Source organism: Amycolatopsis sp. NPDC051071 (assembly GCF_040682875.1).
In the GTDB taxonomy this organism is placed as follows: domain Bacteria; phylum Actinomycetota; class Actinomycetes; order Mycobacteriales; family Pseudonocardiaceae; genus Amycolatopsis.
In genome coordinates, this window is record NZ_JBFBBY010000056.1 from 1 (window position 1) to 45,756 (window position 45,756).

41 protein-coding genes and 1 pseudogene are annotated in these 45,756 nt (G+C 68.2%); 15 read left to right on the forward strand and 27 right to left on the reverse strand.

What is annotated here, in order from left to right; translation table 11 throughout:
* Positions 1–125: 125 nt before the first annotated feature.
* From AB0M65_RS19485 to AB0M65_RS19495, 3 genes are read right to left on the reverse strand one after another with little or no spacing between them, the layout of a single operon-like run.
* Entirely contained in the window at positions 126–1,232 is a 1,107-nt protein-coding gene (locus AB0M65_RS19485; RefSeq protein ID WP_364029103.1) for a hypothetical protein, read from the reverse strand.
* Positions 1,229–1,957, reverse strand: coding sequence for an alpha/beta fold hydrolase (locus tag AB0M65_RS19490; RefSeq protein WP_364029105.1), 729 nt, complete (start codon positions 1,955–1,957; stop codon positions 1,229–1,231). The genes AB0M65_RS19485 and AB0M65_RS19490 overlap by 4 nt, the downstream gene beginning before the upstream one ends.
* A complete protein-coding gene (locus AB0M65_RS19495) occupies positions 1,954–5,097 on the reverse strand; it encodes an amino acid adenylation domain-containing protein (protein ID WP_364029107.1) in 3,144 nt (1,047 codons plus the stop codon). Before AB0M65_RS19495 ends, AB0M65_RS19490 begins: the two co-directional genes overlap by 4 nt.
* Before the next feature lie 142 nt (positions 5,098–5,239).
* Between AB0M65_RS19495 and proB the strand changes: the two genes are divergently transcribed.
* The 3 genes from proB to AB0M65_RS19510 are packed head-to-tail and all read left to right on the forward strand — an operon-like array spanning position 5,240 to position 8,780.
* Complete coding sequence (gene proB, locus AB0M65_RS19500; protein ID WP_364029109.1) at positions 5,240–6,352, forward strand: glutamate 5-kinase; 1,113 nt, start codon at positions 5,240–5,242, stop codon at positions 6,350–6,352.
* Entirely contained in the window at positions 6,343–7,593 is a 1,251-nt protein-coding gene (locus tag AB0M65_RS19505) for a glutamate-5-semialdehyde dehydrogenase (protein WP_364029111.1), read from the forward strand. The genes proB and AB0M65_RS19505 overlap by 10 nt, the downstream gene beginning before the upstream one ends.
* A gap of 8 nt (positions 7,594–7,601) precedes the next feature.
* The gene (locus AB0M65_RS19510; protein ID WP_364029113.1) at positions 7,602–8,780 is read left to right on the forward strand and encodes a pyridoxal phosphate-dependent aminotransferase; all 1,179 of its coding nucleotides are present in this window, start codon (positions 7,602–7,604) and stop codon (positions 8,778–8,780) included.
* A 299-nt stretch (positions 8,781–9,079) separates the two neighbouring features.
* Here the strand turns inward: AB0M65_RS19510 and AB0M65_RS19515 are convergent, their stop codons facing one another.
* Positions 9,080–10,297: a cytochrome P450 gene (locus AB0M65_RS19515; protein ID WP_364029115.1), complete on the reverse strand. Its 1,218-nt coding sequence runs from the start codon at positions 10,295–10,297 to the stop codon at positions 9,080–9,082.
* 208 nt (positions 10,298–10,505) lie between these two features.
* On the opposite strand from AB0M65_RS19515, the gene AB0M65_RS19520 reads away from it, so the two are divergent.
* The 5 genes from AB0M65_RS19520 (at position 10,506) to AB0M65_RS19540 (ending at position 15,012) form a co-directional block, all read left to right on the forward strand.
* Entirely contained in the window at positions 10,506–10,994 is a 489-nt protein-coding gene (locus tag AB0M65_RS19520) for a polyketide cyclase (protein WP_364029117.1), read from the forward strand.
* Between the two features lie 44 nt (positions 10,995–11,038).
* The gene (locus AB0M65_RS19525; protein ID WP_364029119.1) at positions 11,039–12,130 is read left to right on the forward strand and encodes an ABC transporter substrate-binding protein; all 1,092 of its coding nucleotides are present in this window, start codon (positions 11,039–11,041) and stop codon (positions 12,128–12,130) included.
* Positions 12,117–13,166, forward strand: a complete 1,050-nt coding sequence (locus tag AB0M65_RS19530; protein ID WP_364029121.1) for an iron ABC transporter permease — start codon at positions 12,117–12,119, stop codon at positions 13,164–13,166. Before AB0M65_RS19525 ends, AB0M65_RS19530 begins: the two co-directional genes overlap by 14 nt.
* Entirely contained in the window at positions 13,163–13,927 is a 765-nt protein-coding gene (locus AB0M65_RS19535) for an ABC transporter ATP-binding protein (RefSeq protein WP_364029123.1), read from the forward strand. Before AB0M65_RS19530 ends, AB0M65_RS19535 begins: the two co-directional genes overlap by 4 nt.
* A gap of 584 nt (positions 13,928–14,511) precedes the next feature.
* Positions 14,512–15,012 carry a choice-of-anchor P family protein gene (locus AB0M65_RS19540; protein WP_364029125.1) on the forward strand — a complete coding sequence of 167 codons (501 nt, stop codon included), beginning with the start codon at positions 14,512–14,514 and terminating at the stop codon, positions 15,010–15,012.
* On the opposite strand, the gene AB0M65_RS19545 is transcribed toward AB0M65_RS19540, so the two are convergent.
* Positions 14,979–15,509, reverse strand: a complete 531-nt coding sequence (locus tag AB0M65_RS19545) for a GNAT family N-acetyltransferase (RefSeq protein ID WP_364029127.1) — start codon at positions 15,507–15,509, stop codon at positions 14,979–14,981. The genes AB0M65_RS19540 and AB0M65_RS19545 overlap by 34 nt on opposite strands.
* 204 nt (positions 15,510–15,713) lie before the next feature.
* Between AB0M65_RS19545 and AB0M65_RS19550 the strand changes: the two genes are divergently transcribed.
* On the forward strand, positions 15,714–17,453 hold the full coding sequence (locus AB0M65_RS19550) for a pyruvate dehydrogenase (RefSeq protein WP_364029129.1): 1,740 nt from the start codon (positions 15,714–15,716) through the stop codon (positions 17,451–17,453).
* Between the two features lie 19 nt (positions 17,454–17,472).
* On the opposite strand, the gene AB0M65_RS19555 is transcribed toward AB0M65_RS19550, so the two are convergent.
* Entirely contained in the window at positions 17,473–17,889 is a 417-nt protein-coding gene (locus AB0M65_RS19555; RefSeq protein ID WP_364029131.1) for a helix-turn-helix domain-containing protein, read from the reverse strand.
* A gap of 146 nt (positions 17,890–18,035) precedes the next feature.
* Between AB0M65_RS19555 and AB0M65_RS19560 the strand changes: the two genes are divergently transcribed.
* Together AB0M65_RS19560 and AB0M65_RS19565 are read left to right on the forward strand one after the other, a co-directional pair.
* Entirely contained in the window at positions 18,036–18,884 is an 849-nt protein-coding gene (locus AB0M65_RS19560) for an alpha/beta fold hydrolase (protein WP_364029184.1), read from the forward strand.
* A gap of 120 nt (positions 18,885–19,004) precedes the next feature.
* Complete coding sequence (locus AB0M65_RS19565; RefSeq protein ID WP_364029133.1) at positions 19,005–19,874, forward strand: aminoglycoside phosphotransferase family protein; 870 nt, start codon at positions 19,005–19,007, stop codon at positions 19,872–19,874.
* 1,573 nt (positions 19,875–21,447) lie between these two features.
* Here the strand turns inward: AB0M65_RS19565 and AB0M65_RS19570 are convergent.
* The 19 genes from AB0M65_RS19570 to AB0M65_RS19660 all read right to left on the reverse strand — a co-directional run bounded on the left by AB0M65_RS19570 (position 21,448) and on the right by AB0M65_RS19660 (position 39,518).
* Positions 21,448–21,909, reverse strand: coding sequence for an Lsr2 family protein (locus tag AB0M65_RS19570; protein ID WP_364029135.1), 462 nt, complete (start codon positions 21,907–21,909; stop codon positions 21,448–21,450).
* A 281-nt stretch (positions 21,910–22,190) separates the two neighbouring features.
* Positions 22,191–22,721 (reverse strand): GNAT family N-acetyltransferase, encoded by a 531-nt coding sequence (locus AB0M65_RS19575; RefSeq protein ID WP_364029137.1) that lies wholly within the window; start codon positions 22,719–22,721, stop codon positions 22,191–22,193.
* 98 nt (positions 22,722–22,819) lie between these two features.
* Complete coding sequence (locus AB0M65_RS19580) at positions 22,820–22,963, reverse strand: hypothetical protein (RefSeq protein ID WP_364029139.1); 144 nt, start codon at positions 22,961–22,963, stop codon at positions 22,820–22,822.
* Between the two features lie 117 nt (positions 22,964–23,080).
* Positions 23,081–23,671, reverse strand: coding sequence for a flavin reductase family protein (locus AB0M65_RS19585; RefSeq protein WP_364029141.1), 591 nt, complete (start codon positions 23,669–23,671; stop codon positions 23,081–23,083).
* 14 nt (positions 23,672–23,685) lie between these two features.
* Positions 23,686–25,326 carry an amidohydrolase gene (locus AB0M65_RS19590; RefSeq protein WP_364029143.1) on the reverse strand — a complete coding sequence of 547 codons (1,641 nt, stop codon included), beginning with the start codon at positions 25,324–25,326 and terminating at the stop codon, positions 23,686–23,688.
* On the reverse strand, positions 25,323–26,348 hold the full coding sequence (locus AB0M65_RS19595; protein ID WP_364029145.1) for an ABC transporter ATP-binding protein: 1,026 nt from the start codon (positions 26,346–26,348) through the stop codon (positions 25,323–25,325). Before AB0M65_RS19595 ends, AB0M65_RS19590 begins: the two co-directional genes overlap by 4 nt.
* A complete protein-coding gene (locus AB0M65_RS19600) occupies positions 26,341–27,162 on the reverse strand; it encodes an ABC transporter permease (RefSeq protein WP_364029147.1) in 822 nt (273 codons plus the stop codon). The genes AB0M65_RS19595 and AB0M65_RS19600 overlap by 8 nt, the downstream gene beginning before the upstream one ends.
* Entirely contained in the window at positions 27,155–28,012 is an 858-nt protein-coding gene (locus AB0M65_RS19605; protein ID WP_364029149.1) for an ABC transporter permease, read from the reverse strand. The genes AB0M65_RS19600 and AB0M65_RS19605 overlap by 8 nt, the downstream gene beginning before the upstream one ends.
* Entirely contained in the window at positions 28,009–29,055 is a 1,047-nt protein-coding gene (locus AB0M65_RS19610) for an extracellular solute-binding protein (RefSeq protein WP_364029151.1), read from the reverse strand. Before AB0M65_RS19610 ends, AB0M65_RS19605 begins: the two co-directional genes overlap by 4 nt.
* Positions 29,056–29,068: 13 nt before the next feature.
* Positions 29,069–30,349, reverse strand: a complete 1,281-nt coding sequence (locus tag AB0M65_RS19615; protein ID WP_364029153.1) for an aspartate aminotransferase family protein — start codon at positions 30,347–30,349, stop codon at positions 29,069–29,071.
* A 30-nt stretch (positions 30,350–30,379) separates the two neighbouring features.
* The gene (locus tag AB0M65_RS19620) at positions 30,380–31,825 is read right to left on the reverse strand and encodes an aldehyde dehydrogenase family protein (protein WP_364029155.1); all 1,446 of its coding nucleotides are present in this window, start codon (positions 31,823–31,825) and stop codon (positions 30,380–30,382) included.
* A 187-nt stretch (positions 31,826–32,012) separates the two neighbouring features.
* Entirely contained in the window at positions 32,013–32,531 is a 519-nt protein-coding gene (locus AB0M65_RS19625) for a TetR family transcriptional regulator (RefSeq protein WP_364029157.1), read from the reverse strand.
* Positions 32,532–32,813: 282 nt separating this feature from the next.
* Complete coding sequence (locus AB0M65_RS19630; protein WP_364029159.1) at positions 32,814–33,767, reverse strand: nitronate monooxygenase family protein; 954 nt, start codon at positions 33,765–33,767, stop codon at positions 32,814–32,816.
* Positions 33,764–35,365, reverse strand: coding sequence for an AMP-binding protein (locus AB0M65_RS19635; RefSeq protein WP_364029161.1), 1,602 nt, complete (start codon positions 35,363–35,365; stop codon positions 33,764–33,766). The genes AB0M65_RS19630 and AB0M65_RS19635 overlap by 4 nt, the downstream gene beginning before the upstream one ends.
* Positions 35,365–36,135 carry an enoyl-CoA hydratase/isomerase family protein gene (locus tag AB0M65_RS19640; RefSeq protein ID WP_364029163.1) on the reverse strand — a complete coding sequence of 257 codons (771 nt, stop codon included), beginning with the start codon at positions 36,133–36,135 and terminating at the stop codon, positions 35,365–35,367. The genes AB0M65_RS19635 and AB0M65_RS19640 overlap by 1 nt, the downstream gene beginning before the upstream one ends.
* Positions 36,136–37,323: a CoA transferase gene (locus AB0M65_RS19645; RefSeq protein ID WP_364029165.1), complete on the reverse strand. Its 1,188-nt coding sequence runs from the start codon at positions 37,321–37,323 to the stop codon at positions 36,136–36,138. It abuts the gene before it with no gap.
* A complete protein-coding gene (locus tag AB0M65_RS19650; RefSeq protein ID WP_364029167.1) occupies positions 37,320–38,039 on the reverse strand; it encodes an enoyl-CoA hydratase/isomerase family protein in 720 nt (239 codons plus the stop codon). Before AB0M65_RS19650 ends, AB0M65_RS19645 begins: the two co-directional genes overlap by 4 nt.
* The gene (locus AB0M65_RS19655; RefSeq protein ID WP_364029169.1) at positions 38,036–38,974 is read right to left on the reverse strand and encodes a hydroxymethylglutaryl-CoA lyase; all 939 of its coding nucleotides are present in this window, start codon (positions 38,972–38,974) and stop codon (positions 38,036–38,038) included. The genes AB0M65_RS19650 and AB0M65_RS19655 overlap by 4 nt, the downstream gene beginning before the upstream one ends.
* A 58-nt stretch (positions 38,975–39,032) precedes the next feature.
* Positions 39,033–39,518 carry a MarR family transcriptional regulator gene (locus AB0M65_RS19660; RefSeq protein ID WP_364029171.1) on the reverse strand — a complete coding sequence of 162 codons (486 nt, stop codon included), beginning with the start codon at positions 39,516–39,518 and terminating at the stop codon, positions 39,033–39,035.
* 97 nt (positions 39,519–39,615) lie between these two features.
* Here AB0M65_RS19660 and AB0M65_RS19665 point away from each other — a divergent pair, with 97 nt between their 5' ends.
* Positions 39,616–40,965: an MFS transporter gene (locus AB0M65_RS19665; protein ID WP_364029174.1), complete on the forward strand. Its 1,350-nt coding sequence runs from the start codon at positions 39,616–39,618 to the stop codon at positions 40,963–40,965.
* Positions 40,966–41,060: 95 nt separating this feature from the next.
* Positions 41,061–41,519, forward strand: a pseudogene (locus tag AB0M65_RS19670) (ribonuclease III domain-containing protein); the annotation flags it as partial.
* Between the two features lie 188 nt (positions 41,520–41,707).
* Here AB0M65_RS19670 and AB0M65_RS19675 read toward each other — a convergent pair.
* Positions 41,708–42,589, reverse strand: a complete 882-nt coding sequence (locus tag AB0M65_RS19675) for a VCBS repeat-containing protein (RefSeq protein ID WP_364029176.1) — start codon at positions 42,587–42,589, stop codon at positions 41,708–41,710.
* Between the two features lie 148 nt (positions 42,590–42,737).
* Between AB0M65_RS19675 and AB0M65_RS19680 the strand changes: the two genes are divergently transcribed.
* Positions 42,738–43,334 carry a helix-turn-helix domain-containing protein gene (locus AB0M65_RS19680; RefSeq protein ID WP_364029178.1) on the forward strand — a complete coding sequence of 199 codons (597 nt, stop codon included), beginning with the start codon at positions 42,738–42,740 and terminating at the stop codon, positions 43,332–43,334.
* A gap of 419 nt (positions 43,335–43,753) precedes the next feature.
* Here AB0M65_RS19680 and AB0M65_RS19685 read toward each other — a convergent pair whose 3' ends face one another.
* On the reverse strand, positions 43,754–44,953 hold the full coding sequence (locus tag AB0M65_RS19685; protein ID WP_364029180.1) for an MFS transporter: 1,200 nt from the start codon (positions 44,951–44,953) through the stop codon (positions 43,754–43,756).
* A gap of 64 nt (positions 44,954–45,017) precedes the next feature.
* Between AB0M65_RS19685 and AB0M65_RS19690 the strand changes: the two genes are divergently transcribed.
* Positions 45,018–45,392, forward strand: a complete 375-nt coding sequence (locus AB0M65_RS19690; RefSeq protein ID WP_364029182.1) for a MerR family transcriptional regulator — start codon at positions 45,018–45,020, stop codon at positions 45,390–45,392.
* Positions 45,393–45,756: the final 364 nt, after the last annotated feature.

Consider the following 45,756-nt stretch of genomic DNA (forward strand, 5'->3'; position numbering starts at 1 on the left):
CGCTAGGCGCAAGGAAGGGGGCCTTCATGTACTTGGGGAAGGTGTGAAGGTCGAGTTTCCTCGGCTGAGCCGAGGGAAGGGGTCCTTCACGCGCCACCGTGGTGGCTGGTGGAGCTGCTGGAGCCTCACTCGGCTGCCCGTCGGGCAAAGGTCGCGCAGAGCGCGTCGATGTCCTGCAAGGTCTGGGGAGTCAGGTCGTCGTCGTGGAGTGCCACCGCCAGCCGGGCCTCGACTCGTTCGATGATCTCCACCAGCCGGAAGGAGTTGTAGTTGGGGAGCTCGCGCAGGGTGGTGGCGGTACGGGCGGTGGGCTCGTCGACCCGCAGCACCTCCTGGATCGCGGCGAGCACGGCAGCGCGGGCCGTGTGCCGCGCGGCGAGCCGGGTGGCGATGGCGGCATCCTCGTGGAGCAGGCGGCCGAGGTCGTCCAGTACGGCCGCGGGTGGCGTGCCGGTACGGGATCGGCGCCACGCCACATAACTTTTCGAGGCGAGCGTGAGCCAGGCTTGGGCGTGCTCGTCGACCTCGGGGCTCGGCTGGTCGTTCCGGGCGAGCCACGCGCCGTGCAGCAGGCGCGATCGGCCAAGCAACCAGATGTCGAGCACCAGGCCTTCGCCGTGGTCCGCCGAGAGGTAGGCGTCGATGGCGGGGATGGCGTCGGCCATGGCCCTGGCGTTGGCGGCGAGTACGTCGGGCTGGTGAGCGACCGGTTCGGTGTTGAACCGCAGCGCGCTGACCGCGGGCAGCATGGCGTCCATTTCGGCGGGGGAGAGCCGCCATACGCCCGGACGGCACGAGCCCCACGGGGTCTCGTCGTGATAGGCGTCCACCACTGTGTCCGATGTGGACAGAAGGAACGTGTGCTCGGTGTGACGGCGGCCGGCGTACGGCGTCCACGCCAGGCGGTGCGCGTCGGCGATCACGTACAGCGGACCGGTTTCGGCCACCAGCGCACGCAGCCGGGCGCCGTCGACGCCGTCCCAGCGCCGCGTCACCCGCAGCCCCAGCAGCTCCTGCGCGGCGGCCAGCCGGTAGGGCATCGAGGAGGCCACACGCGGTCCTGGTTCGAGGTCGAACCGCAGCGGGGCACCGAGTGCCAGGTGCGTGCCCGCCCCGCCGTGCTGGTCGGCCAGCACGGCGAGGTTGGCCTGGAAGCAATCCAGCGCGTCCGCGCGCACGGTCTCCAGCACCGGCGACCAGCGCCGGTCGTAGGTCTCGGCCGGGGCGGTCACGCCTCTCGCTCCTGACCGAGGAACGCGCCGATCTCGCCGGTGAGCTGGTCCAGATGCGCCGGCTCGAATACGTCGTAGTGCCCGGCGTCCAGCGTCGCCGTCCGCAGATCCGGCGCCAGTTCACGCCACCGGTTCAGCGCGACTTCCCGGCCGGAGATGCCGTCGTCGGCGTCCTCGCACATCAGCATCAGTGCCCGGCCGGGATACTCGCGTTCGGTGGCGTACCCGGCGAGCGCGCGCACCTGCGACCGGAAGGTGCGCTCCACCCTGGCGACGGTGTCCCCGTCCGGCCTTGGCCCGAGGCCCGCCACGATGAGCTTCCTGATCCGCTCGTCCTCGTCCGGTGTGGCGTGGCGGGGCAGCGGCGAACTGTCCACGATCACCAGATCCGGGCGCACTCCCCGGTCGGCCAGCCGCACGCACACCTCCCAGCCGACGGTGCCGCCCAGCGACCAGCCGAACACCAGTGCGGGGGAGCGGTCGCCGAGTGCGGACAGGGCGGATTCCGCCATCTCCGCGATGCTGTCCTCCGGCGTGTCGCCGGGCACCAGCCCGGCCGCGCGCACGGCGTAGACGCTGTACTGCCCGCCGAGGTAGGACGCCAGCCGCAAGTACGGGTTCAGCCCGCCACCCGCGCCGGGCAACATCAAGCACACCGGCCGATCCTTGCGTCGTACCAGGGTGACCAGCCGGTTCGGTGCTTCTTCGCGGGTCGGCTCGGTCATTGCCGGACCTGCGCTGCCAGCGTCGCCACGGTCGGCGAGCGGAAGAAGTCGACCAGCTGCACGGTCACCCCGTACCGCTCCTGCACCTGGCCCATGACGGTGAAGATGTTCAGCGAGTGCGCGCCGTACTCCAGCACCGGGCGGTCCCGCTCGACCAGTGGCACGTTGAGCACCTCGGCCCAGATCCCGGCCAGCTCCCGTTCCAGGTCGTCGGCGTACTCGGCGACCGGGGCGGGCTCCGCCGCGCGCTGTGCGCTCAGCTTCTCGGCCAGCTTCACCAGCGCCGCCCGGTCCGTCTTGCCACTGCGGGAAGTCGGCACCGACTCGATGTCGATGATCTCCGCGGGCGCCATGTACGACGGCAGCCGCTCGGTGAGCGCCTCCCGGACACGCTCGTGGTCGGCCGTCGCGCCGGGCTCGGGCAGCAGGAACAGCAGTGGCCTGCGGTCGATCCCGGCACCACGCACCGCGGCCACCGCCTGCAGCACACCCGGCAACCCGGTCGCCACGGTCTCCAGTTCGCCGAGCTCCACCCGGTAGCCCCGGATCTTCACCTGGGTGTCCTGCCTGCCGAGGAAGATCAGTGCGCCGTGTTCGTCCCGCACCACCTGATCACCGGTCTTGTACAGCGTGTCGCCGGTGGTGAACCGGTCGGGCAGGAACCGTTCCGCGGTGCGCTCCGGGTCGTTGACGTAGCCGTTCGCGGGTGCGTGGCCGCCGAGCAGCAACTCGCCGGGCACCCCCGCCGGAGCCAGATGGCCGGTGTCGTCGACCACGTACGTGGCCACGTTCGGCAGCGGCAAGCCGATCGGGACGTGGCGTGACCACGGCGGGTCGGCCGCGGTCAGCCGCCGTGTGGTCGCGGCGTTGGTCTCGGTCGGCCCGTAGTGGTTGACCAGTGTGCACTGTGGATGGTCGGTGAAGAACGCGCGGATCTCTTCGCCGGCGAGCAACTGCTCGCCGGACACGCACAGGTAACGCAGCAACGGCAGGTGGGCTCGCTGTGTTCGTACGGACAACACGAACGGGCGCAGTGCCGCCACCGGCAGGTACAGGTGGGTCACCGCGGTGTCGGCGACCCGGCGCACCAGCGCGGGAAAGTCGCGCCGGTCGGCCGGTTCCCGGGACACCACGGTCCCGCCGGCCAGCAGCGTTGGCAGGATCTCCTGGAACGACACGTCGAAACCGGCGGGTGCGTACTGGAGGAAACGGCTGTCCCCGGTCATGTCCAACGCGGCGATCTGCCAGGCGGCGAGATTGAGCAGCGGCCGGTGGCCCATGAGGACACCCTTGGGCAGGCCGGTCGAGCCGGAAGTGAACATCACGTACACCGCGGACTCGGGCGTCGCGGCCGGTGACACGTCCACATCGGACTTGAGGTCGGCGGCGGCCGTCACCTCGACCCCGTGCAGTGTCAGGCCGGAGCCGATCACCACCCGGCAATGGGACTGCCGCACCATGTACGACAACCGGTCGGCCGGCAGGCTCGACTCCAGCGGCAGGTAGGTCGCGCCACGCCGCAGGATCGCCAGTATCGACATGACGGTCTCGGTGAGGGAGTCCAGCTGTAGCCCGACGACGTCTCCTTGGCCGACGCCTCGTTCGGCGAGTCCCGCGGCGATGCGCTCGGCGGTAAGGGAAAGCTCGGCGTAGGTGAGGGCACGGCCGGGTTCCGTGACGGCGATCGCGTCCGGAGTTCGGCACGCGGTCTCGGCGAACCAGTCATACAGTGTCGGCGCCGGAACATGCACCGGATACCCGTCGTGGCGCAGGCTCTGTACTGCCGAGGCGTCGTCGAACAGCTCGGCGAGGGTCAGTTTGCCGTCGGCCACCGCCCGGCGCAGCGCGGTCCGCGTCGAATCCAGCAGACCGTCGGCGATCGTATGCGGGATCAGCGCGTGGTCGTACTCCAGTTCGAGCAGCCAACGGCCGTCGACAAGGGTGGCGCCCAGCCACAGGTCGAATTTGGCGGTACCGTTGCCCGGTTCGTACGCGCCGACCACCGCGCCGGTCCCGGTCGCCGGATCGAACGTGTCCTGCATGGCCAGCATGCAGGAGAACAGCGGGTTGCGGTCACTCGGCCGGTCCGGCCGCACCTGCGCCACCAACTGGTTGAACGGAACGTCCACACTGGAACGGCAGTGATCCACAGCGGCGCGAACCGTCTTGTCCAGGTGCTCGTCGACCGTGCGTGTCCAGTCCACGTCGACGGTGACCGGCAAGGTGTTGACGAAGAAACCGCAAAGGTCGTACGAGCCGATCGTGCGCCGCGCGGTGAACGGGCTGCCGATCAGCACCTGACGCACGCCGCCGTGCCGGGCGAGCACCGTGCCGTACACCGCGGACAGCATCACGAACGGGCTGACACCGAGCCGTTTGCAGGTGGTCTGGAACCGCTCGGTCTCGGTTTCGCTGAGTGTCCAGGAAATTCGCTGGCCGCCGAACTCCGTCTGCTGTGGACGGTCGGGTCGCGGGTACAGCACGAGTGGCGGGACCTCACGCAGCCGCTCCGCCCAGGCGGCGACCTGTCCGGCCGTGCGTGGCGAGCTCGCCGCCCTGGTCTGTGCGTTGAGTTCCTTGACCAGCGCGGCTTCCCGGCTCACCCGCAGCGTCTCCACGTCCACGGGACCGGCGAGGGCCCGGTCCAGGTCACGCACGATCGGACCCATGGACACGCCGTCGCCGACCAGATGGTGCCCGCAGATCATGATCGCCGCTGCGCTGTCATCGGTGGCACGTACGAAGCCGAACCGGTACACCGGCCCGGTCTCCAGGTCGAACGGCGCGCGGCCGATGTCCCTGCCCAGCGCGGCGACCGTGGCGGCGTACTCGGCGGGCGGTACGGAGATCGACTCGAGCGGCAGCTCGTCCGCGGTGGGCGGTGGCCGCAGCACGGCGTGCATTTCCGGCCGCAGCCGGAATATCTGGCGCAGCGCCGGCTGGACGGTGACCAGTGCGATCAGCGCCTGCGGCACCGCGTCGGCCAGTGGGGCGGCGCATTTGGCCGGATCGAGATCGAACTGGATGACCTGGTTGTAGATCTGCTTCGTCGGCACCAGACTGTCCACCACCAGCAGACCCTTCTGGGACTCGGTGAGGGGCAGTGTCGCCGTGTCGGACGGCTGGAGTTCGACTGTCATGCCGAGAGAATTGCCAGCCCCGATGTACGGCCGATGTTCCCATGATGCAGCAGCAGTGTGGCGCCCTCGCCGGGATGGCGAAACACCGTCGGCGTACCGCGAACACATCGGTAGTACATCGACGGCGGCGAGTATCTGCCGCATGTCCACCAACAGCTTGCCTGCCACCGCGAGGCCGAGCGACGACGTGACACCACACGGAGACCGGGTGGTGCTCAAGATAGGCACGTCCTCGCTGATCACCGGCGGCAGGCTGGACGCGGCCAAACTCGATCGGCTGTGCGAAACCGTCCACAGAGGACTCATAGCGGGCCTGCGCCCGGTGTTGCTCGCTTCCGGGGCCATCGCGATCGGCCGCAACCGGCACCCCGCCCTTGCCATGGACGACCCGGTGGCGCTGCAGGTGTCCGCCGCGCTCGGCCAGTCGAAGTTGTACTCGGCGATCGAGGCGGCGTTCGCCGACCGCGGCGTGCAGACCGGGCAGCTCCTGCTCACTCCACCCGACCTTGTCGAGGAGGTCCGGGGCGGCGGTGTCCGGCAGACCCTGCACACCATGCTGGCGCTGGGCATGGTCCCGGTGGTGAACGAGAACGACGCGCTCGGCGTGCGTAACAACGATGTGCTCGCCGCACTGCTCGGTGGCTACCTCCAAGCCGATCTGCTGCTGTTGCTGACCGACGTGTCCGGCCTGTACGACAGCAATCCGAAGGTGGCCCCGGGTGCCCGCCATATCGAGGAGGTGCCGGTGCTGACGGCCGAGACCGAACGGCTGGCAGGCGGCTCGATCGGCGACGGCGGCACCGGCGGTATGCGGATGAAACTCGGCGCGTGCTGGATCGCCACGTTCAGCGGGGTACGCACGGTCATCGCGGAGAGCGCGGACCCCGGCGTGCTGATCGCCGCGCACGGCGGCCGTCCGGTGGGCACGGTGTTCCACCCGCGCGCGGTCACCGGCGCGACTCCCGGCATCGGAACGCTGTGGCGCGCGTTCCGAACGCCGCCGGTCGGGGCGCTGCACTGCACCCGGGACGGCGAGGAGGTCGTCGTACGCGGCGAAACCGTATGCCACCACCACATCGCCGCGGCCTACGGCGTCATCGCGGCAGGCGACGTGGTCGACATCTGTGACCAGCGAGGGCGACCTCTCGCCAGGGGCCCGCTGAGCTGTGCCGCCGAGCTCGGCTGCCAGCCGACCGCCTCCGTCGTCGACGGCGGCGACTATGTACAGATCAGGGAGGACCTGCCATGTCAGTGACCGACTTCTGCCGCGCCGCGGCTGAGGCTTGGACCGAGGTCAAAGGGCTGACCACCGCGCGGAAGAACGCGTTGCTGCTGGACATGGCAGGCGCGATCGAGGAACACCGCGCGCGGATCGTCCTTGCCAACGACGCGGACGTCGCCGCCGCACGGGACAACGGCGTCTCGGCCACCCTGGTGGATCGGCTGACCCTGACCGAGCGGCGGATGGACGGTCTGGTCTCGGCCATCCGGACCATCGCCGACCTGCCGGACCCGGTCGGCCAGGTGGTCGACGGCTGGACCAGGCCCAACGGCCTGCTGATCGAGCAGGTCCGCGAGCCGATCGGGGTGGTCGCGGTGATTTACGAGGCACGGCCCAACGTCACCGCCGAGGTCGCCGCGCTCTGCCTGAAGTCCGGCAACTGCGCGGTATTGCGTGGCTCCTCGATGTCCATGGCGACGAATACGGCGATCATGGCGGCGCTGGACAGCGCGATCGCACGACACGACGCGGTGCCGGCGGCCGTCGTCCAGCTGGTCACCGATCCGTCTCGTGACGCCGCCCGGGAACTGATGCGCGCCAAGGAGTTCGTCGATCTGCTGGTGCCGCGTGGCGGCCCGGAGCTGATCGAATCCGTCGAGCGCAACGCCACGGTGCCCACGGTGATCGACGGCGCGGGTAACTGCCATGTCTACATCGACCACTCGGCGGACCTGGCCATGGCCACGGCGGTCACGGTCAACGCGAAGACCTCCCGGCCAAGCGTGTGCAACGCCATGGAAACCCTGCTGGTGCACGAAGAGCTGGTCAGTACCTGGCTGCCCGGCGTGCTCGACGAGCTGGCGGGCGCGGGTGTGGAGATCCGCGGAGACGCGACCGTCTGCGAGGTCTGGCCCAAGGCGGTGGCCGCCCGCGAGAAGGACTGGGGCACCGAGTACCTCGACCTGGTGCTGGCCGTGCGGGTGGTGGCGGACGTGGGCGCGGCGATCGCGCATATCGGCCGGTGGGGTACCTCCAATGCCGAGGCGATCGTCGCGCGGGACATCGACGTGGCCCGCCGGTTCGCCAGGGAGGTGGACTCCGGCAGCGTGTTCGTCAACGCGTCGACCCGTTACTCCGACGGCGGCGAGTTCGGCTACGGCGTCGAGATCGGCGTGTCCACCCAGAAACTGCAGGTTCGCGGGCCGATCGGGCTGGCCGCGCTGACCACCGTGAAGAACGTCGTCTGGGGCACCGGGCAGACGCGGGTCGTTTAAGGGAGCCGGTGAGTCCATTGTCCATTGTCCAAGCCGCATCGCCGATCCGTCCTTCGTCCCTTGTGGACGGTACGGCGCAGGCATTGTCCATTCAGTACAACAACCTGGTCTACGAGCTGAGCGCCGCCGGGCAAGACATCATCTCGCTTTCGCTCGGCGAGGCGTTCTTCGATCTGCCGCTGCCCCGGTTCGACGACCTGGCCGGGCACGGCCTGCATCACTACTCGCACTCCCGAGGGCTGCCGGAGCTGCGGCAGCGGCTGGCCAGGTACTGGGCAGGCTTCGACGTCCCGGTCGACCCGGACACCGAGATCATCGTCACCGCCGGCTCCAAGGTGGCGATCTACATGGTGTTGCTCGCGCTGCTCGAACCGGGAGACGAAGTGATCATCCCGGAACCATTCTGGCTGAGCTACCCCGAGCAGGTGCGGCTCTGCCGCGGCGTTCCGGTGCTGGTCCCGCAGGACGTGCCAGTGTTCGACCTCGCCCGCTATGTCAGGCCGCGCACCAGGGCCATCGTGATCAACAACCCGAACAATCCCTCCGGCCGGGTGCACACCGACGCCGAACTGGAATTCGTGCACGACCTGGCGGACGCGCGAGGCCTGGTGGTGATCGCCGACGAGGCGTACCACGAGTTCGTGCCGCCGGAGACCCCGTTCCGGGCCTGCGGCTCGTTCGACCCGGAGCTGCGGCATACCGTCACGGTCAACTCGATGTCCAAGAACTACGGGGTTTCCGGCTGGCGGATCGGCTATCTCATCGCGCACCGGGAGCTGATCGACCAGGTGCTGAAAATCAACCAGCATCTGATCACCTGCGCGCCGACCATCCTGTCCTGGTATCTCGCCGAACACTTCGATGACATCCTGGCGATCACCCGGCCGCAGATCCGCCGGGTCGTGGAGTTACGCCGTGAGGTCGCGGGCCAGCTCGCCGACATCGGCATCGAAACGCTGCCCGGCTCGGCGACGTTCTACCTGTTCGCCTCGCTCGGTGAGTCCACTTTGGATTCCGTCGAGTTCGCCACCAGGCTGCTACGGGAAAGCGCGGTCAGCGTGGTGGCAGGCATTGCCTACGGCGAGTCGTGCGATCGGCACATCCGTATCTCCGTCGGCACGGAGTCGCCGTACCGGGTGGCGAGGGGCATCGCCGCGATCCGGAACCTGATCGACGCCACGAGCTGATGCCGTCGCCGGGGTCTCGTGAGGGTCGTGAGTGCTTTGCCGCCTTGACGCACGGCTCCGCCTCCTCGGCAGACGGCGCCGCACTCGCGTGCTCAGAGACGTAACTCGCGTGCTCAGACCCCGCACACCGAGTTCGACATTCAGGCACGCGAGTTACGTCTCCAAGCACGCGAGTTACCGAGGCAGGACGGCGGCCTGGCGATCAAGGTCAGGTTCGCCTGACGCCGTGCCCGGCGCGGTTTCCGGAACGTCGCATGCCGCTCCGGAAACCGCTGCCGGCCACGCCGATTCGTGCGCCATCACCAGGTGACGGGTAACTCCCGCACCGTGTAGAAGACCGCGTTCTCGTTGTAGGCCAGTTCATCCAGTGGCGTCGCCGCCGTCAGTGTCGGTATGCGCCGGTAAAGCGTGCTGTACACGACCTGAAGCTCCACTCGGGCCAGTGGAGCACCGAGGCACAAGTGCTTGCCGTAGCCGAAAGCGACGTGGTGGCGGGCCTTGCGACGGAGGTCGAGTGTGCCGGGATCCGGGAAGGCCTCGTGGTCCCGGTTGGCGGTGCTCTTCACCGCGATGATGCCGTCACCGGCGCGAATGAGCTGTCCGCCGATCTCCAGATCTTCCCGCGCGACACGGCGGGCTTCGGTGTGGGTGATGGACAAGTAGCGCAGGAGTTCCTCCACGGCGTCGGCCGCCGCCGTCGGATCGTCGCGGTGCCGGAGAGCGTCAAGCTGTTCCGGGTGGTTCAGGAGCGCGACCGTGCCCAAAGCAATCATGGCGGCGGTGGTGTCGTGCCCGGCCACCAGGAGAAGCTGGCCCAGCGTGGCGATCTCGCGTGGAGTCATCGCGCCGGTCCGGAATTGCTCGACGGTCAGTGTGCTGAGCAAGTCGTCGCCGGGTTCGGCGTTCTTCTCGGCCACCAGGTTTTCCAGATAGGTGTTCAGTTCCTCGCTGGCGGCCATGGCCTGTCCGGGATCGCCTTCGTCCATGACGAGCGTGCGGGCCACTCCTTGGAAGAAGGCGCGATCGGCGTAGGGCACGCCGAGCAGTTCGCAGATCACCTGCGAAGGGACCGGCAAAGCGAAAGCCTTGACCAGATCCACTGGTTTCGGCCCGGCCAGTATTTCGTCGATGAGGTCGTCGACGATCCGCTGGATCCGCGGCCGGAGAACCTCCATCTTCTTGATCGTGAATTCCGGCGTCAGCAGCCGTCGCTGGGCGGTGTGTTCCGGCGCGTCCATCTGCATCAACGTCTTCATTCGCGTATCGCGTGCCTTGCTCACCGCATTGGTGTGCGGAAAGGAGGGCCGCGTGGCATCGACGCTGACCCGTGGGTCGGCCAGCACCGCACGCACGTCTTCGTGACGCGTGATCAGCCACGGCGTACTGCCGTCCCACAGCCGCACACGCGACACCGGGTCGAGTTCGGCTCGCCGGGTCAATTTCGGTGCCGGGGCGAGTGGGCAACTCGCCGCGCGAGCCATCGGAAACGACTGCGTAGCGGCTTTGTCTCCGGTCATGGAGCCTCCTTGTCTCGGACATTCCGTCACCAGCAGCATGCCGGTGCCGCGAACCCCGGTAATCGGACAAATGGGATGTGAGTTAGGTCACATTTGGAGCCGCGCAGGGAGGCTCATCGTGCGATGAGTGTCGGTTCGGGCCCGGCTCGTTCGTAGGCAGGGTGAGAGGCCGGCGACGGGCCGGCCGCCACTCACCGGGAGACCCACGATGTCCGACCAGGAGAACCTCAGCGTCACCTTGACCGTCGCCGCGCCCACCGCCAGGGTTTTCGCGGTGCTGGCGGATCCGGGGACCCATGCCGCGATCGACGGCACCGGCTGGGTGCGGGAACCGGTCGACCGGGCGCCGCTGACCGAGGCGGGACAGCTCTTCCGGATGGAGATGTACCACCCGAGCCGTGAGGACGGCGACTACCGGGTGGTCAACAAGGTCCAGGTGTTCGAGGTGCCGCAGGTCATCGGCTGGCTGACAGGGCAGGAGAAGGACGGCGGGGAACCGGAGTTCGGCGGTTGGTTCTGGCGGTACGACCTGGCGCCCGCCGGACCGGCCGAGACCGAGGTCACGCTCACCTACGACTGGTCGGCGGTGCCGGCGTCCATCCGGGAATACCTGCGGTTCCCGCCCTTCGGTCCCGATCACCTCGGCAACTCGTTGCGCCATCTGGCCGAACTCGCCACGGCGGCTTCCCGGACCTGAACGCGGGCGGGAACTTTTCCCGGTGCCCGTCCGACTTTTTGGTCATGTCTTCCTTCGACGGCGCCCGCCGCGCCGGGCACGTCCTCCTGGCGAGCGTGCTCCTCGCGGCGGGCGCCGCTTGCGGTATCGGGAATTCCGCGAGTACGGCTTCCCGTTCCGAGACGGTCGCTCCGCCACCTGCCGTGGCGAAGCCCACCGTGTATCCGCTGACCATCGACAACTGCGGGAGGAAGGTCACCTTCGACGCACCGCCGAAACGCGTGGTGCTGCTCAACGGCACCTCGGTGGCCGAGGTGGAAAGCTTCGTGGTGCTGGGGATCCAGGACCACATCCTGGCCAACAGCCAGTCATACGGGGTTTCGGACGATCCGTCTTTCGTGGACAAGGTCAAGGCGGTCCCGACGGCGAATCTGAAGCTGAACGAGAACTTCGAGGTCCCGCGTGAACAGGTACTGGCCCTCAAACCGGACCTGGTGATCTCCACCTGGGCGGGCGGTTTCGACGACAAGGTCGGCTCGGTCACCCGTGATCAGCTCGACGCGGCGGGGATCAAGAGCTTCGTCACGCCGTCCAACTGCGCGAACGGCGACACCGGTGCACGGCCGGAAGACAAGGAGCGGTACGGAAAACAGTCGATCGAGTCGTCGTTCGAGCTGTTGCTGAGCCTCGGTGAGATCTTCGACGTCCAGCAGCGCGCCGCGGACCACGTCAACAAGGCCCGCGCCGACATCGCCGCCATCCAGCAGGGCGTGGCAGGCAAGGAGCGTAAGCACATCCTGGTCGTCTACCCGGGTATGTCGATGATGAACAACAACGGCCTGCCCGCGGTGTTCGGCGGCGGGATCTACGACGACATCGTCGGCCGCGCCGGTGGCGTGAACCCGTTCGCGGGCAAGACGAACACCCAGCTCGCCGAGATCAACGCCGAAGCACTCGCCGCCGCACCGGTCGACGTACTGGTGATCGGGTTGTTCCAGCCGGGGGAGAAGCCGGAGGCGATGGCACAGGAGCTGTTCGCCAAGTTCCCCTACTGGCAGGCGTCGAAGTCCAAGACCTTCACCAGCGTCTCCGACAGTTTCTACCTCGGCCCGATCAACGCGATCGCCGTTCGGAAGATCGCCGATGCGGCTCGTTGACCAGCGACGTCCGCATCCGGTGCAGGGCAAGGGCTTCATCCTGCTGGTGGGCGGACTGGCCATCGCGCTCGCGCTGGCCGTGGCGTTCTCCGTCGGCGTCGGCACGGTCGATGTCCCCGTCGCGCGGGTCGTCGCCGTGGTGTGGGCGCATCTGACCGGCGACACCGCGGGCCTCGACCCGTTGACCGATCAGATCGTGTGGACGTTCCGGACACCGCGGGTGCTGCTCGCGGCGGTGGCGGGTGCCGGGCTGAGTCTTGCCGGTCTGTGCCTGCAGACACTGGTCCGGAATCCGCTCGCCGACCCTTACACGTTCGGCGTGACGGCAGGCGCGTCGCTGGGCGCGGTCGTGGTGATGACGACCGGGATCGCGGCCGGGATCGGTGTCGCCGGTGGCGCGTTCGCGGGCTCGTCCCTGAGCCTGCTGGTGGTGTTCGTGATGGCGCAACGCGGTGGCAGGCTGATCGGGACGAGTCTCGTCCTCGCCGGGGTCGCCGTCGCCTACCTCGGGATGGCGGGAACCGGCCTGCTGCAGTTGCTGGTCGATCCCTCGGAACTGCGTGGGGTGATGTTCTGGCTGCTCGGCTCGGTCGCCGGAGCCTCCTGGGCGGACCTCACGATCCCGGCCGTCGCGACCGCGGTCACCGGGCTGTGGCTGATGAGCCGGGGCCGCATGATGAACGCGCTCGCGACCGGCGAGGACACCGCTGCCGGGCTGGGTGTCGACGTCAACCGGTTGCGGGTCTTGCTGCTCGTCGCGGCGTCCTTGCTGACGGCGACGGTGGTGAGCGTCGCCGGCGGCATCGGGTTCGTGGGCCTGGTGGTCCCGCACGCCGTCCGGCTGGTCGTCGGCCCGGACCATCGCAAGGTGATCCCGGTGTCCCTGCTGGGCGGTGCGGTGTTCCTGGTGCTGGTCGACCTGGCCACCCGCACGGTGAACAAGCCGAACGAAATGCCGATCGGCATCTTCACCGCCGCGCTCGGCGCGCCGTTCTTCCTGATGTTGTTGCGTGGCCGGAGGAGAACGCTGCGGTGAAGATCCAGATCGAGGACCTGTCCGTGATGATCGACGACCTCCCGATCCTCGGCGACGTGAGTGTCGAGGTCGAGACCGGAACCGTCACCGGGCTCATCGGCCCCAACGGGTCCGGGAAAAGTACTTTACTGCGTTGTGTGTACCGGGCCCTGAAACCAGTGCGCGGATCAGTCCACATCGGAGAGTCCGACGTCTGGCGCGGCAACGCCCGTGAAGCGGGACGGCGTACGGCGGTCGTCGTCCAGGATCACGATCTGGACAACGGTTTCTCGGTCGAGGAGACCGTCCTCATGGGACGGACACCGCATAAGGGCATCCTGGAACGGGACAACGCCGACGACCGCGACATCGTGCGGGACGCCCTGGACCGGGTGGGCATGGCGTGGGCCGCGCGGCGCGTCTTCACGCGGCTCTCCGGCGGCGAGCGGCAGCGGGTACTGGTGGCGCGGGCGCTCGCGCAGAAGACCCCGGTACTGCTGCTGGACGAACCGACCAACCACCTGGACATCGGCGCCCAGCTCGGTTTGCTCGGCCTCGTCCGTGAACTCGGCCTGACCACCGTGGTCGCCTTGCACGACCTCGATCACGCCACGACCTACTGCGACCGGCTGGTCCTGCTCCGCTCCGGCCGCGTGCTCGCCGCCGGGGTGCCGTCGGAAGTGCTGGAACCGGAGCGAGTCGCCGAGGTGTTCGGCGTGCGCAGCGCGATCGTCCCGCATCCACTCACCGGCCGCCCGCATCTGGTCACCGCGAACCAGTGAGGCGAGAGGCGTCGTCGCGACACTCTTGATCTGATCACGCGAGTTCCGCCTTCAAGCACGTGAGTTTCGCCTTTAAGCACGCGTGATCCGCCTTTGAGCACGCCTCAGGACACTAGGGCGATTCGGGTGCGCGGCCGAAACCGACGTTCCGGCGGTCATCCGTCGGCTCGGAACGTTTGATCCGGTTGTTCCGGAACTCGGTGGCGGAACCGAACTTCGCCCGCGAGGGGACGGTCGAGACTGAATCCGGCTTCGGGGCCGCGGATGTCTCACCGTGGTCTCGGCCGATCGCCGCCATTGCGACATTCGGTGCACATCGCCGACGGAATTCGTGCTTCGTCCAGCGAAGTGCTCACTCAGGGTCACTGATGCCCGGCGTCCGTCGCACTGAAGAGTGAGAGACGCCGACTCTCCTTCGTGGTCGACTACCAGGTCGACGGCGTCTCGCGTGGGTACGTCGAGACTCGGCCTGATCAAGGTCGAGACCCAGGTGCTGACCGCGTCGACCGATCTCACGCCGGACAACCAGTCGGTGGCCCCGGCCGCGGGCGATCGCGCTGGCGTCGGCGAAGATCGACAAGACGGTGATCAGCACGCTCGGGCTGAACATCGAACTCGGCGTGATCCAGTCGCAGGCCACGGCGACCTGTCAGCCGGCGCCGGGCGGTCTCGCCCCGGTCTTGGCCGGCAGTTCGAACGTCGCCTCGCTGAAGATCAACGGCCAGGCGATCACCGTCGGCTCGGCGCCGCTGACCATTCCGCTGGTCATCGGCTCACTGAAGCTCAACGGCCAGACCGTGGCGAACGGCGTCGTAAAGCAGCAGGCCGTCGCGCTGGACACCGCGCTCACGAAAATCGTGTTCGCGGAATCCCAGGCCGACGTGCGCGGCACCACCGCGTACCCGGCCGGAAACCCCGGCCGGCGTGATCCGGTGAACCGGGGCGGGGCGGACGATCCTGTCCGTCCCGGCGACCGCGCTGGATCCGGTGGCCAGTGCTGGCGAAAGTACGCGGCGCGGCCGGAACCCTCGGCCTGGCAAGGAATCCGTGATCATTCGCGGTGGGGCCGGGTTCTTCTCTGGTAAAGGCTGGTGGGCCATTTCGCTCCGGGCGGGTCTGCCACGTGCTCGAATCCCATGTGCTCGTAGTAGCCGCGTAGAGCAGGGTTGTCGTCGGCCGTGGCCAGGCGCACGAATGACTTGCCCGTTTCCGCGGCCTTTTTGTCGATCCAGTCGATAATCCGGAGCCCGAGGCCGGCTCCGGCGGCTTCGCGCGCGACGGCGAGGCGGCCGAGGTAGTAGGCCGATTCCGTGGTGTCGCCCCAGAAGCCGGGGTCGTCGTCGACGACCACACAGGTCGCGATCGGTTTGCCTTGTCTGGTGATCAGCAGTGCTTCCCCAGCTTTGATCTGGTGCCGGACGGAGTTCTGTGGGAAGCGTCGCGGCCACTGCCGGATTCCGCGACCGGCCAGCCACGTGGCGGCTTCGGCGAGGAGGTCGAGCACGGTGTTCTCCTCGCCGGGTTTGGCCGGACGAATGATGGTTTCCGGGGTGAGCGCTTCAGGGCCGGTGAGGATCGGCATGTCTCGATGATGCCCTCGCCTGGAGGCGCGTGGCGTGATCTCGAGCTTGTCTATGAAGGAATTAGGACACTCAACGTCCCAGATCCTTCATAGACGCGGATACCCCCGCGCCGCTGTCACCCGCCCGCGCACAGAACCTGCGAGGTGGGTTCGTCACGTGGATCATGGGGGCGTTCCCGCCGCCGCAGCATCGAAGGGGTCGTGATGGCCAAGCCCAACGTCGCCGAGCAGTTCGTCCAGGTCCTGGTGCAGGCCGGGGTGGAACGGATCTACGGCGTGGTCGGTGACAGCTTGAACCCGGTCGTCGACGCCATCCGTCGTACCCCGGGTATCGACTGGGTGCATGTGCGCAATGAGGAGGCGGGCGCGTTCGCCGCGGCCGCCGAGGCCCAGCTGACCGGACGGCTCGCGGTATGCGCGGGTAGCTGCGGGCCCGGCAACACCCACCTGGTGCAGGGTCTTTACGACGCGCACCGCACCGGCGCGCCGGTACTCGCGCTCGCTTCGCACATCCCGTCCGGCCAGATCGGTACCGGGTTCTTCCAGGAGACCCACCCCGAACGGCTGTTCATCGACTGCAGTGGCTACTGCGAGCAGATCAGCCGGCCCACCCAGATGCCCAGGGTGCTGCGGATCGCCATGCAGCACGCATTGGCCCGCGGCGAGGTGTCGGTGCTGGTGCTGCCGGGCGACGTCGCGCAGCTCGAGGCCACTTCGCCTACCGGGAGCGGGGTGCCGGTCACCGAGCACGGGACGGTCGTACCGCCCGAGCCTCAGGTGGCACGGCTCGCCGAGCTGATCAACGACGCCGAAACCGTCACCCTGTTCGCCGGTGCCGGGGTGCGTGGCGCGCACGCCGAGGTGATGGAGCTCGCCGAGGCGGTCCAGGCGCCGGTCGGGCACAGCCTGCGTGGCAAGGAGTGGATCCAGTACGACAATCCCTACGACGTCGGCATGAGTGGCCTGCTCGGCTACGGCGCCTGCTACCGGGCCATGAACGACGCGGATCTGCTGGTACTGCTGGGCACCGATTTCCCTTATGACTCCTTCCTGCCCCAGGCCAGGACCGTGCAGGTCGACCATGACGCGACCCGGCTGGGCAGGCGCACCCCGCTGGAACTGGCCGTGCACGGCGACGTGCGGGAGACCCTGCGGGCCGTGTTGCCGCTCCTGCGGCGCAAAACCGACCGGGCGTTCCTGGACCGCATGCTGCGTGACCACTGCAAATCGCTGGAACACGTCGTCGACGCGTACACCCGTGACGTGGAACGGCACGTCCCCATCCACCCAGAGTTCGCCGCGGACCTGCTGGACGAGCTCGCGGCGGACGACGCGATCTTCACCGTGGACACCGGCATGTGCAATGTATGGGCCGCCCGCTATCTCACCCCCAACGGCCGCCGCCGGGTCATCGGGTCGTTCCTGCACGGCACCATGGCCAACGCGTTGCCCCACGCCATCGGCGCGCAGTTCGCCTACCCGGGCCGGCAGGTGGTGTCGATGTCCGGCGACGGGGGACTGGGCATGCTGCTCGGCGAACTGCTCACCGTCGCCTTGCATGACCTTCCGGTCAAGATCGTCACGTTCAACAACTCATCGCTGGGCATGGTCAAACTGGAGATGCTGGTCGACGGCCTGCCCGACTATCAGACCGACCACCGCCCGGTCGACTTCGCCGCGATCGCGCGCGGTGCCGGCCTGCACGCCGAGCGGGTGACCGATCCGACCCGGCTGCGTTCGGCCATCGAGGACGCGCTGAGCCACGACGGTCCCGCGCTGGTGGACGTCGTGACCGACGCCAACGCGCTGTCCGTTCCGCCGCATATCACCGCCGGTCAGCTCGGCGGATTCGCTCTGGCCGCGAGCAAGGTCGTCCTCGAAGGCGGCGTCGGCCGGATGATCGACCTCGCCCGGGCCAACCTCCGCAACATCCCCCGGCCGTGAACAAACGTCCTGCACTGCGTCACTGTCCACTCTGGACCTCGTCGCGGGTGTCGCTGATCTTGTTGACGTGGTCGATCTGGGCCATGTGCTCCTCGGCCCATGCCCGGAGCGCCGCTAGCGGGACCTCGAGCGACGAGCCCAGATCGGTGAGCCGGTAGTGCACGCGTGGTGGCACGGTGGGCTCCACCCGGCGGGCGGCGAGGCCGTCGCGGATCAAGCTGTGCAGGGTCACCGACAGCATTTTCTGGGAGATACCGGGCATCCGACGGCGCAACTCGGCGAAACGGACCTCGTGCGGGGCTGCCTCCGCGAGGACCTTGACCGCCATTGACGTCCATTTTGTGCCGATGCGGTCCAGCAGCCGTCGGGTCGGGCATTCGGGATCGAACAAGTCGCCGCGTCCACTTCGTGCCGAGCGCGCCGGTTGGGAGGTCACCTGGAACTCACCACCTGTGGGAAAGGTGCCGTCTTGGCAGCACTGTCGAAGTTACTTAACGTCTCCAGGTAACCAATGGTAACCAACTTGGAGGCGCCGTGCCCGGCACACCATTCGCAACCGCTTCGCCACGGCACAGGGCCGACATCGTGCTACGGCGGATCGCCACCAACAGCATCGAAGCCAATGTGGCCGTCGCCGGTTCAGGACCGGCAGTCCTGCTGCTGCACGGTTTTCCACACACCTGGCGGCTGTGGACAGAGATCATCGGCCCGATGGCCGAGCACCACCGGGTCATCGCTCCAGATCTACGCGGGCTTGGCGACAGCACCCGCGCGGCGGAGGGCTACGACGCGGACACCCTCTCCGCCGACGCCGAAGGCATCCTCGACGCCCTCGCGGAACCCACCGCGGCCGTGGTCGCCATCGACGCCGGTACCCCGGTCGCCTTCCTGCTCGCCATGCGGCGGCCGGACCTGGTGCGGCGACTCGTCGTGATGGAATCGCTGCTCGGTGCCCTGCCCGGCGCCGAGGACTTCCTCGCCGACGGCCCACCGTGGTGGTTCGGCTTCCACTCCGTCCCCGGTCTGGGCGAAACGGTCCTGAAAGGACACGAGGCGGAGTACCTCGACTGGTTTCTCGCCGCGGGCACCCGAGGTCGCGGTGTACCGCCGGAGATCCGCGACGCCTTCGCCAGCGCCTACACCGGACACGACGCCTTGCGCTGTGCCTTCTCTTACTACCGCGCCATGACGACCAACGCGCGTCAGATCAGCGAGGCCGTCGCAGGTGGCAGGCTCAGCATGCCCACCATGGCGATCGGCGCTCACCCCATCGGCCGCGCGCTGGAACAGCAGTTGCGCCCCGTCGCCGACGACCTCACCGGCCACGTCATCCAGGATTGCGGCCACATCATTCCGCTGGACCGGCCCCAGGAACTGCTCCGCGTCCTGACACCCTTCCTCGCCGCCGGATCACGCGATCGCACTCTGTAACCGACTCATACGCGGATATCGGTGGCGTCGCGGGTTCACGAGCGAGCCGGATAAACCAATTGATCGTCGCGCGAAGGCCGTGACACGATCGCCGCCACGGTCAACCTGTGGGAGCTGTCCTTGTCTGTCGAAACGACCCCGGCGATCGATGCCGCGCTGGCGAGGCGTCTGATCGACAAACAGTTCCCGCAATGGGCCGAGTTGCCGTTGCTTCCGTACGCCCCGGCCGGTTCGGATCATGTGATCTACCGGCTGGGTGCGAAACTGTCCGTTCGGCTGCCTCGCCACGGCGGTGCGATCAAGCAGGCGAGGAAGGAAGCCGAGTGGTTGCCCCGGCTTGCCCCGCATCTGCCGCTGGCAATACCCGTACTGGTGGAAGTGGGAGAACCGGACTTCGGCTATCCGTGGCCGTGGGCGGTGTCGCGCTGGCTGGACGGCGAGGTGGCGACCGTCGATGCCCTGTCCGGCTCGCACGAGGCCGCCAGGGTGCTGGCCGGGTTCCTGACCGCACTCCACCGGTTCGACTCCGAGAAAACCGACGATCTCGTCGGCCTGCCACTGGCCACCCGGGACGCTGCGACGCGATCCGCCATCACGAAAGTCGGCGACGCGTTCGATACCGAGGCCATGGCCAAACTGTGGGACGCTGCCCTCGCCGCCCCCGAATGGAACCAGCCACCGGTCTGGTTTCACGGCGATTTCCATACCGGCAACCTGTTGACGACCAGTGGCCGCCTCAGCGCCGTCATCGACTTCGGTGAGCTCGGGATGGGCGATCCGGCTTGCGACCTGATCATCGCCTTCACCCTCATGTCGGCCGAAACGCGAGCCACTTTCCGCACCGCGCTCGAGGTGGACGATGCCACCTGGACTCGCGGTCGCGGGTGGGCCCTGGCCACCGGCTTGAACGCCTATGTTTCCTACGCCGCCGTCAACCCCCGGGTCGCCGCACAGACCACCCGCCAGATCACCCAGGCCCTCCTCGGCTAGAGATCGCCGTGACGGGTAGTGGTTCGGCTGCTCAGATCCGGAGGTGACAGGAACTGTCGTGCGGGACTGTGTGGATTTCGGATCATCCAACGCGTCAAAATCCACACAGCCACCGGACCCGGCTCCGGGTGGAAAGCGAGAGCACACGCTCATCGCCATCCCGGCGCGCGATGCAGGCGGGGCGTCGGCGATGCTGTGGGCGTGGAGTACGTGTCCAGAGTGCCGCGACCACCGCTGGACGGGCTGATCGACGGTCAAATGTCCGATTAATCCTAGAGTGTGCGGTCTTGACTGGGGGTCGCGAGTGGCAATGCGCGTTCCAGCCCAAATGCCACGTAGCGGAAGTTGATCAACCTCTTGGCCTGGGCTTCTTGTCGGCAACGACAGCCTGCGCGCCGCCCGGGCGCATGCGTCCATGATGGACAGTGACAGGTGTGGCGACAGGGGTACAGGTGGCGTCGGCCGCGGGGGTCGTGAGTGATTTGGGTCGTTAGAACGACCCAAATCACTCACGAACCCTTAATCGGACCCGTGACATGTCGCAAGTGTCCCTTAAGGACAGCCAAGGGGTGTCGGACCCTGCCGAGTCCGCTCCCGCCGCCGAATCCGTCACGCCACGTTTGCCTTACCCCTCAAATAAGGGAGGCCGGTTTTCGGACGAGACGTCGATAACCGGCTCGGCAGCCTTGGTGCTCGATCCGTCGTGTCGCCCCGAACCGCGGCGATACGATCAACCTGGTCGGTATCAACTCGGGGTTGACCTTCTCTCAAGCCAACGCTTCGGGAACTACCAGGTGCGAGCAATACATGTCGTTCTTCTTTGCGACGCCAATACGCGAAGACTCCTGTCTTGGTTTGTGATACAGGAGGCCCACGTTACGCTGAGGCGGTGAGCAAGTCGTCGATCGATAATACGGTGCAGGTGGCCAGCGCGCCGAGTGCTCCAGTCACCGTTAGGCTCAGCCACTGTCCTGTGGCTTTCGACCTACGCCCCGAAGAGTTTTTCGAGGTTACGGAGAGAACTCCGCCGGAGGGATACATTGAGGTAGTCTTCGACGCCTATGAGGGGCGCCCGATATTGTGGCTCCATGGGTGAGAATTCGGCGAGACTGAGCTTTCGGTAGGCGGCGTCCGGCAGGACGTCCCGCCGTGTACTCGAAACAGTCAACCGGATTTTCGCCTGAAAGGCTGGCCACCCGGTCGGACTGAAACTGCTCCTGCCGCAGGTCTCTTTGTCTGTGACGAACGAACCCAAGGTGACAACCGGATCGACGTCGAAGACTTCGGGATCGTGACTTCGCACTTCAACCCGCCGAAGCAGCCGGTTTGGTATTCAGGCACAGGCGTTGACGGCGGTCCGCCCAAACTGGTTCTGCACGACGATGGTCTTCGCATCGTCGGTGCGCATGGCCACGTGGTCACTGAAGGCAGCGACCACGACCGGGAGTGACCTCGTATCCCAGCAGAGTGCCCTCGGCCATGGCCGAGGGCACTCTGCTGTCCGAGAATTCAAGTCGTTACCGAGCCCAACGGTTCAATGCGTTCTTGCGCATCGCGTTCACTCGGGAAGCTGTCAGGCGTCAGCCTTCTTCTTCCGCGGCGCCCGCTTGCGCGCCGGCTTCGCCGGAGCTTCCTCTACTGGTTCGGGTTCGACGTCGGCAACGTGAGCGTTAGCTCGCTCGGCGTCGTCGAACGCCTTCTCGACCTCGTTGGGGATACGTCCTCGTTCCGCGATGGCGTAGCCGTTCTCCGCGGCCCAGGCGCGCACCTGCTGGTTACGCTCGCGATCTGCCGTCGCCGTGGCACGGCCGCTGCCGCTCTCGGCCGTGGACTGGCCGACAGCGAGGCGAAGCTTCCGCCCGCCGGTGCGCGTTCCCGCCTCGGTGTAGCGCTCGAGCGCGTCACGCAGGGCCTGGGCGTTCTTGTCAGACAGGTCGATTTCATACTGGACACCGTCGAGCCCGAAGGGCACCGTCTGTGTTGCTTCGCCACCGTCGAGATCGTCGACGATCTCGACACTAACCTTCTGAGCCATCGGTAGAGCCTTTCACCAGGTCATGCAGCATCTCTCCGCACCAGCGGCCTACCAGAAGCGTAACCGCCATTCATCAAATCGGCGGTATGACACACGCCGGGATCACGGGCCGCAAGGGAGTGATCAATCACCAGGATGTCGTCACGACCCGAGCGCCTACCTGCGACCGCGGCCTGGACCCGACCGGAACAGGCCGCGCCCGATGGACGCCGCGCTAAAAGCCGGTGATCACGCTTTCGGTGGCCTCCGGCAGGGAGTCGAAGCGTATCGGTGCTGATCGGCTACAGGTGATCCGCCGGGATCTCGTAGATGATCTCGAGCCCGTCCTCGTCGTCCCACTGTTCGCCGACCTTGACGAAGCCGTACTGCGATGCCAACCGATAAGAGGCCGTATTGCCGGGGCCGATTGTGACCCGGACGGTGAGTACCCGCGGCTCCTGAACGGCCCGCGCCAGCGACGATTCCAGGGCCGCCCGTGCGTAACCGCGGCGCCGATGCGCCGGGTCGACGGCGTAGCCGATTTCCACCATTCCCGATGTGTCGGGCGGCCCGTGGTAGCCGGCTGTTCCGACGGCCAGTAGTTGTTGCTGATCCCAGATGATGCCGGTGACCCAGGCGGCGCTGCTGGGGTCCGCCACGACCTGCCTGCTGCGCCTCTGCCACAGCCCACGCCGGTCCGAGCCGGTCAGGTAGGCCGTCAGCGGTACCGGGCTGGTCGCGGTTGCTCCGACCAGATCGCCGCGAGCGAGCGAGTCGAACGCGGGGCCGGTCAGCTGCACGATACGAACAACCGGCTTTGGCCTCGATGTCATTGCATGATGATCGCCCGGCACGGAGGCAAACCTGTCACGGATACGAGCATGACGCACCCGATATAACACGCTCATCGGCATGTGCGGGCATTTGCCGTTCAGGTCCGTTCGCGTGCGAGCCGTTCGCGGCGCTCCTCCTCTCGCTTCGAGTACGCGGCCGCGCGGATCGCTTCGTCCGATTCCAGGCCGGTGCCGAGGGCGCCGCCAACGGTCGCCGCCGACGCGACGAACCAGGTCAGCACGAACAAGTCGCCGTAGCCGAGCGATGCGTGGAGATAGACGTCACCGCCGGTCCTCCGGCGCCGTCCGGAGTCACTCGTGCACGTGCCGTGGGCCCAGTAAGGACTTGGCTGCTGCTCTCACGGTGAAGCGTCCGGGATGGCATGCCGGACCCAGTTGTCCACCCGGGTGAAGGTGGCGCCACCCATCCGGCCGACCGGGTGGTAGACGTCCTGGTCGAGCCTGCCGTCTTCGCGAAGCAGATAGTCGTCCACGGCCACCCCGAGTACCTCGCCGAACACCAGCCGCGAGCCCTTGAACTCCTGGACGGTCACCAGTTCGCACTCCAGGCTCGGTCCGGCGCCTGCCGGATGCGGCACGGCGATGCCGACCCCCGGTGCCCAGGAGAGCCCGACGTGCCGCGCCTCGTCGACGTCCGGGGCCACCGTGGCGGCGGTCCCGGCGATGAGTTCCTCCTGCCCGCTCAGCGCCATCGTGATCGCGAACTGCCCGGTCGCCTCGATGTTGTCCAGGGTGTCCGTCGGGCCGCTCACGGAGAACAGGACTGTCGGCGGATCCATCGTTATCGGAGCGAAGTAGCTGAACGGCGCGAGGTTCGCCACCCCCGAGGTGCTGACCGTGCTCACCCACGCGATCGGCCGCGGCACGACGGAGTTCTTCACCATCCAGACGAACGCCGCGCGATCGGCGTCGGTGTTGCCGCAGTACACGATTCGCTCCCGCCTCAGTCGCGATCCACCTCGGACACCACGCGCCCACCGAGAATGGTCAACGCCGACTGGGCGCCGAGCAATTCCCGGCCGTTCGCGGTGACCGGATCCTGGTCGAGGACGGCCAGGTCGGCCAACCGGTCGGGAGCCAGGGTTCCCTTGCGGGTCTCGGCGTGTTCCAGCCACGCCGGGCCGGTCGTCCACAGCCGCAGCGCCTCTTCCCGGCTGAGCCGTTTTTCGTGCGAGAGCAGGGAAAACGGGTTGGGCCCCGGCTCGCCGGTGAAGGTGGCGACCCCGCGTCGCCAGTCCGGTTCGGTCACCGGGGCGTCCGAGCTGTCGGCGACCACCACCCCGTGGTCGAGCAGCGTGCGCGCGGGGAACGCGTCCTGCCAGCGGTCCTCGCCCACGATCCGGACCATCGACGGACCGCTGAACGTCCGCATGAGTGAGCTGGTGATCACGCCGGTTCCGGTCCTGGCAAGGCGCTCGTGCACTTCCGGCGACAGAAAGGTGCCGTGGATGAGCACGTGCCGCGCGTCCGGCCACGGGTCGGCGGCCGCGACGGCCTCGATGGCGTCGACCACGGCGTCGGCCGCGCGATCGCCGGTCACGTGGACCTGCACGCGTACCCGGCGCCGGTGGGCGACGGCGATCAGCTCGTGCAGTTCGCGTACCTGTTCCGGATCGCCGGACCCGGCCGTGACGAGACTTCCATGCCCGCCATCGGGATACGGCTGGTGCATCCAAGCCGTGCAATGAGTCGGGACGCCGTCGGCGAACAGCTTGATCCCGCCGATGCGCAGCAAATCGTCGCCGGTACCCAGGTCCGTACTGTCCAGTGCCCGGCTCAGCTCGGCCGCCGAAGTCGTGGGAGACGGCCAATTCCAGTGCAACAGCGCGGTGACCCGCAGCGTCATCCGGCCCGCCGCGTGCAGCTCCCGGTAGTCCTGCCACAACCCTGGCGGAACGATCGGATCGGTGACACTGGTGACGCCCAGCCGGTTCAGCCGGGCCATCGTGCGCACGGTCGCGTCCAGCCGCTCGTCCCGGCTCGGCTGCGGCACCAACGCGGCCACGAGTTCCTGCGCGCTCTCCACGAGCACCCCGGTCGGTTCGCCGTCTGCGTCCCTGACGATCTCCCCGGACGGCGGATCCGTTGTGGCGGCGGTGATCCCGGCTCGCGCCAGTGCGGCGCTGTTGACCCAGATCGAATGGGACGAGGCGTGGTGCAGCACCGTGGGACGGGTCCCGGTCACGCCGTCGAGCCAGGCCCGCGACGGTACGGCACGGCTGTCGGCGAACTCGGCGATGGTGGTTTCACGCCAGCCACGGCCGACGATCCATTCGCCCGGCGGCGCGGCATCCAGTGCCCGCCGGACCTCGGCGAGGCTTGCCGCGGCCGCCAGGTTCACGCAGAACTCCGGTCCGGCCGAGGCATACCAGGCCAGATGCAGATGCGCGTCGTTGATTCCCGGCAGGACGGTCCGTCCCCGCAGATCGACCGACGGCGTGCCGGGGGCGGCCGCGGCGGAGACGGTGTCGTCGTCCCCGACCGCGACCACGCGGCCACCGGAGAGCAGGATCGCCGTGGCGTTCCCGAGTTCGGCGTCGAAAGTGCGCACCAGGCCACCGTGCAGAAGCAGGTCGGAGGTCATACCGCCGCCCTTTCCGCGGCGGGGACGGCCGCTTGATGCTCCGGGTGCCAGGCCACGGTGACGTCGTCGCCGGGACGGTGTTCGTGCACCGCACCCGCGGCCAGCACCGCGCAGCCACGCGCGCCGTCGGCGTACCGCAGCCAGATCCGGCTGTGGTCGCCAACGTAGACGATGTCGGTGACCTCGGCGCTGACACGTTGATGCCCGGACGGGACCGGTTCGGCACGGGTGTACAGCGTCAGCCGTTCCGGCCGCACGATCGTGACCTCGCCGGGGGTGAGGGACAAGGCGTTGGACTCGCCGACGAACTGCGCGACGAACAACGTTTCCGGCCGCTCGTAGAGGTCTTCGGGGGTACCGACCTGTTCGATCCGGCCCTCGTTGAACACCGCGATCCGATCGGACAGGGTGAGCGCCTCCTGCTGGTCGTGGGTGACGAACAGGAACGTCATGCCCAGCTCGCGGTGCATCCGGGCGATCTCGCGCTGTAACTGGTCACGCAGCTTCTTGTCGAGGGCACCCAGCGGCTCGTCCATCAGCAGCGCCCGAGGCTGGTAGACCACGGCGCGGGCCAGCGCGACCCGCTGCTGCTGACCACCGGAAAGCTGACGGGGCAGCCGGTCCCGCATCGCGGACAAGCCGACCAGTTCCAGCACTTCGGTGACGCGTCGGTCGATCTCCGCCTTCGGTCGTTTGCGTTGCGTAAGCCCGAAAGCGACGTTGCGGGCGACCGACATATGCGGGAACAGGGCGTACTGCTGGAACACCACCCCGAGGTCGCGCCGGTGTGGTTTGAGCCGGGAGATCTCCTGGCCGTCCAGGGTGATCGAACCCGCGGTGAGCGGGGTGAACCCCGCGATCATCGACAGCATCGTCGTCTTGCCCGAACCGGAGGGGCCGAGGAAGGTCATGAACTCGCCGTCGGCGATGTGCAGTGAGACGTCGTCCACGGCGGGACGGCCGACGCCGGCGTACGCCTTGGTCACGTGTGCGGTGGTGATACCGCGGTGGTCGTCAGTCATGGTGGCTCCGTCGGCGCAGGAACGTGGGCACGAACAGCAGGATCGTGGTGAACACGACGATCAGGCTCGACGCCGCGGCGATGGTGGGGTCGATCTCCAGGACGATCGACTCGTACATCTTCACCGGCAAGGTCTTGATGGCGGGCGTCTGCAGGAAGAGAGCGACGACGACCTCGTCGAAAGAGGTCGCGAAGGCGAACACGAAACCCGACAGCACGCCGGGAGCGATGATCGGCAGCACGACCTTGCGCAACGTCGTGAGCTTCGGCGCGCCGAGACTCGCCGCGGCTTTCTCCACGACCGGGTCGTACCCGGCGAGACTGGTTTGCACCGACGTCAGCACGAACGGCACGCCCAGCACGGCGTGCGCCAGCACAAAACCGAGCATCGTCCCGTTGAGCTGCCACCGCAGGAAGACCCCGTAGACGGCGACCGCGACGACGATCCCCGGCAGGATCATCGGCGCCATCAGCAGCTGCCGTACGACACCCCGGCCGCGGAACCGCGCGCGGTCGAGGCCGAACGCGGCCGCCACCCCGACGACCGTCGCGAGCACCGCCGCCAGCAGGCCGACCTGCACCGAATTGGCCAGCGCGGCGAGCCACTGCTTACTGCCGAAGAACTCGCCGTACCAGCGCCATGACCAGTCATCAGGAGGAAATTGGAACGTCGAGCCCGCGCCGAAACTCATCGGGATCACGACGAGGGTGGGTGCGACGAGTACGAATCCCACGACGGCGACCCACACACGCAGTCCCCAGCCGAGTGTCCGCTGCCGGAGCGCGGCCCTGGTGATGGACGGTTTGTCAGCCACGGTCGGCACCTCCCGTCGCTCCGGCACCCAGCGGTGCGGCCACCCGGCTGAGCACGGCCAGCACCACGAGCGTGATGACCAGCAGGATCGCTCCGAGCGCACCGGCACCGGCGAAGTCCAGCAGGTCGTTGACCTGGGTCCCGATCACCTGCGCGGCCAGCGCCTGCTGCGGCGTGCCGAGCAGTGCCGGGGTGATGTAGAAGCCCAGCGACATGATGAACACCACCGACACCCCGGCCAGGACCCCAGGCATCGACAGCGGCACGTACACCCGCAGGAAAGCGACCGGGCGGGACGCACCGAGGCTGCCGGCGGCGTGGAGCAGGCCGCGGTCGATCCCGGTCATCGAGCTGTGCAGTGGCAGCACCATGAACGGCAGCATCACCTGCACCATCGCGACGGTCACCCCGGCCACCGAACCCAGGAGCACCACCCCGTCGACGCCGATCGCGGCGAGCGCCTTCTCGATCACGCCACCCCGCTGTTCAAGGACGTACCAAGCGAAGTTGCGGGCCATCACGCTGGTCCAGAACGGCATCAAGACCAGCAGCGTCAGCACCGTGCGGGCCCGGCGCCCGACCAGGGTCATCGCGTAGGCGTACGGGTAGGCGACGATCAGCGTGGCGACGGTGATGATCAGCGCGGTCCGCAAGGTACGGAGGATCACCCGGATCTGCACCTCGTCCCCGAGGACGGCCAGGTAGTTGCCGACGCCGAAACCGGGCTCGGTGAAGCTGCGCCAGAGGATCGCGGCGAGCGGGTAGAAGAAGAACACGAGCACCACCGCCGCGGCGGGGAGCAGCAGCCAGGTCGCGGAACCGGTCCGCCGCGTTCTCAGTACGGCGGTCATCCGGTCCTCCAATCCGACCAGGCCTTGACGAGCATGGTCCGGTTCGCCGCCCACCAGCGCACGTCACAGAGCACCCGCAGGTCCTCCTTGCCGTCTCCCCAGATGTCGAGCGTCCGCCCGATCGGGGTGGCCGGGGCGGGGGCGGCGGTGTTCGCGGGCCCGACGCCCGCGCGGGCCGCGAAAGCCGCCGCCTGCGCCGGTTCCGAGGCGAACCGGATCAGCCGCTTGGCCTCGTCCGCCCGCGGTGTCCCCTTGGGTATGACGAGCACGTCCCAGGTCACCGGAACGGGAATGCCGGGTACGACTTTCCAGTTGGTGGCCCCGGCTTTCAGCAGCGAGAACGCGCGGGCGCTGACGATGAGCGCCATATCCGCCTGTCCGCCCGCCATCCGCTGCTGCTGGTCGCCGTAGGTGCTGGTGATGGTGAGTTCCGGCCGGATCCGGTCGTACATCGACAACGCGCGGGGGACGTCGAGCGGGTACAGCTTGTCCCGCGCGACACCGTCGGCCAGCAGGGCGGCCTCGATCGTGCCCACACTCGGGTCGCCCCCGTAGATGATCCGACGTCCGGGGAACGCCTGGGGATCGAAGAAGTCGGCCATCCTGGTCGGCGGGTGGTCGCCGTAGACCTTGGCGTCGTACATCAGCATCATGCCGAAGAAGGCGTCCGGCACCCCGCAGTCGGTCAGCGATCCTTTCGGGAAGCCGTCCGCCAGCGGTCCCATGTCGATGGGTTCGAGCAGGCTGCCACAGACCGCGGCGGCCGCGGAGGCGTCGGTGTCCACGACGTCCCAGGTGACCTTGCCAGCCTCGACCATCGCCTTCAGCTTGGCGTTGCTCGACGGGCCGTCGATCGTGACCGTGGTCCCGGTCTGCTTCTCGTACGGGTCGAGCCACGCCGAACGCTGCCCCGCCTGGTAGGCGCCCTGGCCGTAGGAGACGAACACGAGCGAGTTCGGGCCGCCCTCGGAAACGGCGCATCCGGTGACGAAGAGGGGAACGGTCAGCGCGGCGGACAACAGCGTCGGTATCCGGCGTCTCATGGGTCTTCTCCGCTCAGCTCGCCGCGGCCGCGACGTGGCGGCACAGCACGTCGGCCAGGGTGTCGATCTGTTCTTCGGTGATGACCAGCGGCGGGGACAGCACGATGCTGGTGCCGGAGGCGCGGACCACTACGCCGTCCGCGCGGCAGCCGGACTGCACCGACGCTGTCGGCATGCCGGTGAACTCGATGCCGAGCATCAGGCCGACACCGCGGACCTCGCGCACGTGGGGGAGTTCGGTGAGCGGGTCGAGCCGCTCGCGCAGGCGGGCGCCGAGAACGCGGGCGCGTTCGAGCAGATTCTCCCGCTCGATGATGTCGAGGTTCGCCAGCGCGACCGCGGCACCGACGGGGTGGCCGTTGTAGGTGAAACCGTGCAGGAACGTGGCTCCGTCGGCGAGTTCGAGTACCCGACGGCCGATCAGCACCGCACCCATCGGGATGTAGCCGCTGGTGATGCCCTTCGCGGTGACGATCATGTCCGGCTCGATGCCGAAATGCTTGCTGCCGAACCACTGTCCGGTCCGGCCGAAGGCGGTCACGATCTCGTCGACGATCAGCAGGATCCCGTTGCGGCGCAAGACTTCCTGTACGCGGGGCCAGTACCCGTCCGGCGGCGGCACCATCCCGCCGACGCCGAGTACCGGTTCACCGATGAACGCGGCGATGCGGTGCGCTCCGATCTCGGTGATGCGTTGTTCCAGCTCCGCGACCAGTACGTCCGTCGCGTCCGGGCCGTATTCGATGGCGTGGGGCTTTCCCAGCCATTCGATGTCCGGCAGCAGCGGGCCGAACCCGGCACGCAGGCCCTCGATACCGGTGGCGGCGAGCGAGGCGCCGCCCATGCCGTGGTAACCGCCGGTCCTGGCCAGCACCACGGTCCGCTCCGGGGAACCGGCGTGGTGGAAGGCGAGGCGGGCGAGTTTGATCGCGGTCTCGTTGCCTTCCGAACCGCCGTTGGTGAGGAACACGCGTTCCAGACCGGCGGGTGCGAGCGACAGCAGCCGTTCGGCGAGGCGGATCGAGGGAGCGTTCGAGTAGTCACCGAAGGACGAGTAGAACTCCAGACGGCGGATCTGCTCGGCGGCGACGTCGGCGAGTTCGGTGCGGCCGTGGCCGACCGGGCACTGCCACAGACCGCAGGTTCCGTCGATGTACTGGCGGCCTTCGGTGTCCCACAGCAGAGCGCCTTCACCGCGGTCGAGGATGAGTGGTTCGACCGGGGCGCCGATCGTGGTGTGCGGGTGCACGAGGGTGCGCCGGTCGAGTGCGGCGAGGTCGGTGGTGCTGGTCATGAAGGTCCTTTCACTTCTCGGGCGTCCGGCTCAGAACCGCAGCGCCACGGCCTTCGTCTCGGTGTAGGCCTCGATCCCTTCGGCGCCGCCTTCGCGTTCCTGGCCGGAGTTCTTCTGGCCGCCGAAAGGCAGTTCCGGGCGGACCGGGGCCGGGTCGTTGACCCCGATCACGCCGAAGTCCAGCCGGTCGAGTGCCCGCCAGAGGCGGCGCAGGTCGCTGCCGAACAGGTAGGCGGCCAGCCCGTAGTCCGTGGCGTTGGCCAGTGCGATCGCCTCGTCGTCGTCGGTGAACGTGGCGACGGCCAGCACCGGGCCGAACGTCTCTTCGTGGCTGATGAGCATGTCCGCGGTGACGCCGGTCAGTACCGTTGGCCGGAAGTAGTGGCCGCGCAGCGCCGGGTCACCGGACTCCCAGCGGCCACCGCCGATCAGGACCCTGGCGCCCTTGGCCACGGCGTCGGTGACCTGGTTCTCGACCTTCGCGAGCCCGGCCTCGTCGATCAACGGACCGATTGTGGTGCCTTCGGCGTCTCCGCGCCCGACGCGCAGCGCGGCTGTCTTCTTCTCGATCAGCGCGAGCAGGTCGTCCCGCACGCTCTCGTGGACGTAAAGCCGGTTCACGGCCGTGCAGCTTTGGCCCGCGTTGAAGAACTTCGCGGTGACGACGCCGGCAGCGGCCGCTTCGAGATCGGCGTCGGCGAAGACGATCGCGGGGGAGTGCCCGCCCATTTCGAGCGATGTGCGGCGAAGCGTGTCTCCGGTCTGCCGCAGCAGGCCGAGGCCGACCTCGGTCGACCCGGTGAAGCTGACCTTGCGCAGCCTGCGATCGGCCAGCAGCGCCCCCACGAGTTCCGCGGGCCTGGTCGTGGTCAGGGACTGCAGCACGCCCGAGGGGAGGCCGGTCGCCTGCAGGATGCCGAGCAGTGCCGTGGCGATGAGCGGTGTCTGCTCGGCCGGTTTGGCGATCACCGGGCAGCCCGCGGCCAGTGCGAGCCCGGCCTTGCGCAGCAGCATGCTCGCCGGGAAGTTCCACGGCGTGATCGCGAGGACCGGTCCGACGGGGGAGCGCAGCACCAGGCCCGGACCGGCCGCGGAAGCAGGGGTGACTCGGCCGTAAGCGCGCCGTCCTTCTTCCGCGGCCCACTCCAGCATCCGTGCTCCGCCTGCCAGTTCACCGGCGGCCTCCGCGAGTGGTTTGCCGTTCTCCCGGCTCAGCAACGAGGCGAGTTCACCTTGGCGTGCACGGATTTCCGCCGCCGCGGCGCGCAGGTGACCACCGCGGGTTTCGGGATCGGTGTCCGCCCAGCCGCGGGCGGCGGTGGCCGCGGCGTCGAGCGTGGCGAGAGCGTGGGTGGTGTCCGCGTCGGCCGCCTGACCGAGGACGTCGAGGCTCGCGGGATCCACGACGTCGAATGTCGTCGGGGCGGAATGCCAGCGACCGTCGATCAGCAAGGTCGCGGCAGCGGTGTCGGGCATCGGAAGGCCTTTCGCTTCATCGGGTGTGCGCCGAGTCTGACCCCCGGGTGTTGATTAAGTCAACACCTAAATTGGTTCCGTTTGTCGCAAAAGGACAGTGCAGAGTTGTTGCCCTGTAACGAAAAAGGGCAGTACCACGGTCCGGTGCCACGCGGGGTGCGTGTCACCGGGTAGTGGTACTGCCGTTTTAGTTGGCGCCCGGGTGATGGTTCGCCAGGATGGCGTGCAGGGCTTCGAGTGCCGGGCCGGGATCGACGTCCGGATCGGCCACCTGATGCAGGAACATTCCGTCGAGGGCGTAGAAAACGAGTTGCGTGAATCCGTCGTCGGCTGTCAGTTCTTTGCCGACAGCATCGAGGTAGCCGCGGTAGAGCCGCTGGACCACCGGCCGCAGCTCCGGGCGCCGCGCCGACTCGACGACCAGCTGGTACTGGAAGATCTGGATCTCCGCGCTGTCCTGATACCGCTTCCGGACTTCCGCGCCATCGGCGAACATTCCGGTGCGTGCGCCGATCAACCCGTTCTCCGCACTCTCTTCGAGTACCCAGTCCAAAGAGGACTGGAGAAGATCGTCGAGTGAGGAGAAGTGGTGCTGTACCGCACCCGTGGTGCAGCCCGCCGCTCCGGCGACCGCGCGATAGGTGAGACCGCGAAGCCCTTCCCGTGCCACGACTTCGACCGCCGCGCGCTGGAGTGCCCGCTTCATCTCGGAACCTCCTAGGCGACTGGTGACGTGTAGGAGGAGGCTACATTACAGATGTAATGTCGCGCTACTGCCGGCTGGTGAGGTGGGTAAGTGTGCTGGCTGAAGACAGGGATGTCCGCGACCGCCACATTCACCCCAGGCGCACCAGCAGTCCCAGCGCTGCGCGTGAAGGCCCCCTTCCCTCGGCTCAGCCGAGGAAACTCGACCTTCACACCTTCGCCAGTACATGAAGGCCCCCTTGCTTGCGCTAGGCGCAAGCAAGGGGGCCTTCATGTACCACGCTCAGGACCGCAGCCGCGCGACAGCCGCGTCGTACTCCTCCACGATCCGTCGCACGATGTCGGCGGCGGGCAGTACGTCGGTCACCAGTCCGGCCGATTGACCCGCTTCGACCTTGCCGTTCTTCAGGTCGCCGTCGAGTGCGGCGTCTCGCAGGGTCGAGGCCGTGAACGTGTCACGTCGTCGTTCGACGTCGGCCGCGGAGTTCTCGAGTTCGGTCATCCGGTCGGTGAAGTCGTTGGCCAGTGCGCGGATCACGCCGAGTTCCCGCCCGACGGTGCGGGTCGAGTCGATTCCGGCGGCGACCACGGCGGCCTTGTAATCCGGATGGACGGTGGCTTCGGTGCTGGCGAGGAACCGGGTGCCGAACTGCGCGGCGCCCGCGCCGAGGGCGAGCATCGCGGCGAGGCCTGCTCCGTCGGCGAGGCCTCCGGCCGCGACGATCGGCGTGCCGGGTACCGCAGTGGTGACAGCGCGGGTGAGGACCAGCGTCGTCACGAGGCCGGGCGGCGGATGCCCGCCTGCCTCGGCGCCGACGACGACGAGCCCGTCGACACCGGCGTCGACGGCCTTCTTCGCGTGCTCGGTACCGGCGACGACGTGCAGACAGGTGGTTCCGACGTCGTGGAAGCGGGAGAGGTAGCGTCGCGGGCCGCCCTGCGAGGCGATCAGCACCGGCGGGCGGCGCTTGAGCAGCAACTCCATCACTTCCTCGACGCCCGACCGGTAGAGCGGCAGGTTCACCGCCCACGGCGACTCGGTGCCGTCGGCCATTTCGTCGAGGGTGCGGGCCAGGTCCGGCAGCCGCATCGGCCCGGCGGCGACCACCCCGAGTCCGCCGGCGTTACTCACCGCGAGTGGCAGGGCCGAGCACGACGAGGCCCACGACATGCCCGCCTGCACGATCGGCAGAGCGATGTCCAGCAAGGCGGTGACCGGGGTCGGGATCCGCCTCATCGGGTCGGCCCGAGCAGAGTGCGGGCGTGCTCCGCGAGCTGGTTCTTCCGCACCTTCGAACTCGCGGTCATGCCGATGCCTTCGAAGCCCTCGACGATCCGAAGATGGTGTGGCACCTTGAAACCCGCCATGTGGGCCTTCGCCCAACGGAGGAGTTCTTCTTCGGTGACAGCATCAGCCTCGCGGAGCACGACGAAGGCGAACGGGACCTCGATCAGCCGCTCGTGCGGCACCCCGACCACGGCTGCCTGCCGGACGGCGGCATGGCGATGCAGGATGTCCTCGACGTCGGCCGGGGCGACGTTCTCACCGCCGACGCGAATGATGTCCTTGGTACGCCCGATGAAATGGAGCCTGCCGGACCGGTCGAGCAGGCCGACGTCCCCGGTGGACAGCCAGCCATCGGCGTCGATCGCGGCGGCGGTCTGCACGGGGTCGCCGAGGTAACCTCGCATGACGTTCCAGCCGCGGACGACGATCGCACCCGGTGTGTCCGGCGTGCAGTCGTGCTCCCCGTCGAGCGCGCGGATCCGGACCTCAACCCCTGGTTCGACGGCCATCGCGCCGGAAGCCCTGATCTCATCGGGCTCCCACCAACAGGACTGCGCGACGTTCGGTGACGCCTCCGAAAGGCCATATCCCGCAACGCATTCACGGGCGCCGAGCTCGTCGATCACCCGCCGGATCACCGTCGGCGACGCCGCGACCCAGGCGCCACGCAGGTGGAGTTTCCGCGTCGCGCGGTCAGGATGGTTGAGCAACATCATCGCGATGGTGTCGTTGCCCGAAAAATGCGTGCAGCGCTCCTCTTCCAGCAGGCGCAAGGCCTCTCCCGCCTCGAATTTGGCCATGGCCACCAAGGTGACCACGTGCTGCAGGCTGGCGAGCACCGACAGCGTGCTTCCGGCGACATGGAAGAAGGGGCGGGCGCTGAGGAAGCGGTCGGCGGGACGGAATCCGAGCCGGGCGCCGGAAAAGTACGCGTTGGCGCACATGTTCCGATGGGTGAGGAGGACGCCTTTCGGTCGGGCCGTCGTCCCCGACGTGTACTGCACGAGCAGCACGTCGTCCGGTTCCGCGGTGGCCGGGGCGTCGCCGTCCGCGGCGGCGAGGAACGCGTGCCAGGACGTCACGCCGTCGGGCACCTCCGTACCCAGTACGACCACGGAGGTCAGGTCGGGCAACGTGGCGCAGCGCCCGCCGGCCCCGAGACCCAGCTCGCGCAGTATCGCGATGAAGTCGACGCGTAGCACGCGGTCCGCGACGAAGAGTGTCGAAACCTTCGCCTTGGCCAGCATGTATCGCACCTCGTCGGCGGTGCACCGGGTGTTGACGGGCACTGTCACGGCGCCGAGCGAGCCGATCGCGACGAACAACGCGACCCAGTCGGGGCCGTTCCCGAGGCAGACACCGACGCGGTCGCCCCGTCCGACGCCGTGTGCCGCGAGCGCGGCCCGGATCCGCACGACGTTCCCGGCGAGTTCGCCGTAGGTGATCCGGGACTCGGCGGTGACGACGGCCTCGACGTCGGGCGCGGTCAATGCGGCGCGCTCCAGCGCTTCGTGCGCGGTGAGCGGGCAGACGGTGCGCAGGTCCATCACTCTGCCTCCTCAGGCGTCGCGGTGCGGGTAGCCGAGAAGCGGTCGATGCCGTCACGCCAGTCGCCAGTCTCCAGATTCTGCTCGATCGCGGCCATTTCAATGCGGATGCCGCGGTCGAGGTCGGTCTCGGTGCCGAGATCCACCGCGCGTTTGGTCAGCGCGATGGCTCCCGGCGGCGCCTTGGCGATGCTCTTCGCCGTCTCGTTCCCGGCCTCGGTCAGCTCTGCCGGGGGAACGACGCGGACGACGAGCCCGAGATCGCGGGCTTCCTCCGCGTCGACGGGGCGATTGGTGAACAGCAGCTCCTTGGCGCGGCGCGGCCCGATCGCCCTCGGCAGCCGCTGGGTGGCACCGATCGTGCCCCAATGCGGCTCGGGGAACCGGAACGTGGTGCCCTCGGCGGCGATGGCGAAATCGGCGGCGAGGGTGATCTCGCCGCCCGAGCCGACGACGGCCCCGTGCACCAGCGCGACCACCGGTCGGCGGCAGGCCGCGATCGCGGCGTAGGCGGCGAACGAGGCCGCGCGACGGCGGCGCACCCACGACGCGTCCTTGCCGGTGCGCTCCTTGAGGTCGGCACCCGCGCAGAAGACCGGCCCCTGCCCGGAGAGCAGGACGACACGGACCGACTCGTCGGCGTCGATCTCGTCGAACGCCGCGCGCAGCTGAAGGCACAGTGGCAGGTCCACGGCGTTGCGCGCGGCAGGGCGGGCCAGCTGCAGCCGGGCGATACCGTCGGTGACGTCGAGCAGGATCCGCTCGTCCACTCAGATCACTCCTTCGCGGCGCAGGTCCGCGATCTCGGCCGAGCCGAGGCCCGCGTCCGCGAGCACGCTCTCGGTGTCGGCGCCCAGCAACGGCGGGCTCTCCAGGTCTTGTGGCCGCGCCCCGGTGTCCCGCAGCGGAGTGCGGATCGCGGGGAACGTGCCTTCGGTGGGGTGGGAGAAGCTGCCGACGACGCCACGCGCCCGCGCGTGCGGATCGTCCAGTGCCTCGCGGACACCACGGACTTCGCCTACTGGAACGTCGGCAGCGCGCAGTTCCTCGACCAGCTCGCCGCTTCCCCGGTCGGCGATCGCCGTGCGCAGCGCGGTCATCACCCGGTCCCGGTGAGCGACCCGTCCGGCGTTGTGCCGGAGTTCGCTGTCGGACCCCAGTTCGTCGAGGCCGAGCACGCGGCACAGCGGCGCCCAATGCTGGTCGCTGCAGCTGATGTGCACCCAGCGGCCGTCCGCGGCCGCGAAGGCGGCGGACGGGACACGACCGGGGTGCTGGCTGCCGGTCCGCGCCGGATCCTCGTCGAGGGCGAACAACCGGGCGGCGTTCAGCGCGTGCAGGCTGAGCTGGACGTCCATCATCGACACGTCCAGATGGCGGCCGCGTCCGGTGGCGCTCCGGCCTGCCAGCCCGGTGAGCGCGGCTATGACCACCCAGAGACCCGAAGTCAGGTCCGCGGCGGGGATCCCGGTCTTGACCGGCGGACCGTCCGGTTCGCCGGTCATCGCCATGACCCCGGACAGGGCCTGGAAGACGGTGTCGTAACCCTTGCGGGAGCGGTCCGGGCCGGTCTGCCCGAATCCGGTGGCGGACACGTACACCAGACCGGGGTTGCCCGCGGCCAGTTCCTCATAGCCGAGGCCGAGCCGGTCCATGGTGCCGGGCAGGAAGTTCTCCACGACGACGTCGGCACGGGCGGCGAGGCGGCGGGCGACGTCGCGGCCGCGGGTGTCCTTCAGATCGAGGGTCACCGAGCGTTTGCCCCGGTTGACGGCGAAGAAGTAAGCACTTTCCCCGGCGGGGAGCCGGGGTTCGAAGCCCCGGGTCTCGTCGCCGGAGCCCGGCCGTTCGACCTTGATGACCGTCGCGCCCAGTTCGCCGAGGATCTGCGTGGCCATCGGGGCGGCCAGCACCCGGGAGAAGTCGAGCACGGTGATGCCGTCGAGTGGCGGCGTCACCGGCGGAACCCCCGCATCAGGGCGTTGACGTCCTGGCCGGCACGCATGGCGGCGTCGGTCGGCAGATCGGCGACCCGGTAGAACAGGTCTTTGGCGGCGCTCAGTGCCTGTGGCTCCACCGCCGCCCAGCCCGCGGCGATCTCCAGCGCCGCGGAGAGGACGTCCTCCGGTTCGACGACCCGGTTGACCAGGCCGTGTTCGAACGCTTCGGCCGCCGTGAGCAGCCTGCCGGTGCTGATCAGCTCGAAGGCGAGCTTGCGGCCCAGGTGCCGGACCAGGCCGGTCATCACCAGGGCCGGGACGAGCGAGTGACGCAGCTCCGGGTAGCCGAAGCGCAGGTCGGTGCCCGCGACGACCATGTCGGCGCCGATCGCGAGGCCCGCGCCGCCGCCGACCGCCGCGCCGCGGACCGCGGCGACGACCGGGGTGCCCATCCGCTGCGTCCGGGTCTGGAGCCCGGCGGTCAGCGCCGCTCGCTCCAGTACGGCACCGGGGTTTTCCGGCGTGAGGGCGGAAAACTCGGAGAGATCCGCGCCGGCACAGAAGCCGCGGCCGTTGCCGGTCAGCACCACGGCGCGGACCTCGGGGTCGCTGTCGGCGTCGTCGAGCGCGTCCCGAAGAGCCCGGGTGAGGGCGGTATCGAGTGCGTTGAGCTTGTCCGGCCGGTTGAGGGTCAGGATCCGGACCCGGTCGTGGTCATCGGTGAGCAGGCTCATCGTCGGCTTTCTCCTTGTGTGCGGGCGAAACCGGCTCGCGCGACCATGCTGTGCAGTGGGCGGCCGAGTGCTTCTTCGCAAGCGGCGGACGACTGGGCGAGCGCGTCGGGATCCAGTCCGGTCCGGACACCCATCGCGTGGAAGAGGTCGACGAGGTCCTCGGTGCAGACGTTGCCGGTCAGCCCGGCGCCGTAGCCGATCGACGCCGGGTGGCCGCCGACTCCGCCCATCGCGCTGTCGAAGTGGCGGCAGCCCGCGTCCAGCGCGGCCACCGCGTTGGCGATGCCCGCACCGCGCGAGTTGTGGAAATGCGCGATCAGCGGCAGTCCGGGGTGGGTCCGGCCGAGCCGCTCGAACAGGGTGGTCACGGTCTTCGGCGTCGCCACCCCGGTGGTGTCGCCCAGGGTGACCGCGTCGGCGCCGAGGTCGGCGAACCGGGCGACGTCCTCGGCGACCCGGCCCGGGTCGACGGCGCCTTCGAACGGGCAGCCGAACGCGACGGATACCACGCCGATCAGCCTGAAACGCTTGTCCGCCAAGCGGACCATCTCCGCGACCCGCTCCCACTGTGCGGCGCGGGTGGTGCGCAGATTCCGCTCGGTATGGCTCTCGCTGGCCGAGACCAGCAGGCTCAGCTCCTGAGCGCCGGCACCGCGATCCAGGTCGTCCAGCGCGCGTGTCACGGCGCGGGGGTTGGGGCACGTCGCCTTGAACGCCACATCCGGCCGGTGGCCGAGGGCGGCGAGCACGTCACTCGCGTCGGCGAACGCCGGGACCCGCTCCGGGTGGCTGTAGCTCGTGGCTTCGATGCGGGTGAACCCCGCGCGGGCGAAACCTTCCAGCAGGGCGACCTTCGTCGCGGTGGGGACGAACACCGGCTCGTGCTGCAGCCCGTCCCTGGCGAAGCACTCACAAATCGTGACCCCGTCGGTCATCGAGTCACCTCCTACGGTGACTCCAGAACTACTCGCCTCAAGTTGATAATGTCAACACTTAGGGTTTCGTGTCACGTTCACGCTCCTCCTGTTCGATGACGAGCGCGGCGTCGGCGAGCTTGTCCAGTGCGCGTTCGAGGATCTCCGCCTCGGTGGAGGTCAGGATGCCGAGGAAGGCGGCGTCGCGCTCGTTCGCCGCGACGATGAGGCCTCGGTACACGGTGAGGCCGTCCTCGGTCAGCGCCAAGCGGGAGGTGCGGCCCGAAGCAGCCGTGCGGTTCACCAAGCCGCGCTCGACCAGCTTCGCCACAACCCTGCTCATCTGCGCTTTGTCCAGACCGGCCCGGCGGGCCAGCCGGTTGAGGGTGAGCGTGGGGTCGGCGGCGATGAGGGCGATCGCGCGCCATTCGCCGAGGCTCACGTCGAACTCCCGGCGGTAGCGCAACGCCGCCGAACGCGACAGGGCGGCCGACGTGCGGGAGAGTCGGTAGGACAGCAGCTGGGAGATCGGGACGAGCTCGTGTCCGTCCGGACGTTCGGTCATGCCGGGCATCCTACCCATCGAGAGATAGGTGTTGACAGTATCAACACGTACGCGCATGCTCGCGTGGTCCCCGCCGCCGACAAGGGAGTCGAAGAACGTGGCCGATCCCAGTCCAGCCACCGAACAAGCCGCCGTGCCGGTCGACCGCCCGGCCACCTACCGGGCGATCGCGCTGCGGATCATGCCCTTGCTCGTGATCTGCTACATCGTCAGCTTCATCGACCGGACGAACATCGGGATCGCGCAGGAGGGCTTCAAACGCGATCTCGGTTTCGGTCCCGCGGTCTACGGCCTCGGCGTGACGGTGTTCTTCGTCGGGTTCATTCTCTTCGAGGTACCGAGCAACGCGCTGATGGCACGGATCGGAGCGCGTAAGTCGCTGGTGCGCATCATGGCCTCCTGGGGTGTCGTGACCGTGGCCACGATGTTCGTCCAGGACGAGTACACCTTCTATGTGGCGAGGTTCCTGCTCGGCGTCGCCGAAGCCGGGTTCTTCCCCGGGGCGCTGTTCTACCTGTCCCGCTGGTTCCCGTCGGCGCGCCGGACCCGGATGACCGCGATCTTCTTCATCGGGGTGCCGGTCTCCGGAATCGTGGGTTCGCTGATCTCCGGTGGCATCATGCACGCCCTCGGTGGTGTCGCCGGACTGGCGGACTGGCAATGGCTGTTCCTCGTCGAGGGGATCCCGCCGATCGCCCTCGCCCTCGCCGTGCTGTACTGGCTCGCCGACGAGCCCGAGCAGGTCCGCTGGCTCACTCCAGCGCAGAAGGCGGCGGTCCGCGCCGACCTCGACGCCGACCAGCGGCTCAAGGGAGGGGCGGGCGGCACGCGGACCCATATCGGGCTTCGCGCGGCACTGAGCGACCCCAAGGTCTGGATCCTCGGGCTGTGCGCGTGCGGTGCGTACACCCTCGCGAACGCGGTTTCCTTCTGGGCACCCAGGATCATCGCCGACGCCGGGGTGGGCGATGTGCTGAACCTAGGCCTGTTCTCCGCCCTGCCACCGCTGGCCGGGATCGTCGCCATGCTGATCGTCGGACGGCATTCCGACCGCATCCTCGAACGGCGCTGGCACGCTGCCACGGCATGGATCGTCGCGGCACTCGCGATGTTCGCGATTTCCCTTTCCCACGGCAATGTCTACGTGGTCGTGGTGCTGCTCGCCGTCCTCGCGGCGGCGCACTACTCGGGTCTGACGGTGTTCTACTCGATTCCGTCGATCTATCTTTCGGACCGCGCGGCCGCGACCGGTATCGCCGTCGTGACCTCGATGGGCTCCTTCGCGGCCGCCGCGTCGCCTTCCCTGCTCGGGTTCATCCAGTCCGCGACCGGGAGTCTCGCACTCGGGCTGCGGATCAGCAGCGGGATCGTGCTGCTCGCGGTGGTCGTCCTCCTCGTCGGCGTACGGGCGGCCGACCTCAAGGAGAAGCCCCCGACGGCTCCGTGACGCGGTCATGGCCGTGAAAGACTGGTTGCGTGGTTGACGGATCCGCAGTGCGTCGGCAACGCGCGGAGGCAGCCGTTGCCGACCGGTTCGGCTCGCTGCTCGAAGCGCTCGGCGTCGACCTCGACGCCGAACTTCTCGTGCCGGCACTGACGCACCGCTCGTACGCCTACGAGAACGGATGGCTTCCGTCGAACAGCCGGCTGGAGTACCTGGGAGAGGCCGTACTCGGCTTGGTTGTCACCGATCACGTGTACCGGATTCACCCGGAGATGCCTTTCGGAATACTCACCCGGCTCCGTGCGAGCGTGACCAGCGCGCGAGCTCTCGCCGGGGTCGCGCGCACTCTCGGTGAAGGCGGTCTCGGCGTACATCTGTTGCTGGGCAAGGGTGAGGAGCTCACCGGCGGACGTGACAACGCCGGCATCCTCGCCGACGGACTCGAAGCCCTGATCGGCGCGATCTACCTGCGGCACGGCGTCGACGTCGCGTGGCGGCTGGTGCACCGGCTGTTCGGCGACCTGCTCGACGAGGCGCTACTGCGCGGCGCGGGGCTCGCGGGCAAGCCCTGACCGCTCAGTCCTCGGAGGCCGCCAGGCCTCACGCTCGGCTGGCTCTCGGCGTCGATGTGGCAAAGCACCAGTGTGAAGACTGACTCCGGCCCAGCCGGAAGACTGGCAAGGCGACCGTGTCACCATCACGATCGGTGGCACCGTCGCCCGCCAGTCCGCCATCAGCAGATCAGTCAGACCGGGATGTCGCCTGGTGTTCCCCACTGGGTGGTGAACAGGCCGAGGCCGTACCAGTTCCCGTCCGACGGGCGCCACACCACGAAGTCGGCCCGCGGGTCGCCACCGAAATTGCCGGACAAGGGAACGTCACCGGCCGTACCCCACTGCTGGGTCGCGATTCCGAGTACGTACCAGTAACCGTTGCTCGGCCGCCAGACGGCGAAGTCGGCACGGCCGTCCGCGTTGAAGTCACCGGCCACCGGAATGTCGCCGGCAACGCCCCATTGCTGGGTGGCGATATCCCGTACGTACCAGACGCCGTCGTTGGGCCGCCAGACGGTGAAGTCGGCACGGCCGTCCGCGTTGAAATCGCCGGACACGGGAACGTCACCGGCAATGCCCCACTGCACGGTGGCGATTCCGAGTACGTACCAGTAACCGTTGCTCGGGCGCCAGACGGTGAAGTCCGAGCGGCCGTCGCCATTGAAATCGCCGGTCAGCGGGATGTCGCCGGGCGTACCCCATTGCTGGGTCACCACGGCGCCGGTGCTGCTCTGGATGATGTACCAGTAACCGTTGCTCGGCCGCCAGACGGCGAAGTCGGCCAGGTGGTCGCCGTCGTAGTCCGCGGCCACCGGTACGTCACCCGAGACACCCCATTGCTGAGTCGCCACGCTGCCGTTGCTGCTGCGGATCACGTACCAGATGCCATCACCAGGACGCCACACCGCCTTGTCGGCGAACCCGTCGCCGTCGAAATCGGCGGCGATCTTTTGTGACGCGGGCGAAGCGGTGATGCTGACATCGGCGTCGTCCGCGCTCGCGACCGATGGCACGACGAGCAGGCCTCCGACCAGACCCGCTATCGCCATCCCCGTCCGAATGGTTCTTCGCATTTTCCGGAACCCTTTCCACTCTATGGATGTACGCTTCCCAGTCCGCTCCTCTTGCCGAAGATTCGCACTGGAATGTCTACAGGCTGGCGCGGAAACGTGTCATTGTCAGCAAGGGTTCCGTACAGTGGACCAAGTGAGGGGGATTTCGATGGAGACCGGAAAAAGACCCAGAAGCGTCCTCGACGGCGCCTTCACCCTATTGGATGCCTTGATACGACATAAAGGTGAAGCCGGATTGACTCAGCTGGCGAATTCCTGCTCGATGCCGAAATCGACCGCACACCGATTGCTCGAACAATTGACCGCACTGGAGGTTGTCCAGCGCAGTGAAAACCGCTACCGCGTCGGCGCGCAGGCATTCCGGCTCGGCCAATCGTGGCAGCCCTATCCGCGATTGCTGGAGCTCGCCCGCGGTCAGCTGCGGTGGTTGTCCGCGGCGACGCGAGCCAGCTCGGTGTTCTCCGTGCCGTGTGACGGCGACATCCTGATCGCCGCCAGCCGCACCCTGCCGGAGCACGACCTCCTCCTGCGCCCAGGGACGACCGTGCCGCAGCTCGCCGGCCACTTTTCGCCTGACTGGCAAGCAAAACACGGTCTCGTCGTCACCGAAGCACCCGTCAGACTGCCGACCGGCGAGAGGCTGGGTTCGATCGCGGCCGCGATCGCCGTGCGGCAGTCGCCGGGGGCGGTGTCCGACGCCGTCGCCCGCACTGCCCGCGTCCTCAGCGCGGCACTGGTGCACTGACCCGAGTCGCGCGCTGACTCCCACACTCTGACACTCATTTCGATTGCCGCGATGAAACAGGAGAATGGCTGGCCGAAAGGTTCCCTTGCCATCGGATTCCCTGACTGAGCCGGTGTCGCCGTCCTGCTTGTACTCGTAGGCTTTCCAGGCACACCAGATCACCGTCGCGAAGGTTCCGTTTCCCGAGTCGCACGCGCCACGAGTACCTCGGTCGCAGCATGATCGCCGCCGACTGGCCGAAGGAAGGAATTGAGGATGGGTAGGACGCCACCGCGGCTTTACATGTCCATGTCGGTCGACGGGTGCATCACCGGGCCGGATGACCTGCCGGGCCAGGAACTCGGCCGCGACGCCGACCGGACACGAGCACGATGACTTAGCCGTTCCCTCATCCGGCGCCACGGTCATCGCGCACGCGGTCAACGTCGGTCAGCCGGGAACCCGTGCCGGGCGGCGATCGCTACCGCGCAGGCCAGCGCGGCCAGCGCCACCGCGATCCAGGGCAGCGGAGTCGCGGTTCCCGCCCGGTCGAGCACTGACCCACCCAGGAGCGCCCCGCCCGCGATCGCGAGGTTCCAGACCGTGATCGCCAGCGACTGCGCGACGTCCGCCGTGCGCCCGGCGACCTTGGCCGCCGCGGCGGGAAACAGGGTGGGGGCTCCGCCGAAAGCCAGACCCCACAGGGCAACCGCGCCGTACAGCACCACGGGCCGGTCCGCGGCGGAGCCGATCAGCGCACCCGCGATGGCGAACACCGCCGTCGAGGCGAACACCAGCGGCCGCGACCACTTGTCGATTACCGCGCCCACCACCCAGATCCCGAGTACGGAGGTGACGCCGAAGACCAGCAGCACGGTACCGAGAAGCCGCGTTTCACCTGTCGCGGCGAGGACCGGTGCGAGATAGGTGTACAGGATGTTGTGTCCGAGCACGAAGACGAACGTGGTCGCCAGAACGGCGGGAAAACCCTTGATCGAAAGTACTTTCCACGGTGCCGTGCGCTGCCCCGCCTGCTCTCCCGGCAGGGCCGGGGCCTGCCATCGGACCCAGCCGGCCAGCAGGACCGTGATCGCGACCAGCATGAGGAACGCGTAGCGCCAGCCGACCAGTTCGCCCAGTATCGTCCCGGCCGGAACTCCGGCCGCGAACCCGATCGGGGTACCGACCATCGCGATCGCCAGCGCCCTCCCGGCATGGGCCGCCGGGACCAACCGCATGGCGTAGCCGGGCATCATCGCCCACAGCACCCCGGACACCGCGCCCGCGAGAATCCGGGCAATCAGTGTCAAGGCGTACACCGACGAGAACGCTGTGATCGCGTTGACCACGGCGAAGCCGAGAATCAGCCACAGCAACAACGCGCGACGCGGCAGGCGACGGCTCAGCGTGGTCAAGGGCACCGCCGTCACCGCCGTGCTGATGGCGTATACCGTGACGAGTTGTCCTGCCTGTGCCTCGGAAACGCGCAGGTCTGCGCTGATGCCGAGCAGTACTCCGGCGGGCAGCGTCTCGGTCACACAACCGACGAAGACCACTGTCGCGAAAGCCAGCAGCGCGCCAAGCGGCAGCTTCGGGCGAACCACGCCCGTGTCACGGGGAGGGATGGCATCCACAGTCATGCGGCTATCGTGGGCGTCTCACACTGGTGTCAGGGTCAAGGTGACGAGCGGTGAGGTGGGGCACATGCGCATCGGGGAACTGTCGAGGCGGACCGGGGTTTCCGTCCGCCTGCTGCGGTACTACGAAGAAAAAGGGTTGCTCCGGTCCACGAGGGGCGACAACGGTTACCGCGAATACACCGAAGCCTCCCTTGACCGGGTCCACAAGATCCGAGGCCTGCTCGAGCACGGCATCCCCACCCGGATCATTCGCACCATCCTGCCGTGCTTGAACAGCCCCGGCGCGATCCACATGCGCGTTGTCGCACCCGAGACGCTGGCCAAACTCGAGCACGAACGGGAGCAGCTCCAGCGGCGCATCGATGCGCTCGCCAAAGACCGGGAAGCGATCGACGTCTACCTGGAGCAGGCCCGGCCACGTCTGCGCGGTGCGTATTGAGGGGTAAGTCATAGGTGGCGTGGCGAATTTGGCGGCGGCAGCGGACTCGCCAGTGTCCCGGCGCTCCTGGACTGTCCACAAAGGATACTTTTCGGGATGCTAGGGTCCGGTTTGGGCAGGGGGTCGTGAGTAATTTGGGTCGTTAGAGCCAAGAGTGTCTTGGGTACCTACTGGATTTAGCTGCGGGGCTGATCGTGGGTCAGGTCCGTGAAGGTCTCCTTTCCTATCCTGAAGCACGTGAAGGCCCCTTCACTACCTTCAGGTCGCCGCTGTGGTCGCAGGTGCATCAGCAGGCACAGTGGTCGCGCGTGAAGGACTCCTTCCCTCGGCTGAGCCGAGGAAACTCGACCTTCACACCTTCCCC

Coding starts and splice junctions, on each gene's coding strand:
- AB0M65_RS19490 (WP_364029105.1), bottom strand. CDS start 1,957: ATGACCGAGCCGACCCGCGAAGAAGCACCGAACCGGCTGGTCACCCTG.
- AB0M65_RS19495 (WP_364029107.1), bottom strand. CDS start 5,097: ATGACAGTCGAACTCCAGCCGTCCGACACGGCGACACTGCCCCTCACC.
- proB (WP_364029109.1), top strand. CDS start 5,240: ATGTCCACCAACAGCTTGCCTGCCACCGCGAGGCCGAGCGACGACGTG.
- AB0M65_RS19505 (WP_364029111.1), top strand. CDS start 6,343: ATGTCAGTGACCGACTTCTGCCGCGCCGCGGCTGAGGCTTGGACCGAG.
- AB0M65_RS19515 (WP_364029115.1), bottom strand. CDS start 10,297: ATGACCGGAGACAAAGCCGCTACGCAGTCGTTTCCGATGGCTCGCGCG.
- AB0M65_RS19520 (WP_364029117.1), top strand. CDS start 10,506: ATGTCCGACCAGGAGAACCTCAGCGTCACCTTGACCGTCGCCGCGCCC.
- AB0M65_RS19525 (WP_364029119.1), top strand. CDS start 11,039: ATGTCTTCCTTCGACGGCGCCCGCCGCGCCGGGCACGTCCTCCTGGCG.
- AB0M65_RS19530 (WP_364029121.1), top strand. CDS start 12,117: ATGCGGCTCGTTGACCAGCGACGTCCGCATCCGGTGCAGGGCAAGGGC.
- AB0M65_RS19545 (WP_364029127.1), bottom strand. CDS start 15,509: ATGCCGATCCTCACCGGCCCTGAAGCGCTCACCCCGGAAACCATCATT.
- AB0M65_RS19550 (WP_364029129.1), top strand. CDS start 15,714: ATGGCCAAGCCCAACGTCGCCGAGCAGTTCGTCCAGGTCCTGGTGCAG.
- AB0M65_RS19570 (WP_364029135.1), bottom strand. CDS start 21,909: ATGGCTCAGAAGGTTAGTGTCGAGATCGTCGACGATCTCGACGGTGGC.
- AB0M65_RS19575 (WP_364029137.1), bottom strand. CDS start 22,721: ATGACATCGAGGCCAAAGCCGGTTGTTCGTATCGTGCAGCTGACCGGC.
- AB0M65_RS19590 (WP_364029143.1), bottom strand. CDS start 25,326: ATGACCTCCGACCTGCTTCTGCACGGTGGCCTGGTGCGCACTTTCGAC.
- AB0M65_RS19595 (WP_364029145.1), bottom strand. CDS start 26,348: ATGACTGACGACCACCGCGGTATCACCACCGCACACGTGACCAAGGCG.
- AB0M65_RS19605 (WP_364029149.1), bottom strand. CDS start 28,012: ATGACCGCCGTACTGAGAACGCGGCGGACCGGTTCCGCGACCTGGCTG.
- AB0M65_RS19610 (WP_364029151.1), bottom strand. CDS start 29,055: ATGAGACGCCGGATACCGACGCTGTTGTCCGCCGCGCTGACCGTTCCC.
- AB0M65_RS19615 (WP_364029153.1), bottom strand. CDS start 30,349: ATGACCAGCACCACCGACCTCGCCGCACTCGACCGGCGCACCCTCGTG.
- AB0M65_RS19620 (WP_364029155.1), bottom strand. CDS start 31,825: ATGCCCGACACCGCTGCCGCGACCTTGCTGATCGACGGTCGCTGGCAT.
- AB0M65_RS19625 (WP_364029157.1), bottom strand. CDS start 32,531: ATGAAGCGGGCACTCCAGCGCGCGGCGGTCGAAGTCGTGGCACGGGAA.
- AB0M65_RS19630 (WP_364029159.1), bottom strand. CDS start 33,767: ATGAGGCGGATCCCGACCCCGGTCACCGCCTTGCTGGACATCGCTCTG.
- AB0M65_RS19635 (WP_364029161.1), bottom strand. CDS start 35,365: ATGGACCTGCGCACCGTCTGCCCGCTCACCGCGCACGAAGCGCTGGAG.
- AB0M65_RS19650 (WP_364029167.1), bottom strand. CDS start 38,039: ATGAGCCTGCTCACCGATGACCACGACCGGGTCCGGATCCTGACCCTC.
- AB0M65_RS19655 (WP_364029169.1), bottom strand. CDS start 38,974: ATGACCGACGGGGTCACGATTTGTGAGTGCTTCGCCAGGGACGGGCTG.
- AB0M65_RS19660 (WP_364029171.1), bottom strand. CDS start 39,518: ATGACCGAACGTCCGGACGGACACGAGCTCGTCCCGATCTCCCAGCTG.
- AB0M65_RS19675 (WP_364029176.1), bottom strand. CDS start 42,589: ATGCGAAGAACCATTCGGACGGGGATGGCGATAGCGGGTCTGGTCGGA.
- AB0M65_RS19680 (WP_364029178.1), top strand. CDS start 42,738: ATGGAGACCGGAAAAAGACCCAGAAGCGTCCTCGACGGCGCCTTCACC.
- AB0M65_RS19685 (WP_364029180.1), bottom strand. CDS start 44,953: ATGACTGTGGATGCCATCCCTCCCCGTGACACGGGCGTGGTTCGCCCG.
- AB0M65_RS19690 (WP_364029182.1), top strand. CDS start 45,018: ATGCGCATCGGGGAACTGTCGAGGCGGACCGGGGTTTCCGTCCGCCTG.